The 57,671-nt window shown below is 37.6% G+C and carries 36 protein-coding genes and 2 pseudogenes (1 of these 38 running past the window's edge); 23 read left to right on the top strand and 15 right to left on the bottom strand.

The window, feature by feature from the left end; translation table 11 throughout:
• The 14 genes and pseudogenes from LPB88_RS21385 to LPB88_RS21450 all read left to right on the top strand — a co-directional run.
• Positions 1-217: pseudogene (locus tag LPB88_RS21385) on the top strand (MFS transporter); the annotation flags it as partial.
• 700 nt (positions 218-917) lie between these two features.
• Complete coding sequence (locus tag LPB88_RS21390) at positions 918-3,197, top strand: FAD-dependent oxidoreductase (protein WP_230717696.1); 2,280 nt, start codon at positions 918-920, stop codon at positions 3,195-3,197.
• A gap of 40 nt (positions 3,198-3,237) precedes the next feature.
• On the top strand, positions 3,238-6,252 hold the full coding sequence (locus LPB88_RS21395; RefSeq protein ID WP_230717697.1) for a TonB-dependent receptor: 3,015 nt from the start codon (positions 3,238-3,240) through the stop codon (positions 6,250-6,252).
• A gap of 12 nt (positions 6,253-6,264) precedes the next feature.
• A complete protein-coding gene (locus LPB88_RS21400) occupies positions 6,265-7,923 on the top strand; it encodes a RagB/SusD family nutrient uptake outer membrane protein (RefSeq protein WP_230717698.1) in 1,659 nt (552 codons plus the stop codon).
• A gap of 335 nt (positions 7,924-8,258) precedes the next feature.
• Positions 8,259-10,388: a cellulase N-terminal Ig-like domain-containing protein gene (locus LPB88_RS21405; protein ID WP_230717699.1), complete on the top strand. Its 2,130-nt coding sequence runs from the start codon at positions 8,259-8,261 to the stop codon at positions 10,386-10,388.
• Between the two features lie 244 nt (positions 10,389-10,632).
• A complete protein-coding gene (gene galA, locus LPB88_RS21410) occupies positions 10,633-13,446 on the top strand; it encodes a beta-galactosidase GalA (protein WP_230717700.1) in 2,814 nt (937 codons plus the stop codon).
• Between the two features lie 92 nt (positions 13,447-13,538).
• On the top strand, positions 13,539-14,876 hold the full coding sequence (locus LPB88_RS21415; RefSeq protein WP_230717701.1) for a family 16 glycosylhydrolase: 1,338 nt from the start codon (positions 13,539-13,541) through the stop codon (positions 14,874-14,876).
• Between the two features lie 130 nt (positions 14,877-15,006).
• The gene (locus tag LPB88_RS21420) at positions 15,007-17,316 is read left to right on the top strand and encodes a glycoside hydrolase N-terminal domain-containing protein (RefSeq protein ID WP_230717702.1); all 2,310 of its coding nucleotides are present in this window, start codon (positions 15,007-15,009) and stop codon (positions 17,314-17,316) included.
• A gap of 235 nt (positions 17,317-17,551) precedes the next feature.
• Positions 17,552-18,139, top strand: coding sequence for a hypothetical protein (locus LPB88_RS21425; protein ID WP_230717703.1), 588 nt, complete (start codon positions 17,552-17,554; stop codon positions 18,137-18,139).
• A gap of 512 nt (positions 18,140-18,651) precedes the next feature.
• Positions 18,652-19,053: a hypothetical protein gene (locus LPB88_RS21430; RefSeq protein WP_230717704.1), complete on the top strand. Its 402-nt coding sequence runs from the start codon at positions 18,652-18,654 to the stop codon at positions 19,051-19,053.
• A 402-nt stretch (positions 19,054-19,455) separates the two neighbouring features.
• A complete protein-coding gene (locus LPB88_RS21435; protein ID WP_230717705.1) occupies positions 19,456-21,573 on the top strand; it encodes a T9SS type B sorting domain-containing protein in 2,118 nt (705 codons plus the stop codon).
• Positions 21,574-21,726: 153 nt separating this feature from the next.
• On the top strand, positions 21,727-22,710 hold the full coding sequence (locus tag LPB88_RS21440) for a type IX secretion system membrane protein PorP/SprF (RefSeq protein WP_230717706.1): 984 nt from the start codon (positions 21,727-21,729) through the stop codon (positions 22,708-22,710).
• 95 nt (positions 22,711-22,805) lie between these two features.
• Positions 22,806-22,964, top strand: a complete 159-nt coding sequence (locus LPB88_RS21445; protein WP_230717707.1) for a hypothetical protein — start codon at positions 22,806-22,808, stop codon at positions 22,962-22,964.
• A gap of 259 nt (positions 22,965-23,223) precedes the next feature.
• Complete coding sequence (locus tag LPB88_RS21450) at positions 23,224-23,775, top strand: hypothetical protein (RefSeq protein ID WP_230717708.1); 552 nt, start codon at positions 23,224-23,226, stop codon at positions 23,773-23,775.
• Positions 23,776-23,854: 79 nt separating this feature from the next.
• Here LPB88_RS21450 and LPB88_RS21455 read toward each other — a convergent pair whose 3' ends face one another.
• Genes LPB88_RS21455 through LPB88_RS21470 form a run of 4 tightly spaced genes read right to left on the bottom strand, consistent with a single transcriptional unit; the run spans position 23,855 to position 26,362 of the window.
• Positions 23,855-25,162 carry a PcfJ domain-containing protein gene (locus LPB88_RS21455; protein WP_230717709.1) on the bottom strand — a complete coding sequence of 436 codons (1,308 nt, stop codon included), beginning with the start codon at positions 25,160-25,162 and terminating at the stop codon, positions 23,855-23,857.
• The gene (locus tag LPB88_RS21460) at positions 25,159-25,533 is read right to left on the bottom strand and encodes a Cas9 inhibitor AcrIIA9 family protein (RefSeq protein ID WP_230717710.1); all 375 of its coding nucleotides are present in this window, start codon (positions 25,531-25,533) and stop codon (positions 25,159-25,161) included. Before LPB88_RS21460 ends, LPB88_RS21455 begins: the two co-directional genes overlap by 4 nt.
• Positions 25,534-25,562: 29 nt before the next feature.
• Positions 25,563-25,922 carry a hypothetical protein gene (locus LPB88_RS21465; protein WP_230717711.1) on the bottom strand — a complete coding sequence of 120 codons (360 nt, stop codon included), beginning with the start codon at positions 25,920-25,922 and terminating at the stop codon, positions 25,563-25,565.
• A gap of 47 nt (positions 25,923-25,969) precedes the next feature.
• Positions 25,970-26,362, bottom strand: a complete 393-nt coding sequence (locus LPB88_RS21470; RefSeq protein ID WP_230717712.1) for a single-stranded DNA-binding protein — start codon at positions 26,360-26,362, stop codon at positions 25,970-25,972.
• 354 nt (positions 26,363-26,716) lie between these two features.
• On the opposite strand from LPB88_RS21470, the gene LPB88_RS21475 reads away from it, so the two are divergent.
• The 7 genes from LPB88_RS21475 (at position 26,717) to LPB88_RS21505 (ending at position 39,834) form a co-directional block, all read left to right on the top strand.
• Positions 26,717-29,548, top strand: a complete 2,832-nt coding sequence (locus LPB88_RS21475) for a hypothetical protein (RefSeq protein WP_230717713.1) — start codon at positions 26,717-26,719, stop codon at positions 29,546-29,548.
• Between the two features lies 1 nt (position 29,549).
• Positions 29,550-30,707 (top strand): serine protease, encoded by a 1,158-nt coding sequence (locus LPB88_RS21480; protein WP_230717714.1) that lies wholly within the window; start codon positions 29,550-29,552, stop codon positions 30,705-30,707.
• A gap of 351 nt (positions 30,708-31,058) precedes the next feature.
• Positions 31,059-31,529 carry a plasmid maintenance system antidote protein gene (locus LPB88_RS21485; RefSeq protein ID WP_230717715.1) on the top strand — a complete coding sequence of 157 codons (471 nt, stop codon included), beginning with the start codon at positions 31,059-31,061 and terminating at the stop codon, positions 31,527-31,529.
• A gap of 4 nt (positions 31,530-31,533) precedes the next feature.
• Positions 31,534-32,184 carry a nucleotidyl transferase AbiEii/AbiGii toxin family protein gene (locus LPB88_RS21490; RefSeq protein ID WP_230717716.1) on the top strand — a complete coding sequence of 217 codons (651 nt, stop codon included), beginning with the start codon at positions 31,534-31,536 and terminating at the stop codon, positions 32,182-32,184.
• Between the two features lie 776 nt (positions 32,185-32,960).
• Positions 32,961-35,339: a hypothetical protein gene (locus LPB88_RS21495; protein WP_230717717.1), complete on the top strand. Its 2,379-nt coding sequence runs from the start codon at positions 32,961-32,963 to the stop codon at positions 35,337-35,339.
• Positions 35,340-36,208: 869 nt separating this feature from the next.
• Complete coding sequence (locus LPB88_RS21500; protein ID WP_230717718.1) at positions 36,209-38,257, top strand: T9SS type A sorting domain-containing protein; 2,049 nt, start codon at positions 36,209-36,211, stop codon at positions 38,255-38,257.
• Positions 38,258-39,525: 1,268 nt separating this feature from the next.
• On the top strand, positions 39,526-39,834 hold the full coding sequence (locus tag LPB88_RS21505; RefSeq protein WP_230717719.1) for a hypothetical protein: 309 nt from the start codon (positions 39,526-39,528) through the stop codon (positions 39,832-39,834).
• Positions 39,835-40,052: 218 nt separating this feature from the next.
• On the opposite strand, the gene LPB88_RS21510 is transcribed toward LPB88_RS21505, so the two are convergent.
• The 3 genes from LPB88_RS21510 to LPB88_RS21520 form a co-directional block, all read right to left on the bottom strand.
• Complete coding sequence (locus LPB88_RS21510; RefSeq protein WP_230717720.1) at positions 40,053-41,066, bottom strand: LacI family DNA-binding transcriptional regulator; 1,014 nt, start codon at positions 41,064-41,066, stop codon at positions 40,053-40,055.
• Positions 41,067-41,969: 903 nt separating this feature from the next.
• Positions 41,970-44,051, bottom strand: a complete 2,082-nt coding sequence (locus LPB88_RS21515) for a RagB/SusD family nutrient uptake outer membrane protein (protein ID WP_230717721.1) — start codon at positions 44,049-44,051, stop codon at positions 41,970-41,972.
• A 21-nt stretch (positions 44,052-44,072) separates the two neighbouring features.
• The gene (locus tag LPB88_RS21520; protein ID WP_230717722.1) at positions 44,073-47,393 is read right to left on the bottom strand and encodes a TonB-dependent receptor; all 3,321 of its coding nucleotides are present in this window, start codon (positions 47,391-47,393) and stop codon (positions 44,073-44,075) included.
• Between the two features lie 178 nt (positions 47,394-47,571).
• Between LPB88_RS21520 and LPB88_RS21525 the strand changes: the two genes are divergently transcribed.
• Positions 47,572-49,410, top strand: coding sequence for a hypothetical protein (locus tag LPB88_RS21525; protein WP_230717723.1), 1,839 nt, complete (start codon positions 47,572-47,574; stop codon positions 49,408-49,410).
• A gap of 1,261 nt (positions 49,411-50,671) precedes the next feature.
• Here LPB88_RS21525 and LPB88_RS21530 read toward each other — a convergent pair.
• The 3 genes from LPB88_RS21530 to LPB88_RS21540 form a co-directional block, all read right to left on the bottom strand.
• Positions 50,672-51,193 (bottom strand): DUF4334 domain-containing protein, encoded by a 522-nt coding sequence (locus tag LPB88_RS21530; RefSeq protein WP_230717724.1) that lies wholly within the window; start codon positions 51,191-51,193, stop codon positions 50,672-50,674.
• Positions 51,194-51,806: 613 nt separating this feature from the next.
• A complete protein-coding gene (locus LPB88_RS21535; RefSeq protein ID WP_230717725.1) occupies positions 51,807-51,917 on the bottom strand; it encodes a helix-turn-helix domain-containing protein in 111 nt (36 codons plus the stop codon).
• Between the two features lie 131 nt (positions 51,918-52,048).
• Positions 52,049-52,399 (bottom strand): helix-turn-helix domain-containing protein, encoded by a 351-nt coding sequence (locus tag LPB88_RS21540; RefSeq protein ID WP_230717726.1) that lies wholly within the window; start codon positions 52,397-52,399, stop codon positions 52,049-52,051.
• A gap of 130 nt (positions 52,400-52,529) precedes the next feature.
• Here LPB88_RS21540 and LPB88_RS21545 point away from each other — a divergent pair, with 130 nt between their 5' ends.
• Entirely contained in the window at positions 52,530-53,282 is a 753-nt protein-coding gene (locus LPB88_RS21545) for a glucose 1-dehydrogenase (protein WP_230717727.1), read from the top strand.
• 44 nt (positions 53,283-53,326) lie between these two features.
• Here the strand turns inward: LPB88_RS21545 and LPB88_RS21550 are convergent, their stop codons facing one another.
• From LPB88_RS21550 to LPB88_RS21565, 5 genes and pseudogenes are all read right to left on the bottom strand, one after another.
• The gene (locus LPB88_RS21550) at positions 53,327-53,908 is read right to left on the bottom strand and encodes a transposase (protein WP_370635897.1); all 582 of its coding nucleotides are present in this window, start codon (positions 53,906-53,908) and stop codon (positions 53,327-53,329) included.
• A 42-nt stretch (positions 53,909-53,950) separates the two neighbouring features.
• Positions 53,951-54,521, bottom strand: a pseudogene (locus LPB88_RS23895) (IS6 family transposase); the annotation flags it as partial.
• Between the two features lie 97 nt (positions 54,522-54,618).
• Complete coding sequence (locus tag LPB88_RS21555) at positions 54,619-56,136, bottom strand: sulfatase (RefSeq protein ID WP_255673728.1); 1,518 nt, start codon at positions 56,134-56,136, stop codon at positions 54,619-54,621.
• A gap of 39 nt (positions 56,137-56,175) precedes the next feature.
• The gene (locus LPB88_RS21560) at positions 56,176-57,456 is read right to left on the bottom strand and encodes an MFS transporter (RefSeq protein WP_230717729.1); all 1,281 of its coding nucleotides are present in this window, start codon (positions 57,454-57,456) and stop codon (positions 56,176-56,178) included.
• 18 nt (positions 57,457-57,474) lie between these two features.
• On the bottom strand, positions 57,475-57,671 hold the final stretch of the coding sequence (locus LPB88_RS21565) for an ROK family protein (RefSeq protein WP_230717730.1). It continues 730 nt past the right edge of the window; only the last 197 of its 927 coding nucleotides appear in the window; the start codon falls outside the window, past its right edge — the gene reads right to left on this strand; its stop codon occupies positions 57,475-57,477.

A 57,671-nucleotide genomic window follows, 5' to 3' on the forward strand; every position in this document is an offset into this window, starting at 1 on the left:
AGACGAAGCCAAAATTGGTTCTGCAGGATTGGTCATGGCTATTGTTGGCGGTGCATTAATGCCTGTTTTACAAGGCAGTATCCTGGATTGGGGCGGCCCGGGATTTTCAGATGTTCACCTTTTAGGATTCATTCCTGAGGTGAATTTTTCATTTATTTTGCCTTTAATTTGTTTGGCTGTAGTGGCCAATTATGGTCGGGCCACTTTAAAAAAATAGTTCCAAATAAACTTGTAATAAAAAGTTTTTCTTTTTTTAATATTAAGCAATACGAAAGAAGTTTTTTTTTATATCATTATTTTTTTTTTACAATTAGCAAAATTGCGGTTCTCATTGATGACGACAAGTTTCGACTACCAATGGGTTCTGCAATTTTGTTGTTAGTGTATCGCGAGAATTTTACAATTTATAATGTTAAAGATTACTTCCTTAATAAATTCCAATGAACTTGATACTCTAACCAACTTTAAAAAATTGTAGTTGGGTTACAGAGACTATCATGGAAAGGTATAATGAAAATAAAAAAATCCTTATTCTTTGTGTAAATCAATGTAAGGATTTTTTTGTTTTCATTGAATCCGTCTGCTGCTAATATTTAATTCTCTGTATTTTTCTTTCTGTTTTATTAGATATTGAATTATCAGATAATGAGATCTATTTTTTTGTTATTGAAAAATATATATATGGATTTTGTTTGTTATTATAAAAAATGTCATATATTTACCAACCAGACCAAACCAAACCAGTTTGTGCTAGATTAAATTTTGATAAGCTATATATCTAAGGTTTTTCAATTGTACTGTTACACTAGTTTTACGCAGGATTGGTTTTGGGAGCAGGGCTTTAAATAGTTAGTAAACAAAGGAGATTGCTCTTAATAAATTTGGGAGAATCTAAAAGAATTCAAAAAATAAATTACATGTTAAAAGAAGATTTTAGTGAAGTTTCAAGAAGGAATAAAACCATCAGTACTAAATCAGATCTGGTTGTTGTAGGTGGTGGATTGGCAGGTGTATGTTGTGCCATAGCTGCTGCCCGCGATGGAATTTCGGTGACATTAGTCCAGGATAGGCCTGTACTGGGAGGCAACGCATCGAGTGAAGTGCGATTATGGACCCTGGGAGCTACGTCCCACATGGGCAATAATAATAGATGGGCTCGGGAAGGTGGAATAATTGACGAGATTTTGGTGGAGAACCTGTATCGAAATAAGGAAGGGAATACTTTGATTTTTGATACCATATTGCTGGAAAAAGTGATTAATGAAAAGAATATTACTCTTTTATTGAATACTTCTGTATATGAGGTTAAGAAATCAAATGCGGCCACAATTAGTCAGGTCATTGGTTTTTGCAGTCAAAATTCAACAACTTACATCTTAAATGCTGGCCTCTTTTGTGACGCTTCCGGGGATGGAATTGTTGGATTTCAGGCAGGTGCTGCTTTTAGAATGGGAGCAGAAAGTGAAGCGGAATTTGGTGAGAAATTTGCGCCGGATATCTCTTATGGAGAATTATTGGGGCATACTATTTATTTTTACAGCAAAAATGTGGGTGTTCCGGTAAAATATGTGGCTCCAGAATTTGCTTTGAAGGATATAACAGATATTCCGCGTTATAAGGATATTAGTGATAAAGATTACGGTTGCAGATTATGGTGGTTAGAATATGGTGGCAGAAAAGATACCATACATGAATCGGAAGATATAAAACTCGAATTATGGAAAGTAGTATATGGGGTTTGGGATTATATTAAAAACTCGGGTGAATTTCCTGATGCTGAAAACTTAACCCTGGAGTGGGTAGGGACAATTCCTGGTAAACGTGAAAGCAGGCGTTTTGAAGGATTGTATATGATAAAGCAACAAGATATAGTGGAACAAAGGTTGTTTGAAGATGCTGTTTCGTTTGGAGGATGGGCGGTTGATTTACATCCTGCTGATGGTGTTTATGATTCTCAGCCGGGTTGTACACAATATCATTCAAAAGGCGTGTATCAGATTCCAATGCGCTCGATGATAAGTAAAAACATTACAAATTTATTTTTGGCAGGAAGGATCATAAGTGCAACACATGTAGCTTTTGGTTCTACAAGAGTTATGGCTACTTGTGCACTGGGGGCTCAGGCAGTTGGCCTTGGGGCAGCGCAGTGTATTAAAAATAATATATTACCAGCTGATTTAATTGAGGGCGATCAAATAAAACTGCTCCAGCAAACTTTAAGTTTAAATGGTCAGAGCATACCTGAAATCCCAATAAATCAAGAACAGAATTTAGCGAGTAAAGCACAAATAGAAGTTTCCAGTGAATTGGTTTTAGATTCTTTGAGACCAAAGAGAGAATGGAGAAATTTAGATATTAGTGTAGCTCAGCTATTACCTTTAGAATCGAACAAAAGATATAATTTTAAGTTTGACTTTTCAGCAATAGAGGATACAACTATCACTGTTCAGCTAAGAACATCCGAGCGTACAGGTTACTATTCACCGGATACCATATTAGAGAGTAAAGATATAAAACTCTCAGCAGGGGATCAGGAAGTATCGTTTGATTTTGACACTGTACTGGAAAAAGATCAATATGCTTTTATCACTTTTCTAAAAAATGCAAACGTTTATTATAGAACATCGGCAGATCGATTAACAGGGATACTTTCTTTATTTAATGGTAAAAATAAGGCGGTTAATAATAATGGAAAACAAGATCCTCCAAGTAATTCCGGTTTAGATGCCTTTGAATTCTGGATACCAATGAGGCGTCCTAATGGAGAAAATTTAGCATTTTCTATCGAGCCTGCTTTAAAGGCTTTTTCAAAAGAAAATGTAGTAAATGGTTTTGTCAGGCCTTATTTAAAACCCAATGCATGGGTTGCCGATTTCTCAGATCAAAATCCTTTACTTTCACTTAGTTGGGATTCGGTGCAGACCATCAGTGAGATAAAATTGTTTTTTGATACGGATTATGATCATCCCATGGAGTCTTCTCTTATGGGGCATCCGGAAGATGTAATTCCGTTTTGTGCAAGAAATATTAAAGTCTTTGATATGCATGGAAATGTTTTATATACCCTTTCAAATAATTATCAGACTATAGTTACTCATAAGTTTGATTTACCAATCTCAACTTATGGTTTAATTATAGAAATAGAACCTCTCTCAGAGACTACTCCGGTAGCACTCTTTGAAATTCAAATATTTTAATGCAAAAGATTTAATTACTAACTAACTCAACCAAATAAAAATGAATAAACTTAAGTTACTGTTTTTGGCACTATTTATTTGCCAAATTGGATTCTCGCAACAATCTTCTGTTTCAGGAGTTGTTTTGGATCAGAATAAATTGCCTATTGTAGGGGCTAGTGTTTTAGTTAAAGGCACAAAGAAAGGTACGTCAACGGATTTTGATGGAAATTTTTCTATCAATTTAGGACAAGGAGAAAAAATTATTCAAATTTCGTCTATTGGATTTGTTACACAAGAATTTAATGTTACAGCAAATTCTAAAATAAGTGCAATACTTAAGGACGACGTTTCAAAATTGAATGAAGTTGTAGTGGTGGGTTACGGTACCCAGAAGGTAAAGGATATAACAGGTTCTGTGTCGGTGTTGGACGGGGCTGCGATAGAAGCTAAAAAAACAGTGCAAGTCTCAACTGCTTTACAAGGGGCAATACCAGGTGTTTTTGTTTCAAGGAGCTCTGGCAGGCCTGGTTCATCAGCAACCATCTTAATTAGAGGAGTTACGTCCTTGGGTGATTCTTCTCCTTTGGTATTGATAGATGGAGTACCAGGTGGAATTGATGATGTTAATGCTGACGATATTCAAAGTATGTCTGTTTTGAAAGATGCGGCCGCGGCGGCTATCTATGGATCCAGAGCTGCAGCGGGAGTAATATTGATCACGACCAAACGAGCTAAGGATGGTAAGGCAACTTTATCCTATAGTGTAGATTCGGGGTTTCAAATACTAGGGAAGCTGCCCGAATTTGCTGATGCGACAACCTATATGGCCTACAATAATCAAATGAGAATTAACGACGGGCAGACCCCTACCTATACACAGGATTATATTGATAATTATTACAAAAACAACGCCTTGAATCCTGATGCCTATCCCAATACAAATTGGAATAAGACTTTTTTCAAAACTAGTGCATTACAAACAAGGCACAGTTTGTCGATGTCAATCGGATCAGAGAAACTCAAATCAAACGCATCTATTAATTGGATTGAGCAAGCATCACTCACACCCAATAACAATTACAAAAGATTAAATTTAAGATTAAATAACAATTATGCCTTTACAGAAAAAGTATCAGGAATTTTTGATATTAATTATAAAAGATCAATTAAAAGAAGTCCTGCGCAAGCAACTGATGATATTTATGGTGTATACAGAATAGCGCCTATATGGGATGACTATTATCAGGATGGTCGTTATGCCCCGGGAAGAAGTGGCGAAAATCCAGTGGCAACAGCAATTGAAGGAGGAAATGTAGACGGGACGTTTAATGTTTTGGGGGCTAGAATGGGACTTGAATTTGAACCTATAAAAAGATTGAAATTAAGAGCAATTGTAGCTCCAACTATTGGTTTTGACAGAGAGACAAATTTTACAAAAATTGTTCAATATACCGATGTTTTAGATCCTACTCAGGTTATTGCTACTTCAGCACAAACTGTAAATACACTTAGAGAAGAGAGTAATAACAGTGAGACGCTAAATATCCAGGCAACTGCAAATTATGATTTTAAATTTAAAGAGAATAAATTTGAATTTTTAGCTGGTTTTGAAGATAACAGAAATAAAACAGAAGGATTAACGCTAGGAAGAGATGGCTATTTATTTCCTGACTATACTTTAATAGATTCAGGTTCACAAGCAATTCAAACTACAAAGGGTTATGCCTCCGAAACGGCTCTTAGATCTTATTTTGGAAGGATAGCTTATAATTTTAAAGATAAATATCATCTTCAAATTAATGGACGTTATGATGGATCATCTCGTTTTGCCGCTGATTATCGTTGGGGATTTTTTCCATCAGTTGCCGGTGGATGGACAGTATCTGAAGAGCCCTTTGCTAAAAAGATTTTAGGGGATACTTATTTAAAAATTAGGGGATCCTGGGGTAAGTTAGGAAATCAAAAAATAAGTAATAATAGTTATCCTTATATTTCATCAGTTACTTTAGGTAACAACTTGTTCTATGATAATGGAGTGATTAAGACTTTAACAACAGGTGATATCAGGACTTTAAATATGGAAGACTTATCATGGGAAACAACGGAGTCCTATAATTTAGGTCTTGATTTAAAATTATTTCGAGACAGATTAGGCATTACTGCCGAAGGTTATAAGAAAAACACACATGATTTATTGAGGTCTATTCCAATTCTTTCTTACATAGGTTTAAATGCATCACCACAGAATGTTGCAGAAATAGAGACATACGGATGGGATTTAGGATTAAGCTGGAGAGATAAAGTAGGTGAACTCAAATATCATATAGAAGCTAATGTGTCTGATAGTAAAACCGATGTAGTGGATTTAAAAGGAACAAAAGATTTAGGTGATAAAGCATTACTTGAAGGTCAGGAATTTGAAGTGTATTATGGATATAAATCTTTAGGATTTTTAAGTCAGCAAGATTTAGATAATAAAGTTGCACTAGTTAGCGGAACGGAAAAACCCGGTGATATGCGCTATGAGGACATAAGTGGTCCCATGGGAGTTCCTGATGGGAAAATAACGGGAGATGATAAGGTACCTTTGAAAAGTTCTACCCCGCATTACGTTTACGGAGGAACTATTGGTATTGATTATAAAAATTTTGATTTTAATGCTTCATTTCAAGGTGTTGGAAAACAAACACGTTATTATACAAGTTTTATGGTGAGGCCTTTTTTAGCTAGCACAGGTAATGTTCCAATAGATGTAGTTGGAAATACATGGACCCCTGATAATCCTAATGCAAAATATCCCCGCTTAACAGATCAGAATGCAAGTGCCAATTACAGATTATCAGATTATTGGTTAAGGACAGCTAGCTATTTTAGAATTTCAAATATAACCATAGGTTATACGCTACCTAAAGAGGTGATCAAAAATATTGGGTTGTCCAGTATTAGGCTTTATGCAACAGGCACCGATGTATTTCTTTCAACAAAATTCCCAAAAGGCTTTGATCCTGAGATTAAGGAAGTTGAATCACCAATTACCAGTACTTATTTATTAGGATTAGATGTTAAATTTTAAAACAGACTTAAAATGAAAAAATATATAAATAAACTAGTTGTTCTAGTTGTAATTCTGGCAGTAGTTTCTTGTGATAATTTAGATCGTTTTCCTTTAGATAACCCTAGTTCAAAGACTTTTTTCTCGAATCAATTGGAAATGGAAACTGCCGTAAACAGATTGTATACATCAATATTTTTTGAAAAGGATAATGAGCGATGGGGAGATAACGAATGGAACCGTTCACTAAATGGAAATACTTTTTTAGCAGGTACCAACACCTCACAAACCTTTGACTTTTCTAATGGTTGGTCAAATTCATATACTGCAGTAAACAGAGCTAATGTAATATTAGAGAACATAGATAACCCAAAGGATTATAAAGCAGGTGTTAGGAATCGTATTGAGGGAGAAGCAAAGTTTACAAGGGCATATAACTATGCCTTGCTTGCTATTAGGTTTAAAGATGTACCCCTTATAACCAAGACAATTTCTACTGATGAAGCTTTGAATGTTGTTCAATCTCCACAGGCTGAGGTCCTTGATTTTGTATTTAAAGATTTAGATGATGCTATTGGTTTATTACCTGAGTCCTATTCTGGTGTACAACGAATCACTAAAGGAGCTGCCTTAGCACTAAAGGCAAGAATTGCACTTTATACAAAACGTTATGCAGAAGCTGCTGCTGCAGCAAAACAAATTATGGATGCCAAAAAATACGCACTATATCCATCGTACAGGGATTTATTTTTAGCAGCGGGGCAAACCAGTAAAGAGATTGTATTTAGTCTACCGCGTTCGTTAACATTTGCTGTGACGTATAATATTCAATATGATATTTCAAGATTGACGGGTGGGTACGCATCAAATATTCCAATGATCTCTTTGGTGGATAGTTTTGAGTGCACTGATGGATTGACAATTGACAAATCCCCTTTATATAATGTAGCAAAACCATTTGATAACAGGGATCCCCGATTAAGGGCTTCACTGGTAGTTCCAGGAGATCCATGGCTAGGGTACGTTTATAACAGCAGACCAAGTGCGACACAAACCATAAGATTGTCAGATAATAAATTAATCAGTAATCAGGATAGTCCATCGGTTAATACTTTTCCAAGTTATACGGGTTTATTAAAAAAGAAAGGAATTCCAAATGACCCTGCCATTAATTGGAAAAGTCAGGACCTTGATTATGTTCTTATTCGCTATGCAGAGGTATTATTAACCTACGCAGAGGCAAAAATAGAATTAAATGAAATAGATCAAACAGTTTTAGACGCAATCAACGCAGTTAGGGCCAGAGCATATGGTGTAGCTATAGGTAATACGTCAGGTTACCCTGCACTTACCACCACTAATCAATCTGAATTAAGACGATATCTTAGAAGAGAAAGACGTGTTGAATTTTGTTTTGAAGGCTTACGTTATCGTGATATTCTGCGTTGGGGAATTGCAAATGAAGTCTTTAATAAAAGTTTATACGGTTATCCGAAAACTGAAACTGCGGGATGGCCTATTGGGGGGACTCCAACATTTGATGCAAATGATATCCCAAATTACTCTGCATTTGCATCTAATTTGAATGTCATATATACTACCTTTTTTGACCCTGAAAAGCACTATTTATGGGCAATACCATATGGAGAATTTACTATTAATAATACATTAAAGCAGAACCCTAAATACTAGTTTAAATTTAGGTACTAAAAGACCTGTTCCTTATAAGGAACAGGTCTTACAACTACTTAGAGCGCTTTTAAATTAAAAGAGATGAGTTTATTTTTAACATTGGATTACTTTTTTAAGTCCACTATGATTTTGGTGCAGCGCCGCAATCTTAGGGCAATACAGCTGTAAAGAATTTGACAAAAAAGCATACACGATACTCTGTGTTATGCTTGAAGAATTTGGAGGGTAAGCCCACAAGTAAAGGTTGAATGGATGATGTGCAGCGGCCTTTTAAAAATAAGGGCAGCCAGAGAAAGTATCTGAAACAAAATACACAGAAAACCATAATAAATGAAATGAAAAAAATAATAATCGTAATAAGTTTTTTATTTTCCAGCATTAGTTTTAATGCTCAAACTTATGTGAATTATGCTGAAGGAAAATCTATTGAAACTACAACTAAAAATAATAAAGATCTAGCGCTTTTGGTTGATGGTAATCTTTCGACAGGTTCTTTGATGTTTAACCCTAAGGGTAAGCCATATGTTATTGAGTTAAATTTAACAGCTGAATTTAAAATAGGAGGGGTACATCTTTATATGGATGATAAAGGAATCTTGCCGATTCGTAATTTTCAAATTCAATATAAAAGCGGTACAGAATGGTTCGATATTCCCGAGGCAGTTATAAAAGATAATTTCAGCAGTGAAAAAAGCATTGTTTTTAATTATCCTATATCTATGAGTGCTATCCGTATCGTTACTTCTAACGAAAGTACTTTTGGATTACTTGAATGGCAGGTTTGGGGGACTGATGTTCCTAAAATGCCTTATCAGATTAAAAAAGAGATCTCAAAACCTTTTCTTGCAAGCAAGCATTGGATTTGTGTGAACCAAATGGGCTATAATTTAGGTGCACCAAAAAGATTCACCGTACCAACTGCCAAAACAAATTTATTATTTTCTATCTATGAAACTAAATCAGGCAAACTTGTTTACCAAGGAATAGTAAATAATAAGACAGGAGATTTTTCAGATTTTAACCCCAAAGAATCCACTAAGAAAGAATACTATATCGAATTAGGGGGTGATGGTTTAGGCAAGGCAAAATCTTATGCGTTTGCCATAGGAAGACATTTACTTCAAAATATGTCTTATCAACCGGCTGTTGACTTTTTTAATGATTCCAGAAGTATTATGGGGAGTCATCCTTCGGCATATGGAGGGACCCCGTGGAGAGATGGGACTTATTATACTGATGAAGTCCCTTCAATGATTCTTATGTATCTTTCCAACCCTGTTTTTTTTGATAAGATGCCCGTTACGATGAATTGGAAAGCTGAAAAAGAAAAGGCACTTTCCAAGGACTTTACCTATATTTCTGCTTATAAAGATGATAATCCTATGGAAAAAGTAATAGGATATTATTCAAAGTTGCCACCATTAAAAAACGCTAGTACTCCTGATATTATTCAGTGTATTCGATATGGGATAGGATGGAATTTAATTAATCCTGTAAGTGAGGATCCCTCAGGTGATCCTTTAGGTAAAGAATTGCATAGTCAAACAATTGAACAGTTTGCTTATTTTTTATATGGGTATCCTGCATACAAAAAATATATTGGAGAAGAATTTTATAAAATTGTTTTAGATTCGACTGTAAAATGGTGGTATGAATCAGGTCTGTTTAATGTGATTACAGAAGTAGGTGATCCAAAAGGACGTCATGCGCCGGGGCATTCTATTATGCCAAATTTGATGATGTATGAAGTAGCTAAGAGAGAAAATTTAGCCAATGCGGATTATTATTTAAAAGCCGCTCAGGTACAAACCCAGTGGATGATTAAAAATGCTGATTGGAGTAACCCTGCTTTTACAAAAGGCCAGCGCATGAGTGAGCATAAAACCATAAACGGTTTAGCACACTTTTTATATCATTATCCGGAATTGGCTCCAGAGGGATTAAAACAAAAATTAGTGGATTGGGCCCAGCAGGCAGTGTTACTTTCTGATAATATGTGGGACTTTAGAAAATTTGACCAGAGTACCTGGACCCTTCCTGGTTACAATGAAGCCGGTAATGTTATCGGATTTCCTGCATGTGCTTTATCTGTGGCGATGGTCTTAGACAATGGGGAGCTCAAGGACAGATTAGTTGAATTAGCGTATGCTCATTATGATAATTTTATGGGGAGAAACCCACAAAACTCAAGTGCTGCAAACCATCCCCATTTAGGGTTCAAGGGACTTGATAGTGCATGGCCTTTTCCAGATAAAAGAACAGATGTTTGCGCGAGGCTTGAACTCACCCGCGGTTCATTAAGTTCCTTGCCGGGCTCGGAAATGTATCCTTTTAATCCAGTGGGGCGCCCCAGACATGGGGAAGGCTGGACAGCCTATAATTCGTGTTGGAATTTGAGTATTGCTTATTTAAATTTTTTCGAAAATGTATCAGATCCCTCTGTTTTATCTAAAATAGATCCATAAAGTAGCCAATACGTTTTTGCTCAACTAGTAATTAGTTGTAAAAATGAATTTGGTTGTACAAGATCAAAGATGATGAGGTAGTTTCAAAAATAGGCAAAACATATAGGTACCCAAGGGAAGTTTTCTAAACATAAAACAATATTTTTAAAGTTAAGGCTTCCCAGTAAAGGTTATCAGCAAATAAATTGATTAATTAAGAAAAATTATGGTTATACAGAACAGTTTAGGAGTTAAAATTATAACTATGAAATTCATTACAGGCATTTTTTTTTCCTTATTGAGTTTATCGGCCTTCGGGCAGTTAGATCCTTCTTCAAATTATCGGGAAAAACTTTCCCTGGATAACGGATGGAGGTTTCATTTGGGAGACATACCTTTTCCGGAGGTTAAAGGCCATCAGAAAAGCTATTCAAATGCCAAAGCAGGAAAGGCGGGAGGTGCCGCGGCAACAGATTATGATGATACCGATTGGAGGACTCTTAACCTGCCTCACGACTGGGCAGTAGAAGGCTCGTTTGATTCGATAGCCAATCTTGCTCAGGGCTATCGAAAACGTGGGATCGGATGGTACCGTCGCAGTTTTAAAATAGACCCGAAAGACAAGGGTAAAAACCTTGAACTTCAGTTTGACGGCATAGCAACTCATTGTACAGTCTGGTTTAATGGGATTGTGGTACACCGCAACTGGTCCGGATATTCTTCCTTTTATATTGATATATCGGATATGGCCAAGTATGGAGATGCCTTGAATAACATTGCAATCAGGGTGGATGCTATTGATCAGGAAGGCTGGTGGTACGAGGGCGCAGGAATTTACCGTCACACCTGGCTTGTCAAACGCTCTCCATTGCATATTGCCACTGATGGTGTATTTGCCCATCCTGTTAAAAAAACAGCGGTAGAATGGGAAATACCTGTGGAGGTAACACTTGCTAATAGTGGTGAGTTGCGTTCTGATGCGCGTGTTATTTCAACTCTTTTTGACCCACATGGAAATAAGATAGTAAGTGAGCAGAGAGTCATCAATGCGGCTTCGCTAGATAAAACTATAGTTCATCTGAACCTTAAGACCAGCAATCCTAAATTATGGTCCGTGGAGCAGCCAACATTGTATCGTGTGCAGACACTGGTGGAGCAAAACGGGCATGTAACTGATACTTTGTCCACTTCTTGTGGATTTAGAACTATACGTTTTGATGCAGATTCCGGTTTTTACCTTAATGAAAAGCCTGTTAAGCTCCAAGGGGTATGCAATCATCAGGATCATGCCGGTGTAGGAGTTGCTGTTCCTAATTCATTATGGGAGTTCCGTTTAAGGAAGCTTAAAGAAATGGGAGCAAATGCTTATCGCTGTGCCCATAATCCGCCCTCAGCGGAGTTTTTAGATGCCTGTGACAGGATGGGTATTTTGGTGATGGATGAAAATAGAAATTTCAATTCTTCACCTGAGTACATGGGGCAACTGACCTGGATGGTACGTCGTGACAGGAACCATCCCAGTATCATTTTGTGGTCTATTTTTAATGAGGAGCCCATGCAGGGAACAGAAATAGGTTATAAAATGGGACGCCGGATGAGCGCCGAAGTAAAGAGATTAGACAGCACACGACCTGTAACTGCGGCGATGAATGGAGGACTTTTTGAACCTGTTAATATCTCACAGGCCGTTGATGTGGTGGGTTTTAATTATCAGACCAATAATTACGATCGCTTTCACAAGGAGAATCCCAAAATGATGCTTACCAGTTCAGAAGATGCTTCTGCCCTTATGGTAAGGGGCAGTTACATCACAGACGCCGCAAAGCATACTTTAGATTCTTATGACACCCAAAAGCCAGTCTGGGGATCTACACACCGAAGAGCCTGGAGGGTCATAGCCGAGAGGCCTTTTATGGCAGGATGTTTTATCTGGACCGGTTTTGATTATCATGGCGAGCCCACCCCTTATGACTGGCCTACAACAGGCTCCAGTTTTGGTATTATGGACTTATGTGGTTTTCCAAAAGCTGCTTATTATATCCATCAGGCGCAGTGGATTAAGGATAAACCGATACTTCATTTGGTGCCGCATTGGAATTGGGAAGTAAAAGAGGGAACTCCTGTTAAAGTTATGGCCATGAGTAATGCTGAAAAAGTAAAACTGATCCTGAACGGTAAAGTAATTGGGGAGCAAGAGGTAGATAAATATGAAATGAACAGTTGGGAAGTCCCTTATAAGCCCGGAAAATTAGAAGCTATAGGGTATGTAAAGGGAAAGGAAGTTTCCCATTTTAGTGTAGAGACTACTGGGCAGCCCGTGCAGATCAAATTAACTGCGGATCGCAGTAAGATAAAGGGAGACGGCTGGGACGCTGTTCCTGTAAAAGTTGAAGTTTTAGACCATAAAGGACGGCCGGTACAAACGGCAAATCTGCCTATAGAATTTGAAGTGCAGGGTGAGGGTACTATTATCGGACTAGGGAACGGCGACCCTAATTCACATGAAATGGAAAAGGGCAACAAAAGGAGTTTATTCAATGGTCTTGCCCAGGTTATTTTGCAGAGCAAAGCCGCAGGAAATGGTGAATTACTATTAAAGGCCAACTCTAAGGGCTTAAAATCAGGTATAGTTAAAATAGACATTGAACCTGTGAAAAACATACCGTCTGTTGCAGTGGAGAAACCCTCTATGGTATTGGACAAGTGGCTTCTATCGCCAATAAGTGCCGTTAAGCCGGATCCAAACATGGTACTTGCCTCCAATGACATGAACAGCTGGCAACCGGTCGGCGCGGGGAATCCACGCGTTTTTCCAAATGGAAATTTTGCGGTTTTCCGTGCCAGTTTTACGCCATATCTTGCCCAGCAGAATAACGGGGGCAGTATAATTTTAAAAAACTTAACCGGCAAAGCCGAAGTTTGGCTCGATAAAAAATTATTGGCGGTAAAAAACGGGGAAGACCTGAGTGATTTTTCAGTGCAGTTTCCCGCAGGGAAAGGAAAAAGAGAGCTGAGTATACTTATTGAAACAAGCTTTGGGAAACCTGCCGGTTTAGGAGGCTTGGTTACTATTGAATAAAATATTGAACAGTTTGCTGGCAAGCCAGGGAACAGCAGCCAAAAAAATAAAATTAAACCAATGGCTTTATTAAGCCAAAAAAATATATTCTGATGAAAAATATAGCAATATTAGCGGTGAGTGTTTTAACATTTTCCACAGTAAATAAAACTTATGCCCAGCATAATTCAATTACATCTCTTGATACCCTTTCAATTGATCATACCGATAAGGCAGGTAGCTACCAGCTTATGTTTGAAGATAATTTTTCGAAAGCCGGAAAAATCAATGCTAAAGATTGGTTATACCGCAACAATGTAAAAATGGGAGGGGTGAGCTGGCCGCAGAATGTAGTGCAGGGAAAGGCTACCGACGGTAGCGGGGAAGATTGTCTGCTCATTAAATTTACTTATGATGGTTCCAAAGCTGAAGGACAGCAGTATTTAGGTGGTGGGGTAGTATCGGCCCACAATTTTGGATATGGATATTACGAGGCCAGGGTAAAGCTCTACGGTGGCAGTAAAGAATTGGCGGGTTTACATCAGTCATTTTGGTCTATGGGCCTAACTGGTACAAACGAAGCAGAAGGTAAGGGCGTAAGAGACCATTTAACTTCTACAGGGGTTATCCCAAAAGAGAACAGAGTGCTTGAAATTGATGGGTTTGAGCATAATTCATTGAATGATAAACTTGCCCAGAATTATCACATTTACACGCCTACCCATAAAAGCAAGGCCCCGGAACCGGAAAGCACCCATAGAGATTTATCAAAATGGATCACTATGGCCTACGAGTGGTTACCCGATAGAATTAATTTTTATTGTGACGGCAAATATATTTCAACAAAACATTTGGACAGTATCTGGAAGGTATATGCTCCTCAAAATTTATGGCTTACTGCTTTACCTGTTGATGTTGCCGCGTGGGGTGGTTTGAAAAAACCAGCAGAAAACGCGGCAATGCAGGTAGATTATGTACGCTACTATGCTAAAGTTTTACCTGGTGTCAACCGTATTGGTAATGGTAGTTTTGATTATGGTAAGGCAAAGAATACTTATCCTATTGCGTGGATTGTTGATCCAAAAAAAGATAGTAATGCAGTGACTGTGGTCTCAGACAGTATTTCTTCCCAATCCGGTAAGGGTTATCTGTTTTTTAAAGCAGATAAAGCGTATAAAGCTTCGGTAAGGCAAACAGTAGCATTTATACCTGATGGAAACTATACTTTTGGTGCATGGATTAAAAGCTCGGGTGGACAAAAAGACGCCTCTATTATTGTAAAAACCGGAAATAAAGAGCAGGTCATTGCCCTGAGAGAAAGTGCCAACTGGGAAAAAGTTGTAATTCCTATGGTTAAGGTTGTAAATAATCAGGCGGTTATTGAGATCAGATGTACCGGTGATGCGGGGCAATGGTTAGTGGTTGATAACGTAAGTTTTACTAATTTTTAGCTTGAAGTTTAAAAATAAAAATAGCAATATGCGAAGCACCCGGTAGTTTGGTGTATTTAGAAAAAGAATCACCAATAAGATTCAAAAAAACTATCAGTTTATGTTACTTCATTAAAAAAAATATCAATTTATGCGTGTATTCAAACATTTATATTTTCTGGTTTTTATCATTATACTAGGGGGACCTGCTTTATTAAAAGGCCAGTCCGTTAAAAATACCCCTTTAACACTCTGGTACAATCAGCCCGCCAATAATTGGGGTGAGGCTTTGCCCTTAGGCAACGGGACTATCGGTGCGATGGTTTCTGGCGGGGTCCAGAGGGAACACCTTTATCTAAATGAATCCAGTGTATGGTCTGGTGAGTATCATTTCAATGAGAATAAAGAAATGCCTGAAAAGATTAAAGAGATCAGGCAGTTATTATTTGAAGGGAATTATAAGAAGGCCGAAGAACTGGTGGCTAAATATTGTACCACACCCAATGACCCGCGTTATGGGAGTTACCAGCCCCTGGGAGATTTATATTTGAATTTTAAAGATGTTGACGGGGAGGTAAAGAATTACAGAAGGACTTTAGACCTGAATAATGCCACCAGTACTGTTGAATTTACCTCAGGTAATGCCACTTTTAAAAGGGAAAGTTTTATCAGCGCCCCTGAAAATGTAATGGTGATAAAGCTAACTTGTGATAAAAAGCAAAAAATTAGCTTTGATCTGGCATTAAGCCGTGAAAAAGGTGCCACTACCACCTTTAAAGGGAAAGACGGCCTGCTTATGCAGGGAACAAATGATTTTGGCGGCTCCACTTTTAGCAGTGCCTTAAAGATTATAACCGTTAAGGGATCTATTGCTACTGTAGATGGTAAGCTCAGTGTGAGTAATGCGGATGAAGTTTTAATCCTGTTTACTGCCAGTACTGATTTCTGGGGTAAAGATCCCACCGAGCAATGTGAAAAAACTATTGCCGCGGCGGCCAAAAAAAGTTATAAGCAAATGCGAGCCGATCATATTAAGGATTACCGTTATTACTTTGATCGTGTAAGTATTGATCTTGGCTCATCTATAAATAATGCTCTTCCTATGGGCGAACGTGTTAAAAAAGCTAAGGATAGCAACGATAATGAGCTTTGCGCTTTGTTTTTTCAGTATGGAAGGTATCTATTGATTTCCAGTTCCCGTCCAGGTGGCCTGCCTGCGAATTTGCAGGGTATCTGGAACAAAGACTTTAAGCCTGCCTGGTTTTCTGATTTCACTGTTAATATTAATTTTGAAATGAATTACTGGCCGGCAGAAGTCACTAATTTATCTGAGCTAACCCAGCCGATGTTCAGTCAGATAGAGCGTATGTACCCGGCAGGGAAAAAGTCTGCCAGGGAACGTTATGGTATGCCTGGCTGGGAAATGTCTACCCGAAGTACCCCTTGGGGAGTCAATGAGCTTAGAGCAAGTCCGAGTTTGTTGTTTCAAGATGGTGCAGCCTGGCTATGCACGCATTTATGGGAGCATTATTTGTACACCAATGATAAAGAATTTTTGAAAAAATATTATCCTATTATCAAAGACGCAGCGCTATTTTATGACAGTTTTCTAATTAAGGACCCAAAGAGCGGCTGGCTCGTGTCAGGGCCTTCAACATCACCCGAAAATAGGTTTAAGGGGCCTGATGGTAAAAGCTATTCAGTAGATATGGGCACTACCATGAGTACTCAAATTGTCTATGACATATTTACTATCAGTGCCAAGGCTGCCCAGGTGCTGGATGTAGACAAGGAGTTTGCTGAAAATATCACGCAGAAACGCTCAGCGCTGGCTCCAATGCGAGTGGGGTCAAAAGGTCAACTATTAGAGTGGATGCAGGAATATGAGGAAACTGAACCACAACACAGGCATGTATCGCATTTATATGGATTATTCCCAAGCAATCAGATTTCGCCAGCTACTACACCTGAATTATCAGAGGCTGCTAAGAAGAGCTTAACGGTTAGGGGAGATGGGGGAACAGGCTGGAGCAAAGCCTGGAAAGTTTGCTTTTGGGCGAGGTTACTTGATGGGGACCATGCCTATAAAATGCTGATGGAAACTTTTAATGAAAGTACACTCCCCAATTTATTTAATAATCATCCGCCTTTTCAAATTGATGGAAATTTGGGAAATACGGCCGGAATTGCGGAGATGCTAATGCAGAGTCAAAACGGGGAAATCGTTCTACTACCAGCATTACCCACACAATGGAAAGCGGGAAGTATTAAAGGCCTGGTGGGCCGTGGTGGTTTTATTGTTGATCTTTCCTGGGAAAATAACAAGCTGGTAAAAGGCACTATTTTTTCTAAAAATGGTGGGGAATGCAGGGTTAGCTACAGCGGCCAAACCGTGAGGTTCAACACCGTTAAAAATCAACAATATGAGTTGGATCAAAGTTTAATATCTCAGATTAAATAAGACCGGACCCAATTAATTATGAGTATGGCAGGGCCTGTTTATGTGACAAATGATTTCCTGTTATGGAAAGCTTTAAAGGGGACTGAGGGAATAATTCTGCTTTTAAAGTTTTTTTTAATCTTTAAAAGCGGAATTAATTTACAGCAATAAACCAATTACAAGGATGCAGCTTTAATCTTCCCCAGTTTTTGTTTGCATAATATACCTTACCTGAATCTTATTTAAATTAATATTTATGATTTATTACAAGTTACAAATTAGCCTTGTACTGATTTTTATCATTTTAATAGTGGTTTCTTATTTGTTAAACAATAGTAACAAGCGTGGTAAAGAAATGCTGATTATAAAAGAAGAGGACTTTGAAGCCTTAGAGAAACAGAAAAAAACAGAAAGGGCGAAATTTGAAAATGATATTGAGCAGAAAGAAAACCAGCTACGGATTATTATGCTACAAGTACTCAAAAAAAATGAATTGTTAAACGAAATTAAAGCAAAAATTGAAGAAAAGGACCCTTTGTCCAACCAGCAATTATTAAAAATGTTGAATCAACATTTTGAACAAAATAAGAGATGTAGTGATTTTGATCTTTGCTACGAGAGCATTAATAAAAATTTTTACATGCGAATAAAAGAAAACTATTCAGAAATTAATTCTAATGACTTAAAAATTTGCGCTCTTATAAAACTTAATATGTCAATCAAAGAAATGTCCTCTATCCTGAATATTTCTCCTGATAGTGTAAAAACGGCACGTTACCGTTTACGTAAAAAACTACAGCTCACCACTGAGCAAAACCTCAGTGATTTTATTCTTTCCATTTAAAAGCATTACTTTATCTTAATTATTATGGACCTGCAGGATGCAAACCTTAAGCCCGGAACCCCTTTTTATACTGCATTTATAATTGTTGTTTCCCCATTGCAATATTTACAATAAGCATGGCTGCGATTTTAAGTTCCTGGCTCAATTAAAAATAATTTGTTTACTAAATGTCTACCTAAATTATCTCTTCGTCTACTTTTTGTTTACTTCTTTTTTAATGTTCAAATTACGATTTAAGATAGTTTTGCGGCAGCTTCTTTTAATGATTTTATGTCAAATTACTTATTCAGCAGGCAGCTAAAAACCAGTTGTACAAATTTCATAATTAACTCCTTGCCGGGTAAAAGAGAAAATAATTAAACCAAATGAGAATACCAATTAAGACTAATTTAGAAATCTTTCCGTGTGGTGATAACAATGTAAAATTGAAAACTTTTAATGGGGGCATAAGAATTAAAAGATTTGTAAAAAGAGCTATAAGAAAAAGCAATCTTAGTACAAATGTAAAAGTAATGGGACAGTGTATAATGGGCTTTATTGTAATTATGGCAATTTTTTCTTTTGAATCATTTGTGTTTTCCAAACCCCAAAATCAAAATCTACTTATTGGTAAATGGATATGGAGAGAGTCCATACATATTGATAATAGGAGTTATTTGTCTACTCCAAAATTGATGGGATTTCGAAGGAGTATTGTTTTTACCAATGATGGAAATGTTATTACCTACAAAAATGATACAGAAATTAGAGTTAGCAAATATGAACTTAGCAGAGGGACCAGCATTTTTGATCAGCAAGTACACGACCTGCTTACTTATGATGGCGGAACTTATGTTATTGAAGAGCTTACTAATAAATATTTAGTCTTAACAAAAAATTCTAGTGACGGTTATCGTTCCAGGTTTTATAGATAGGAGAATCAAAAAAGTCAGGGAAGGTGATTTTTCTGCCTGGAAGACTCTTTGCTCTATTTTTGGCTCTTGAATTTTAAAGATGATTTATTTTCCAAACTTTAGAAAAAAGCAAGCAGTATTGTTTTTTCTGTAAAGTTCTTTTAATAAAACAATTGAGGTTAACTGATTAATGGATTACAAGTACATCTAAAATATCCTGATTCAAAATAATTAAAATAAAAAATATGAACTAAAAAAATCTGATAAAAAACGGGTGGGTTTAGAAGGGTATTAACCTTTTGAGCACTGCTTAATTTTTACCTGCTATTTATAGTGCAAATGGAACTGAATAGGCCCACAATTCAAATTCTACACCTTATAAATATTTAAGAATAATCCCCAAATCGATAAACTTAACTAATTATGAATTTACACCATAGAAGATATCTTTCTTGCCTGGTCATTTCCAGAATAGCTATAATTATTTTCTTTACGTCTGCTTACACCATAAATGCCCAATGTACAGTACAAACAATAAATAACGATTTTGAGTTACCTGTAGTGTCTCAAAGTGCTGCGTTCCTCAATCAGAGGGAGGTCCCCGGATGGAGAACAACGGCCCCTGACGGTATTATCGAATTCTGGAAAAATGGATCTCTGGGAGGTTTCGCCTATTCAGGGGAACAATATATTGAGCTAAACGCATTTTCTGCCTCGGGCTTATATCAGGATTTTGATTCTTCAAGAAATACTGTTTTTAATTATTCCTTTGCACACAGAGGCAGGGTGGGAACCGATAAAATGGTTGTAAGGGCAGGTCCCCCAGCAGGTCCTTATACCATAATCAATACAGTTTCTACGGGGAATTTACAATGGAAATTGTATAGTGGAAGTTACACAGCCCCAAAGGGGCAAAAGAGTACACGATTTATTTTTGAGGCTGTTTCAACAGCTAGTGGTGACCCGACAGTAGGTAATTTTCTGGATGCTATCAATTTTTCGGGTAAAATAGCTGCGCCAACTATCACGGGGGAGCAAACAATCTGCGCAGGTACTTCAGCTTCTCTTACAGCTTTAGGACAAGCCAATTCCACTGTGAATTGGTATGATAAAAACGGGGGTTTAATTCATAGCGGCTCAACATTTGTATCACCACCTTTACTTAATGATACCAGCTACAGCGTTGAACAAGTTAATGCCTTAGGGTGTAAAAGCGATTTAGAAATTGTAAAGATTAATGTCACTTCTAAGGCTAAAATTGAAGTTGCACTATCAGGTGCTACCTCAATTTGTTCGGGTGAATTTGCAGATATATCTTTTAAAAGTACAAGTCCCGATGTAAATTACCAGTGGACTGTTACACAAACGGGTGTCAGTGGAGCCATTGCAGGCTCTGGAAATCGTATTAATGAGCTGCTAAAAGCCACCTCTACGACAGTAGGAATTGCAAAATATAGTATTGTTCCGATCCTAAAGGGATGTATGGGAGAACCTATTATTGTAGAGATAAAAGTAAATCCCTTAGAGCAGGCAGTTGAAACTTCTGAGATGAGAATTTGCAGTAAAGAATCTGTTAAAATTAATTTATCATCCTATTTAAAGGGAACGGTTTTTACCTGGAGGGCAGTTTCGAGTAATGTCAGAGGCGCGTCAGAGGGCAGTGGAGGTTTTATTGATCAGATCCTGGAGGCTTCCACTATAGATCAGGGTAGTGTTCTATATACTGTTACTACAGAGAATCAAGGTTGTGGAGGTGAAATGCTTGTTCTCAAAGTAGTAGTGGATCCCCTGGCAGAAGTGGTTTTAAATGATGGGACTATATGCAGGAATCCATCCACGGGGGAAGTCATTAAAACGTACCCTTTGGAGAGTAACTTAAGCAGCGCTGACTATGAATTTGAGTGGTACTACAATTCAATAAAAATAGATAATGCGGTATCCGATACATTTGATGCTGATAAAGAAGGAGCGTATAGTGTTATTGCAACAAATAGAAAAACCGGATGTATATCTTCTCCAGCCGGGGCTAAAGTAGAATCGTTTTCAAGCTCCGGGGCAGACCTGGAATTGTCAATTAAACAAATCCCGGGTTTTTCGGATTATAACTCAAGGGTCTTAATTACAACAAAGGGGGGCAGTGGTAGGTATCAATATCAATTGGATAATGATGATTTTCTAGGTTCCAACGAATTTTATAATGTAAAGCCAGGTGCCCATACTATTACAGTGAGGGACCCTAATGGCTGCGTGAATATCAGCAAGAGATTTTTTGTGATTTGGTACCCTACTTTTTTTACCCCTAATGGTGATGGTTTTAATGACACCTGGAATATCTATGGTTTGGAAGATCAGTCGCTTTTTAATGTGAATATATTTGACCGCTACGGAAAATTATTGAAACAACTTACGTCCAAAGATCAGGGGTGGAACGGGCTATACAATGGAACTGATTTACCCTCGAGTGATTATTGGTTCTCAGGGGAATACATAGATGAAGGAGTTACAAATAAATTCAAAGCCCATTTTTCTTTAAAGAGATAATACCCCAAATTTCAAGAAAATAAAGGTTTTAGAATGCTGCTATATATTTTAGTTTTAATGGAAGGTGCCCGGGTTTTACCAGCAAATGCAGACTGCTTCTATTTTGCTTAAATATCTTATAGGCCAAAATAACTTAAAAAAAACCTACTTTTTATGTACTATAAAAAAATACTGTTTTTGTTTTTATTATTTGTTTTTTCCTTTGCCTATTCTCAGGAAGGAATTCCCGTTTATTCGGATTATTTGTCTGATAATTATTATTTGATACATCCTTCGATGGCAGGAGCAGCAAATTGCGCAAAATTAAGATTAACAGCCCGCAGGCAATGGCTTGGTGAGGAAGATGCTCCTTCACTTCAAACTTTGAGTTTTAATGGCAGGATCAGTGATCGTTCAGGGGCCGGTATTATACTTTTTAATGATAAAAACGGGTACCATTCCCAAAAAGGGGTAAAACTTACTTATGCCTATCATATTCTTTTTTCCAGGGATGAAATAGATTTAAACCAACTTTCATTTGGTGTCAATGCCGGAATCATTGAAAATCAGCTCGATCAAAGTACCTTTCAAACTTTTGATCCGGTTATTTCCGGGGATATTACAAAAGATTCTTATTTTAATTTGGATTTTGGACTCTCGTACAATTATCTTGATTCTTATGCCCATTTTACAGTCCAGAGTGCCCTGGAAACAAGGCGTGAGTTGTATAGCGAAGTAGAGAGTGATAATCTCAGGAAATATCTTTTGAGTGTGGGGCACATTTTTGGAAACCCGGAAAAGTTATTATGGGAGCCTTCGGTACTTTTTCAACTCTATGATAAAACAAAGGAAAGAAAGATTGATTTGAATCTAAAGGTTTTTAAAAACATAAACATTGGCAGTATATGGGCCGCAATATCCTACCGAAAAAGCGTAGACAATACCAAAAACAATGATCTTACTGCTTCTCAAAACCTGCAGTATATAACCCCTATTTTAGGGATTAATGCTAAGAATTTTATGTTTGCTTATACTTATTCTCAAATTATTGGAAATGTAAAGTTTGACAGCAGCCCCTACCATCAAATTACATTAGGACTAAATCTATTTTGCAGAGAAAAGCGGTACGATTGCTACTGTCCTGCCATTAATCCTTAAAAAAGCAGAATAGATGGCAGCGACGGAGCACTTTGAAGAAGAGCCAAAGTAAACAGGGGTACGCCATCAATGAAAAGAATAAAAAAAATATAATTATGGAAAAAATAAGAATTATAGAAAAGACATGGTTAACCGATAGTAAACTTTCTAATAATCCTGGAGCTGTTTTACAAGCAGAAGCAGAGAATTATTTTCTTGTACATTCTCGTGTTATCCAATTGCAGAGAGTGAATGGAATCACAACCTGTATATAAGGCAAAATGCACCTTGGTAAGTGCATTTATTTGTTAATTAGATAGTTTGTTTTTTGTTTTTAGTATTTGACAAATGATTGATTCTATTTTATCGGTCATTTGTCATTACTTGTATTTTTTAGCAATAAATTAATTCAGTAAAGACCGTTCTGTCTATAAGGTATGATTGCCTTACGCAGATTCCCTGTAAAGCAGGCAAGATAAATAACATAAGGAAGCCCAATCACTCTATTGGCCGGTTTTTAAAATCTTATCCTCTATGAGAAGATTTCAAAAACTTTTAAATAACTGCTTTTTATTTAAATCCGGTCAGAGTAGGGAGAAACAAAAAATCAAGATTTTGCAAACACGCACCATTAAAGCAACAATAGTAGTTAAAGCGCCATTACCGATGGTGTTTACTACTTTTTTTAAGTTTGATTTTCTGCAGATATTCAATGAATTGTGGTTTGTTCCCAATTTTAAGTATCTAATTTTAGCCCAGCATGATTTTAGACCCGGTCAGCAGCACACGATCTACTTTGATAACGGAGCTACTGCTCTGGTAAGGCTTAAAACATTTTTGCCTGAATTGTGTTTTTCGTCAGAGGTATATAATTTTGTCTGCCATCTCAGTGGATTACAGTCTATAGAATATGTCTTTTGTTTTTCTGAGGACCTGCCCGATGACCATCGCAGGGTTGCCTGTGAGTACCATTTCAAATTTAGATGGAGATTAAGAGCCTTTCTTTTTGAGATTTTCGTCAGAGGGACTATTGAGAAGAATCTTGAAAAGGCTTTAGAGCAGAGAGCAAAAGCATTAAGGTATTAAGGGAAAATAATTTCTGATGTACTATAGTCTCAGGGCGATGCCAAGCGGAAAAACCGAAATTTCTTCGGTTTTTCCGCTTTTAGCATTTTTGTGCTTCTTGCTTTTTTATTCGGGAGCGAATTTGATACAGGTTTTTTCTCATCAGACCCACAATGACTTTATGATGTTTTGAGCTCTTGTTTTTCATGCCACGGCTTTGGATGATTTGCATTTTGGAGAGAGAAACTTCTATGGTCTCGACAGCTTTGTTCTCTACAGAGGCGCAGAAGAGCAGGGAATCTGTCTTTTTGAAATATTCATTGGTAAATACACAATGTTTTAAACTGTCGCCTTGCTCCATAAAATCAGACACCTTTTCAAGTACTGAAATAGTGATAGCGTCCTCTTTGAAGCAAAGCCCGAAAAACGGTTTTTTTTGCTGGGCGTACAAAAGCTGAGCCTCATGGATTTGCGCCCTGATTTCTTTGAGGTGCTTTTTTCTCTGCAAGTCCCGTTTTCTCTGAACGAGTCTGTCATGTTCGGCATTTAGATCCACAGGACAGAGTTGCAGTGGCGAGCTGATGTCTTTTTTAAACCATCGTAAGAGTTCAAGATAGTCTTCCCAGATACCAATGTCGGCGGGGCTGTAGTTCTGTTTGAGACATACCTTTACAGCCTGCCAGTTATGGCGAATCTTTTGATGCGGGGATTCGAGGTAATAGCAGAGCCATGAAGCCTGCGCGGATTTCAGCAGGGTTTCAGCGCAGGAATCCTTTAGCAGTGCGCTAAGGAATACCTGCGGTGCGATAGTGTAAAAACGGGCTTTAAACCCATTTCTTTTTACAACAGGCAGTACTTTACTCTTTGGATAAACCCTGTAGGGCTTGATGCGGAATTTTGGCGAATTTTGAAAATCTTTCGGGCGGATTTCAAGGCAGGTGTAATACTGCCACGCATCATAGGCATAGGAAAAGGGATTGGTACTAAGGGACATCGTGCGTACTTCGCCTTTTGGGTCAATGAAGTGTTGCATGACCTCGGTATGTGAGTAGGTAGGGAGGCAGTTTTTTTTCATGTGTTTGTGCGAGCATAGGATGCGCACGACCTGAAAATCCCCCATTGTAGTTACCATGGCACTGTACTCGATTTCCCTGAAATGCACCTGATTGTGTCCCTGCATTTTGAGTTTCCCCCTGCAGGCGGTACATTTTGTAAATTTTGCAGACCCTTTGACACACTGTGGTTTCCAAGAGTGCCCGCAGTCCAGACAGTGAAATTTTCCCCTTGAGAGTACGCCCCATTTGAGAAAAATGTTTTTTTCTGCCCAAGAATGCATTTCAGTAGGGATTGGGGCAATAGACCCGCTGAGGGTTGTGATGTGTTTTTCGGTGGTTGTTTGTGGTTTCATAAGTCAAAGAGTGTTAAGGTGGAGGGTACGGCTTTCGGGGTGGGTACTGCCACAGGGGTTTGGGCGTTAGAGGGCTCAGCTACAGGGGTAAATAAATCAGCCTTTACAGGCTGATTTACGACCGCTTTAAAGTGTATCTGCGCAGGGGCAGAGATGGTGTCATCGGTATAATATTTGACTGCCATGTCAAAGATTTCCTGCTCTGCAAAGGCGCATAAGCCCGTTTTTTTTACCTCACCACCGATGTAATCCATACAGTTTTGGATATTCTTGCTGTCTTTGGCAAGGCATTGCGCAAAGGCAGGATCGGTCACTGCTTTTTGGCTGAGATAATTCTCGATGATGGTTTTAAATTGCTCAGAAGCTTTCATAAGGGAAGGTTTAAAGATTTAAAAGGTGTTCACTCAAAACTGTTGGTGTAGATGTCATAACAGTACTCTTCAAAGCAGAGCCAGCACATAAAAGTGTAATGCGGGCTATCATATCGGTTCTCAATAGGGGTTCCAAAGGCATCTTCGAGCTCTTTTCGGATATCCTGCAAATCATCGATATGTTCGATGTAAAAAGCTTTACAATCGGAGTGATAAATAAAATCACTTATCATCCCGCTTACACAGCCCCCATTTTGCAGGTCTTCCAAAAAGGATTTTAATTGCTCTTTCTTGCGTCCGTTGTAGCCGTCCAAATGGCTCAGGATTATTTCGTTAAAGGCGTTGCTTACTTCATACTCACGGTAAGCTGATTTTTCTAAGGCTTTCATACTACTTTTTTTTTGGCGTTTATAAATTTTAAATTCGATTCAAGGGATTAAAACGGAAGGTCGTCGGGCTCGTCCTTGGTGTTTTGTGCTATTTTCGGATGTGAAGCCCCAGGGTGGTTTTGTTCTTTTTTGGCAAAGACCAAAATTTTGAGATTGCTCGTGTGAAAGGTCAGACTGCCCAATGCTTTCCCGTCAGAGGATAAGTAGACACTGAGCCCTATACGCCCGAAAAGCTGAACAAGCGCACCTTTTCGAAGCCAATTAGCGGATTTGGGGTTCAGCCAATAGGAGCAGTCGATATAGGTCACAACTTCTTTATACTCACTGCTTCCTTTGGGTTTGTAGCTGTCATTTATGGCGATAGAGAAATTAACGACTTGTTTGTCATCTGTAATTTTGTGCACGGTGGCATCTTTTGTAAGGCGTCCTGTGATTTCCATGATTTCTAAATTTTAGGGTTATTGTTATTTTAAATTTCTATTCCCATGCCCCTCAAAAATTATTTTCAAAAGAAAAAACGGGAAAAAAGAAAGCAAGAATTCAGTGTGCATTAGAGGATCCGCAGTGCTATAAGTCCCGAAGGGTTGCGAAGGGCAGCGGAGCAATTATGCGCACGGAGGATACGCTGCACACTATCTTAGCTGTCTTTTATGCCGTTTCGAGTGAAAATTTAATTTCATAACATTTTTTAAAAAGAGTATTTATACGCGCATGAGATTGATTTAAAAATGTAATTTTGGTAAGATTTTAACTGTTTAATTACGTGCAAGATGCTAACCCTAAATCAACTACATATGATAAAAAAAATACTATCTCTTATAATTATGTTTTATTGTTATGCATTACAGGCGCAAAAGTCTTCCCCTGTAATGGGAGATGCGGCAATTTTGCTGGATCTTCTAAAGAAAGATTACAGCAGTGTGAACCCTGATATTAAACTTGAAGAGATAAATACAGACAGGGAAAAAGTAATCGGGATCTTTAAATCCTATTTAAGGGATGATCAAAAAAATGGTCTCATAGCTACCGATTTTAGTAATAAGCTGGAATCAGACAAAAAAGAGTACACCGAAAGCCTGCAGTCCTATAACGCAGTGCTTAAAACTTCCATTACAGCCAATAAAGAGTACAATCTAACGACTTTAGAGGGGGAGTTAAAAACGATATATAATAAGTTATTAACCTGCAAAAGCAGCTATTATACCAGTAAATATTACAGCGATATTGACCAACTCGGAAAGATACAAGTATTGTATGATACTGTTGATAATGATACATTGGTAACCAATGACAATCCTTATTTAGTGGCAGTTATTGAATTGTTTGAAACAAAATATGAAAATGTGGAATTGAACATGCTTGATAATTTTGCCCAAAACAATTATAATTCTTCGATTCAAAAATCGCTCCCTTTTATTGGAGGTGATCTGGCTTTTGAAACACTGATAGACGGATTGAGCCGTTTTTTGGCAAAGCGTATCAAGCAAGAATTGACCGTATATGCCATTGATAAAATAAAAAAGTACCTCAATGATCCCAAACCGGAGAATTACAGTCAGGAGTTAGTGGTAGTACTGCCCAAAACAACCAATTATTTAAAACGCTTTGATGCCAATCAATTAATGAGTTTTACCAATGAACTCAAACAGCTTATTGAGGAAGATTTGAACAATATACTGATCAATGCACAGGGGCTTCGTGATCTTCCAAAAATTAAGAAGTATACAGCAGGCCATCCGGATCTGGAATTTGCATTTGACGGGCTTGAGGTCTTATCCCAGCTCTCAAAGGTTAAAACTCCCGTTGACTATTTTGAACTGCTAGAGAAAAGCAGGGGACTTGCAGGGTGGCGGGATGATGCCACTAAAAACCCGGAAAAATACGATATTGCCCAGGGAATCCGATTGGCTTCTATGCTGGCTTATAGTTTAACTGTAGTGGAGAATGGAGAGCAAAGATTTGCCAGTATTGACTTCCTTTCCAATTATGGCTCAGATGCCAAGTTTTATTTTATGTATTTTGGTTTTCTGCACCAACAGAATCAGAAGTATTTTAAGATTAATTTCAGCAATAATATAGTACTTAATGTTAGAGGGCTTATGGATCTCATGCCGGTTTCGGATATTGAAAACGGTACGAAAGATTTTAACTTCATACGCGATAATATTACCAGCGTTGCACAGTATGCCGAAAAGATCCATACAACGGCGCAGTCCATTAAGAAAAAGAATAAAAATAATGAAGAAATAAAGTATGAAGAGATTCATGATTTTGTGGATGAGATTATTGAATTTACACAGCAGGTTATTGTCACGGCAGATGTACTACTGAAAAAGGACTATAAGTTTATAGTGCTGCCTGAGGGTGCAGCTGATTTCGATTTTAAAGCGAAGCTTAATCCTTATTTTACAGTGGCTTCCACAGGTAATGACCTTGTTTTTGATCTGCATCAGAAGAAGTATTCCAATGCTATTATTAAAGCTGTGGAAATCCCGCTTCTTTTAAATCGGAAAAACACTAAACTCAGCAGTGATCTTCTTGATATCAAGTATCTGGTAGAACAGCAAAATGATTTAGTACTGCTTGGAAAAGTATTTAATCCAACAGTTACTCCAGAACAGCTCAAAGCGCTAAAAAGCCCATTGAAAATACTAAGTCTTAAAAAGTCAGATAACGGAAAGTTAAAAAATATTTCAATGTCACTTGATACACTTATTAATGCAATAGCTGATAAAACTTATGATGCTAAAAGGGATGCTCTAGGTGAAAATATAAAGCTGGCTTTAAAGGAAAACAAAGATGAGCTGCTGGATTATTTTGGTGTAGATTTAAAAAAAATAAAAAAGCAGATCACTGCTTATCTGCAGGAAAAGAACCAGTCCAGGGCCGTACGGGATCAGTTTGTGAAAGTAATTGACAGTTATGCAGGTGCCTTGTTCTCGCAGGTTGTTTTGCATGAACCGGACAACACGGGTTCAAGTACGGAACTAAAAGATCTGTTTATAGCTTTTGCTCCTGACTTTATTAACAGTAATGACATTTTAAAGGATGGACAGGCCTTGAAAATTATTAATTTTTTAAATGACATTTCACTTGCCGCTACTCCGGAAGATGTAGAGAAAGCCATTGATGCTTTTGCACTTCCTGTAGGGAGTTCTTCTTTAAAAGAAAGAGCAACAAGTTATTATGCTATTAATTCCTTTCCCGGAATTATAGGAGGTTTTGAATTTTCAGATCAGCAGCCAAGGGCCGAAACAATTGGTTTTACGGCGCCTGTGGGGCTTTATTTCCAGCCTTGGGGGGCATTTAAAAAAGGGGGGAGCCTGGGTATTTTTCTGCCTATTATTGATATTGCTGCTCCGGTACGCCTTCGTTTGGATAGTAATAATGATACCCAAACCCTGCCTGAATTTGATTTTAAGGATATCTTCTCGCCCGGAGTTTATCTGATCTATGGATTTAGAAATTCTCCAATAGCGCTAAATCTGGGAATGCAGTATGGTCCTAAATTACGCGATATACCTGTTGGAGACGGCAGTGTTGAATCAGTGGATTCTTATCGAGTAAATGTGGGAGTTACCATTGATATTCCCCTGCTGACCTTATCGGGAAAATACAAAAATTAAGATGAGAGCTGTTTTTATACTGTTTTTTATCTGCTTTTCAATGTGGGCGCAGGACAAGGACCCTGCCAAGGTATCGACTGAAAGAAGTAAACTGCAGACTGACAAAGCACTTTTTAACAGTGATGCTACAAAAAAAGGCCTTGATGAATCTTATATACAGATTATGCAGACCGGTGATGCTCTCTTGAAGCAGGATTTTGATTTAGCCGCTAAAAAACTGTTGCTTGAGGATCAACAAAAAGGTTTAGTTGATGCCGGTTCAAAAGAAGCTAATAACGCAACAGTCGTTATCACTGAGAAGGTACTAGACAGTTCTGCCGTCGAATCGAAAATTGAAGCTGAAATTTCAGTGAAAAGACTCTACGGCCCATCCCAGTTTGACAGCCGAATAGAGCTCCTAGAGTTGGACGTAAATACAAATTGGCAGTTAGAGCTTCTCAATAAGAGCCGATCCGTTGCCATGATAGTGGAAAAAGAGAATCTTCACCAACTGGCGAAAGAAGTCTATGTACTTGATGTTTCCCATACACTGGGAGATTTATATGGATTGTGCCCCAATGAAGCATTTTACAGACAGCCCTCGGCAGGGGTGGGAACCTGTTTTATTTTTAGTAAAAACACTATGCTGACAGCCGCTCACGTTTTGGAAAGGCCCATTACGGATTATGTTATTGTCTTTGGATATAAGCTTCTGGTTTCCAGTACTAGTGTTCCGGATTATTATTTTGACAAAAATGATATTTACTTTCCACAAGAAGTTCTAAAGTGGGACGATGAGCTGGATGTCATAGAATTTAAAGTAGACCGGGATTTTGACAGGCCAGTTTTAGAATGGGAAAACTCTTCGAGAATTAAAGCTGAAACTAGTGAGATCTATATGATTGGACATCCAAGTGGTCTGCCGACAAAAGTGGCCTTAAATGCAGGTATTGAAGAGAATAGCCATCCCTTATATTATTATACTTCATTAGACAGCTTTCAGGGAAATTCGGGATCACCTGTTTTTAACCTGCAGACCAATAAAATAATAGGAATTTTGGTTGCGGGAGAAATTGATTATAAATTTAATGGAAATTGTTATTACAGTTCAATCTGTAAACTTCCTTACTGTAAAGGTGAAAAAGTCATTAGAATTGAAGAAGTGACTGGGAGATTTTAAAAGCCTTTTTTTTCAGAAACAAGGCCAAGAGATCCTATTACCAGAGAGCAAGAGCAAAACATCCAATTTAAGGATGAAATTCCATACTATTGATTTGACTTTTTTTTCGATTCAATACTGAACAATCAGATTGCGGAATCAAACAATCAGTATTCTTATTTATCGCGCTATAAAAGCTAACGATTTCAAAGTGGACAAGAAGAGTCTTTAGGGGCACGATGGGCGTGGTGCTCATTATTGTGACTGTTCTTTTAGTTCTTTCGGGTGAAAATGAATTATCAAAAAAAAGATAAGTTTCTTACTTATTTTAATTAACATTGTTGTGTAAACAAAAATGTTTATTTTTGCTTTATGAAAACAATACTTGATACCATAAAAGGAATTCATCCGGGCTTTGTACTGGAGCGTGAACTCGAGAAACGGGATCTGGCCAAGGGCCAGTTTGCGATTTCCATGGGAGAATTTCCACAGACACTCACGGCAATCACCAAGGGCAAGCGCAGGATGAATACCCCCCTGGCGATGAAGATTGAGAAGTTACTTGGGATAGAGGAGGGGTATTTTATGGTCTTGCAGGTGTATTATGATATAGAGCAGGAGAAGAAGAAAGAATACCAGCAAGAGAACAAAAGCCATGCAAAGCCTGACTTTACAAAGCTTAGAAAAGTACTGTTTTGGGATACGGATATGGAGAAGATAGACTGGCAAAAACAAAAAAAAGCGGTTATCCAAAGAATTTTTGAACGCGGCAACGAGGAAGAAAAAAAAGAGATTGCACAATTTTATGGCCATGATACAGTTAATACCATTTTAAACAAATAAAGTTATGCCCTTACATTTCAATACCGTTACCCCGCTTTTGAAAAGCATATTGGAAGATTTGATGCAGGCTGAAGAGTTCAGGGCTTTTCGTCTGGTTGGTGGTACGGCGCTCAGCCTGTATTACGGGCACAGGATGTCTGTGGATATTGACCTTTTTAGTGATGCGGATTATGGGAGCCTTGATTTTAAGGCCATGGATGACTACTTAAAGGCACATTATTTTTATGTAGACTCACTCGATATATCCCCAATAGGGATGGGCAAGTCCTATTATGTGGGAAGAAGCGCAGAGGAGAGTGTAAAACTCGACCTTTATTACACCGACCCTTTTATAGAAGAGGTTCAGGGCTTCAACGGCATCAGACTGGCGAGCAAGGGAGAGATCACGGCCATGAAACTTGATGTGGTGCAAAGAGGGGGTAGAAAAAAGGATTTCTGGGATATTGACCAACTAAAAGACGATTTTACCATAAAGGAGATGTTCGAACTACACCAGAAAAGGCATCCCTATATCCATGACAAGAAACTTTTAAAGAAGCAATTTACGGATTTCAGCAATGCCGATGGTGACTTCGAACCGCTCTGTCTCAGAGGAAGGCACTGGGAACTTATAAAGCTTGATATGATTGATTTTATCGGCACGTTGAATCATTGATTTTCATTTTACAGTTTGACTTATAAAGAAGATAAAACCCCCTAAAATAATAATTTTAGGGGGTTTTGCCTTTGAGGGTTTGCAGCACCTGCTATCGAAAAAAATATATGGAAAAGTTTTTATAAAAAAAGGGACGGTTCCAGGATTACAGGACTATTTTTCTTTGAATCTAATTTTAAAAAAATCCTTATTCCCGGATCAATGAAAGACCGGCCCTTTCTTTTATTGAATCCTTGGTTTGCTCGCAGTAAGTCTTGGTGTCTTTGTTTGTCTTTCGGATAAATGTTTTGTAAGGCGCTGGTATATTGTATAGTATAATTGGTTTTTCGCTATCGAAAAAAAAGATTTTGCTTGTTATTGTAAAAAAGATTTATATATTTACCAACCAAACCAAACCAAACTAGTCAAATTGTTTTAAACTTTAATTTGCCGTGTATTTTGTTCTATTGATTGTTTTGTTATAATGTTTTGTATTTATCGAAATCGATGATGCAAAGGTTTGAGATAGAAGAAGTGACATGGGAGAGTTCAAAAGGAAATTCGTAATAAATGTTTAGAAATATTAAACATTTATTTTAAATCTAAATTAACCAATAGTAAAAACTTGTTGATTAATCTGAACCAAGGTAAATTATGTTCCAATTGTTATTCAAATTTCAAAGCATTTTTAATTGCTATAGAAGCAAATAGAATAGATGAAATTCATTTAAATGAGTCTTAGGGGCATACATTCCAGCGCAGTAGCAACCGTTAGAAAGTAAACCAAATATATACAAATGAAAATAAGATCAATTTTGCAAAGTATTGCACTTTTTTGTTTGCTGTTTTTTATTAACCCATTTGTAATGGCGCAAATAAAACATTTGAAAGTGAGTGGAGTATATCCGCATCTTGCCACTTTTAATGAAAGCTGGACACTGCCCGGATCCCGTAAGAACATCGGTGGGGATGGAGGCGAAAATGGTATTGGTGCAATCATTCCCTGGGCGGGACAATTATGGATGGTCACCTATTCGCCTCATATGCCAAATGGTAGTTCAGATAAACTTTACAGTATTACTAAAGATTTGCAGGTTACTATTTATCCCCAGAGCATTGGAGGAACTCCGGCAAATCGAATGATCCATAAGGAATCAAACCAATTAATAACCAGTAATTATTTTATAGATAACAAAGGAAAGGTAAGAGTAATTCCATTTTCAATAATGCCGGGGAGAATGACAGCAAATGCCCGTCATTTGACAGATCCCGCTAACATGGTTTATTTTTATGATATGGAAGGGATGCTCTATGAGGTGAATGTGCATAGCCTAGCTGTAAAGAAGTTGTTCCACAAACCGGTACCTGGTTGGCATGGAAAAGGGGCTTATACCGCTCAAAAACAATTGGTGGTTGCCAATAATGGAGAAGAGCCTGTCTTTAAGCTAAAAAAAGAAGATCTGCAAGCTGGTGATTTGCCAAAAAGTGCTGAGGACAAAGGTGTTTTAGCAAGTTGGAATGGAAAAGAATGGAAAATTATAGAACGTAAACAATTCACAGATGTAACTGGTCCGGGTGGTATTTATGGTTCACCAAATGATAAAAGCCCGTTGTGGAGCATAGGCTGGGATAAGCGTTCTGTAATATTAAAATTACTGGATGATGGCCAATGGTACACTTACAGGTTACCAAAAGCGGCCCATACTTACGATCACCGTGGAGGATGGTATACAGAATGGCCTCGTATAAGAGAAGTGGGTAATGGAAAGATGCTGATGGATATGCATGGGATGATGTACGATTTTCCAAAAACCTTTTCCAGAGATAACAGTGCAGGCATTACTGCGATAAACACGCACCTGCGTTATATTCCCGATTTTTGTTACTGGAACAATCAATTGGTAATTTCGACCGACGAAACCACAGTACTTGGGAATCCATTGGCAGGTCGTTCACAATCCAATTTATGGTTTGGGCAATGGAATGATTTGAAAAACTGGGGTACTCCAACAGGATGGGGTGGGCCTTGGGAGAATGACCAAGTGAAAGCAAATGAGGAGTCAGAAAGCTTTTTAGTTAACGGGTTTGATCAAAAGGTACTGCATTTAGAAGCGGATAAGACTACGAGTATAACGCTGCAAATTGACAGAACAGGAAACAATAAATGGGAAGATTATAAAGTTATTAAAGTTCTGGCAAACCAATACCAATATTTTGTTTTTCCAGCTGATTTTAAAGCAACCTGGATTCGTTTCAAAACAACTCTTGATTGCACAGCAACAGCGTTTATGCACTTTACCAGTAAAGCTAAAAATGCAGATCCAGCACTGTTTAAGACCCTTGAAAGCATAGAAGGGAATGGTGTAATCAACGCTAACATCATCCGTCCCTCGGATTTCAACAAAAACTTGCAGGTACTAAATACCAACGGAAATAAGTACACCGAAGTTGACGAAAAATTGAACACGGTACTCAACACAATAGACAGCACAAGCCAGTTGCTTAGGCTGGGTGAATTTAAGAGAGATTATCTAACGGACGATGCGTCAGTGATCATAAAAGACCATACCGGAACTTTTCGTTTACCAAAAGGCTCAGCAGTTTATGAGAACTTCATATACCGCGATAAAAGAGAGGTAGAGTCAGAGCGGTTCATGAACAATATTACGGGAACTTTCTATGAAACGGGCAGGGAATCAGGATATCTTGCCATCAGGCCGATTACTACTCACAATAAAAAGATTGTAGATTTCTGTACCTGGAGAGGTTTATTGGTGTTAAGCGGAACCAAAAAAGACAGCAAAACAGACGGTCATTATTTCGGTGATAAGAACAACGGTTTATGGTATGGTGCCATAGATGATTTGTGGAAATTAGGCAAAGCAGTCGGTGAGGGAGGAGTTTGGAAAAATACCAATGTGATGGCTAATGAAAAATCATTACCCTATTTGATGACAGGCTATGATCAAAAATCTGTTCAATTGACAAGTGATAAAGAAGTTGATATTACATTGGAAGTTGATTTTGATTTAACCGGTTTTCATAATTACCAAACTTTTCATGTGCCTGCGGGAAAAACAGTCGTATATCAGTTTGCGAAAGGCTTCAGTGCACACTGGATAAGAGCAGTTTCCAATAAAGCCTGTAAGGCCACAGTTTGGTTTACTTACCAATAGAAACAAAGATAAGATACATCGAGATCTTATGTTGGTCAATATTTAATTCAATCCAAAGTGCAGAATTAATGTTGGGTGAATATGGATCGACATATAAGATGAATGCCGTAGAGCAAATGGTTATTTTGAATAATTTCCAGGGAGATGATCAGCAGGGGACATTTTTACTTCAGCAATTTAATATGACCTATAATATTGGGTATGAAATTTACATTGTTGGAATGATAATACAAGTACATATACTAGTTCTGTTTTGTTATTATCTAAATAAATAGGATTTTGCTTGTTATTGTAAAAAACGTTTATATGACTAACAACCAAACCAGACCTAATCTATTAAACTTTAATTTGCTGTGTATTTTGTTCTATTGACTGTTTTGTTTTACTAGTTTTTGCAGTATTGGTATAGCTAGGAGGACTTTAAAATGTTTTAAAAAAAAATTGAAGGGGACTTTTATAAACCAGACAATCCTTAAAAAAGATATTCACTAGAAAAATTAGACGCAAAAGAACGTTTTAGTGAAGTTTCAACAATAAATAAAACTAGAAGTATTAAATAGGACGTAGCCGTAGATGGTGGGATGGCAGCAGGTTTGTGTTTTGCTCTGGTTGGGGCTGGAAATGGAATTTCTGTGCGATTACCATGATCAAAATTTAGCATTTCATATGAACAAATCCGTGCTAATTTAACTATCGGGATTGTAGGTTCTTTCCTGAAGATAAATGATATATGCTCGCTATGGAAAGCTTGAAAAGACTGTTGGAATGCTTCTGGTTTTTTTCGTTTTTTCAAATCTTTAAAGACAGCTTTACTTTATAGCAATTTTTCAATACGATATAATCACATTACTAACTTAAACCACAAACCCATGAAATCAAGAATTTTATCTTTGACCGTTGTTTGGTCTTTTTACATCCTACTAGTGCTGACTTTATTTTGTCTGCCAGAACAGTTGTTTGCTCAGCCGCCAGCGGGCTATACCCTGGCATTTGAAGATAACTTCAACGACAATTTGCTTAATATCACCAACTGGTATTACCGCGCTTTCTCCAAACCAACCAAGGGATATAATATGAAAGAAAACGTATCTGTGGAAACAGCTGAAGGGACTGGGTACCTGAGAATCAATTTCAAAAAAGATGCAGATGTAGATAATGACGGACTACTGGATTTTACCGGTGGCGGTATTATTTCCAAAAAACCTTTCGGATATGGGTATTTTGAAACCCGTATAAAATTCTATAATGATACAAGGGGGCTGCACCAATCCTTCTGGACCCATGGAATGGGTAAATATGCCTACAGCTCAGGGGAAGACGGCTATACGGAAAGCGCTAAAAATGATAACGTGCCCACTGAGAATTGGCTTTCGGAAATAGATGGTATCGAGTTGGATTCTAAATATCAATTTGGCATTACCAACTTTCATTTTAACCTGCCTCCCTGCAATTGTCCAAGGGAAGTCGGTACTAAACCACATCGTAATCACTCCGGGGACTACATGAACCTGTCGAATTGGATAACAGTAGGATTTGAGTGGTCACCGGGTATGGTAGTGTATTATGTGGATGGGATAGAGAGGCAACGGTTCTCCTATACCACTCCCGGATTTTCACCTGTAGAGCTCTGGCTCACTGCACTGGGTGGTTATGGAAGTGACCTCAGTACAGCACCTCTTGCGGGAGCGGCAATGAAAGTGGATTATTTCAGGTACTACAATAAACCTACCTGGGGCAACCTGCTGGGTAATTTTAGTTTCGAATTCGGCAAACAAAACGAGGAACCAGTGAAAAACTGGATCGTGAACGATGGTGTTTATGACAACGAATTAACTGATGGTGCCAGGGTGGTGTATGATGGAACAGCTCAGGAGGGTGAGGGCTATCTGGCACAGGACTTTAAGGCCAATGGAGCTGCACTTACAGTGAAACAGAATTTAGCTTACATCCCCAACGGCTCTTATAAAATGACTGCCTTTGTAAAACGTTCACCCGGAGCAGGTTCTGCCAATATGCGGGTACTAAACTATGGAAGTGCCAAGGCGGTAGCTATTCCGGTAACCAATACCTGGACAGCCGTAAGTATAGACAATATAGAGATAACTACTAATAAAATAACAGCCGGCTTTACCACACAGAATGGAACTGCGGGGGGAGGTATTATGGTAGACAGGGTGGAACTTCTGAACAAGAGTTTTGGCGAGCCTGCGACCTCTTCCCTTATCGTGGACAATGGGGATCCCGGTTACTTAGAATCCGGGACCTGGAATGACAGCGTCCTTACCGGTTATAATGCTACCAATACACGCCAGAGTTCCTCTGCTGGTGCGTATGCAAAATGGACGCCCAATATCCCGGTTGCCGATAACTATGATGTATACCTGTACAGGATTGTGAATTCAGCTTCAGATGGTAATTCCAAACTCACAGTAAACTACGCCGGAGGTGAGGCCACCTTATTTATCAATGATACATTAACTACAAAGAGCCAGTCGAGTTGGGTATTTATTGGTACTTATCCATTTGATCAAGGGAATGCCGGTTATGTGCAAAAAACCAAAAGTGCAGGTGGGGCCATGACCAGAGGCGATGCGGTTGCTTTTGTCAAGCCCGGTTCACCTTTATCGGCGCTAATTCCTGAGCAAACTCAGGCCAAGCAACTAGCATCCCAAGCTATTGTTTATCCAAATCCGGTCACTGCAAACAGTTTCAACCTAAGTTATGAACTAAAAGAGCCAACAGATATAAGTGTCAAAATTTATTCTTTAAGTGGTTCTTTGGTGAGTGAGCAAAATTTTAAAAGTACCCAAACAGGTCCCCAGCGACAGAATATACCATTTAACAGCCCACCGGGCAATTATATATTAAACCTGTATTACGGAAGTGAAGTGATCAAAACAATTTTAATAAAAAAATAGGCCCGATGAAGAAAATTTAGTTTTGAATCCGGCAAAGAAAACAAGGAGTCAGTCAAGAACTGAATTGTGCAGGCTGGTGTTTGTGAAAACTAATTCACTGATGGTGGCAGGTTGTTATAGCTCAGTAGCTTGAGGGATACTGTTTTCACAGCAATACTTCCTTAATTAAATCACTAACTGGAGAAAATTAAAAGATTTTTAATCAAACTTAAAGGCCTTGTTTTGCTTTCAATTGTACCTTCGTTCAAAAATAAAAATACCCGTTACAAGAGAAAACATGAGGATTAAATGATAAAAAATATAAGAACCCTCAATATTATTATTTATGCTTTAGTACTATTTTTTGGAAATATATACCAGCATTTCGTTCTTGTACTTTTGTTTTTTTACCTGCATTTATTGGTGATTTTATTATTTGTAATCCTAGAGATAAGGTATGCAGTGCTAACAAGAACAAATTTTTTAGAACACATTTTTACAAACTGGCTTGTATTTTTAGGTTTTTTAATTTTAACCTATGATATCGTTAAAATATTTGTGCCCAAGATCTAGTACGACCTTGTTTGGATGAAAGGAATCGCAGCCAGGGTCGGTTGGATTTACTCCTAACAATTAAAGAAAAAGAATAAGCTCCGCTGATAAAAAAGTGGTAGTTTATTCTTTTTTTATTTATAGGATATATTAAAAGGTTAGTGCGAGAATTGTTTGGGTATATTTTTTAGGTTTAAGGCACACTTTGAGCACCACATCACGGAATTAAATCCATAATTCCTGTTAGGACCTATCCACTATGGTTGTTCTTGTGATGAATCTTTTTGCAATACAGCTGTCCTATGTAATATTTGTAGGTTAGTTTGCAGAAATATAACCGGTAAACATTTAAAAAGAACACACAAATTACTAAGGCTATTGCGGGCACTTGTCTCAAAAAATAGTAATTTTAATTCAAAAACAGCTTTTCCTTAAACTATTCCTGAACAATGCTAAAAAAAATTACGCCACTTTTCTTTCTGTTTTTTTTCTGTCCAACGTTTAGCAATGCGCAAAAAGGGTCCCTGGACAAAACATTCAAATATTTCTTAGAGGAAGGTCACCTATCTTTCTGCCAGCCTAAAGGTTACTTTGGAGTTGATTCGGTACAAAATTACGACCCCTCGCCAATATATCTGCAATCTCTATTACTTTATAGCATTAAGAAGAATAAAAATGATATCATAATTGCTTTTTCACTGATAAAAGTTAGGAAACCAAACGAATTGTTAAAAAAAATGTTTCCTAAATCTGAAGAAATCAATGACCTAATGCCTTATTTGGTCACAGAGGCAGATTCGTCTGTATCAATCCCCATAAAAATTGATGATACCAATCTGAAGAAATTAAATGCTGATAATGGATATATCTATAACATGAAAATAATATATCCTTATCTGGAAAAATATACCTATTGCAAAAAACTACTTATCCATAAAGACAATTTTTATCGCGCCGAAGTATTGTATTTCTACACCAAAAAAGAAATAGACAATGTTGATGGTATTATTCAAGAAACCTCTAAGATGCTTCAATTTAAAAACTAAATATCAAAAAAACTCGTGATTATTGGAGTGATTTAAGAAGTGTCAAATTTGCAGAGCAATGCAATTCAGAAATAAGAGATTATTTATTTAAAATTTCATCTGTCAATAATACGCAGAAAAACTTACTTTTTAGGCATATGATTGAGAATGGCCTGATTTTAAATTTGAATAAAAAAAAATGACGGGTTCTTGTTTCCTAACGGCAATTTAGAAGGTGTTTATGTCGATTCCCGTATAATTAACTCGGTCTTTAAGACTTTCGTCACAGCCTTCCAGTCGTTAACATCCCTGTTGATCTGTTCAATCAATAACTCTATGGCAGTACGGCCGATTTCTGAAAGAGGTTGAGCAACAGTTGTTAAACTCGGAGCAATCAAGGCTGATGCATAGTCGTTGCTAAAGCCCACAACAGCAATTTCTTGTGGAATCTTTAACCCTCTTTTTTTGATAATTTGTATAGCCTCAATAGCAGTTGGGTCATTCACTGCAAAAATAGCATCCGGGGGACTTTCAAGATTAAGCAGATGATTTACATAGATTTTAACTTTAGAAATTTCAAGGTCATAAGAGATGATCAGCTCCTGGTCAATAGGTATGTCGTATTTTTTCAAGGCAGCTTTATAGCCATCGAGCCTATGGCCACTAACCCGCAATGAGAGAGGACCTGCCAGGTGCGCAATCCTTTTTCTCCCGCTTTTGATAAGGTATTCGACGGCGTTAAAAGCACCTTCATAATCATCTACTATCACTTTTGGTACTGACATTTCGCTACAGACTCTGTTAAAGAATACAATAGGAATACCCTTTCTTTCAAATATTTTTAGGTGATCATAATTTTGGGTCTCCTTTGTTAGGGAGATCAAAATACCGTCAACCTGGTTGGCCAGCATTACTTTTGTATTAGCAACTTCGGTTTGATATGATTCGTTAGATTGGCTGAAAACAGTATTGTAGCCAGCTTGCCTGGCGGCTTCCTGCGCCCCAATGATGACCTGGGGAAAATAAGAACTTGAAAACTCGGGAACAATAATGCCTATGTTATATGTTTTTTTACTGTTAAGACTAATTGCAAGCATATTTTTCTGATAATCGAGCTTTTTTGCAAGCTCAAGTACAGCATCTTTTGTGTGCTTGCTTACATTAGGATGTCCTGTTAAAACCCTAGAAACGGTCGATTTTGACAGATTAAGTTCTCTGGCAATATCCATGATGGTTACTTGGTGGTTCTTCATTTTATTGGGTTGGTTGGTAAAGTATATATAAATGTAATGCTTTTTTATTGTATGGGAAAATACGTTGGGAATCTTCCCATAAAACTCAAAAAATCTCAAAAAATATGGAAATTTCTTGTACTCCAATGATTACATTTTCCCATCGGCCCTTTTTTTTGAATTCTATATTGGCTTTCTTTTGAGTTGGATATGGTTCATTATTAAAATAAATTGGGTTGTTCATTATATGTTGTCATGGCATTTATAAAATTAATGAGATCTTTTTGTTTGTAGGAGTCCAAAACTCTTGCTCTTCTTTATTAATTTTAGAAAGGCTTTTAAAATTTTTGAAGTTATTTTTTAGAATCCCTGCATAATTTCAGGGACAAAAACAGAGCTCTGGACCAATGCGGTATAAAAAAATGAGCAGTGAAATATCTTTAAAAACCCGCTAAACTTTTTGCTGCAATAAAGTTATCCACTGCGTGTTATTGATGCCACCAATATGCCAGAAAAAGTGGGATCATTTTTGTGAGTTGAATGTTAGTGGGGATAAAAACAAAAAACCTGCAAATTTAGAACTTGCAGGTTTTTGTTGCTTATCAAGCTTTTAGAAATAAACATTTCTTAATCTCACAGAGAGTGGGGATTCAAACTCTAATTTAAAGATTGGATTTTTAGTTTTTAACTCAATTGTATCTCCTTATTCAAGTTGACATAATACTCTGACTTATCCTATCAGCATGTGGGTCAACTCTGTAGTGCTTTTAAGTCTGTTTATCCATATGTGATTGGGTCTTGCGGCCTTCAAGGTGAAGCAAATGGAAGCAATATGGATGAATATCTTTAGTTTTGGGATTATAAATAATTTAGATTGGTCTTTTTAGTATCATCACATCACATTAGATCAAACCGCACCACTAATCAATAACCATCGTTTTGGCTAAGGTTGGGGTTATTGGTTCTTTCAGATTCAGGAATAGGCCAAAACATAATCTTTTCGTTGATATAACCATAATTTGCGATAGGCTGATTAAATTGGGTAGAGAGCTGTTGACGGAGTTTTTCCGGCATGATTCCCCATCGCTTCAGATCATACCATCGCTGGGCCTCAAAGGTGAATTCCCTGCGTCTTTCTAAACGCAGTTTTTCACGCAGGTCATTCTGGTCGGTGTAAGCAAGGTTTGTCAGCACGGGAACTGCAGGTGCTGCTGATGTTCCACCGTGTGCCCTGCGTATCTGATTCATTTGTTCCATGGCAATGTCCATATTGGCTGCGCCGCCCATTTCGATCAGCGCTTCAGCATACATCAGAAGTACATCGGAATAGCGCAACCAATGAAAATCGTCTGCGTTGTCAGTATAACCAGTGTTGATCTGATCGTTATATTTAGTAACACGATAGGTTGAATTGATCGATACGAGTCTACGAGCGTCGGCCCATTCGAATACACCACTTGGTATAATGGTAAAGATCTGTCCTGGTTGGAAGCGGGTTATATTGGTGCTGTAGGAGCTGATACTGAAGTCCCATTTAAAATCTGGTGCCGTGGCTGTGTTGCGAATTGAGCAATAGAAAGGGGATACCCTAAAGCCCACAGCTGTCGCTGTTGTGTTCACCGGATCCGAAATCTGATTGTATAACATTTCAATCTTTCCGTCTACCTCATATAGTTTCACCTGAAAGCTGATATTATTGGCAAGCGTAGTTCCTGTTTTCCATCGCCAGTTGCGCCATTCGACAGTGAGCACGCGGTTGGGAGCGCTACCTGTGGTCGCATAAGATGCCACGCCTCCAGAACCATTGAGGTTATCCATAAGCGGACCTATTATCGGATCTTTGACTGAACTTAGATTAGATGCCAGGTTAGACCTGTTGATAAAGCTAATAAATCCATTGCTGCTCATATAAAACTTGTCATACCTGCTTCCGCCGTAGTTATAGGAAAAACCGATCGGAAGGGCCAGTGAAATAGCATCGTCAACTTGCACCGAAGGTACTGTTGTACCACCACTGAGATTGTTGTAGGTGGTGGTACCGGCACTAAAGAGAAAAGGGACATAATCGGTAGATGCTGTTATTAATGAAGAGGAAAGGTAGTTTGATTTCATTCTGGTATAGGCCTGTAGGCTTGCCGGAAAACCTGATGCGCCTTTTATATAAAAAATCCGTTCTTTATCAGCTGCTTTCACCGCTTCATCGGCACTGAAGATATTAGCGTAATTAGGATTTATATCCAGATTATATGTGTCCTTGTTGTCGATTACTTCTTTGAGCTTATCTGCCGCTAACTGGTATTTAGAAATATCTTTCAGCGGAAAGCCCGCCATAGTAAGGTATACTTTACCCATAAGTGTCTTGGCTGCAGCCTGTGTTACCCGGCCACCATTGACCGAACTGTAGGGATAATTAGCATCTAAATTTTCCTCGGCATATTTCAAATCGTCTACTATTTGTTTATATACATCTTGCGAAGCTGCCCGGGTGGGCTGCAGGTTGTTTTTGGTAACATCTGCCGGTTCGAGTACCAGCGGTACATCGCCGAATAACTGTACGAGCCTAAAATAGTAAAATGCCCTTAAGAATTGCGCCTCAGCCCTAGTGCGGCGCAGTATTTGGTCGGATATCTTTGAAGTTTTACTAGCATAGAAAAGTAGGCTGTTGGCCCTGTTGATTACCCGGTAGGCACCGGCCCATGTGCGTTGAATATAGGCATGTCTGGCATCATAGGATACGTCATCCAGTGCAAACCTTTCTGAAGTTATTGATCCCCCTAGGGTCGCGTCATCGGAAATAATTTCAACTGATGAAATTGGCCACATCTGGCCGTCATTAACATCGGCCCTCATACCCTGGTATATGCCATTGACAGCAGCAACCAGATCGGCATCTGTCTGATAAAATTTTTCGGTGCTGACTAGTCCGTCGGTTTTTTCTTCGAGGAATTCTTCGCAGGATGTGCATAAAAACACAACATAAAGTACTAAAAATATATTTTTTTTCATTGTCTGATTTTTAGAGAAATATTAAAAATTAGCATTCAATCCAAATCTGAAGCCTCTGCCCACAGGTGTAGTACCCTGATCTATACCGCGAGCGAGACCTGATCCTGAACTGACCTCAGGGTTATAGCCGGAATATTTGGTAATGGTGAACAGGTTTTGGACATTTACATAGGTCTTAAGTGAAGATATTCCCAATACTTTGAGCCACTTCTGGGGTAAAAGGTATGAAAGTGTGATGTCGCGGCACCTTAAGAAGGAACCATCCTCAATATAATAGTCTGTGGACTCTCTAGGGTCCAGCACGGTACCTGCCACTTGTACCTGCGTAGTCTCGTTGTTTGCTCTCACTCTTTGAGCTTCTTCAGGACTCATATCGGGGGTAATAATGCGATATCGCTTGTCAAATATAGCTTTGGGCAAGTTATTTTTACCAGCCAATGAGTTGTTGGTTATTTCATAGTAATTAAAAATTTTGTTGCCTACAGAATAACTGAAGAATGCCACCAATTCCAGGTTTTTATACGATAATTTTGTATTGAAACCACCGAAAAATTTTGGAATTGCGCTCCCTAGATTGACTTTGTCGTCATTGTTCAGGACTCCGTCATTGTTTAGGTCGGCATATCTGCGGGCACCTTCTTTTACGTTCACCTGAAAGGTTGCTGGTTTGGTAAGAATTGTCTGGTCTGTCCAGACACCAATACTTTTATAGCCGAAAAACTGCCCTATTGGCTTACCTGGTTGCAGCCTGTATAGATACGAACTGCCTGCCACTTGATTTAGATCAAGAAATTCGTCGTCAGCTCCTGATAATTTCTCTACCGTGTTCCTGTTAAAAGCGATGTTGGCGTCTACCGACCAACTCAGATCTTTTTTGTTAATAATTTTTCCGCCCAATGTAAATTCAAGTCCCTCATTGCTAATGGAAGCAACATTTTTTGTGTAAGTAGAGTAACCAGTAGTGAGCGGTGGCGTTACGTTAAACAGTAAGCCGTCTGTATACTTTCTATATACCTCAACTGTTAAGGATAAACGGTCTTTAAAAAGAGAGATATCGGCACCCAGATTGAGAGATGAAGTTTTTTCCCATTGAAGTTCAGGGTTAGCTAAGCGATTGGGAGCAAAACCCACGTTGATCTGATTGCCAAATACAACACTTGCCACACCCAGTGTAGAAATGGTTGAATAGGAATTGATTCCCTGATTGCCTACTAAGCCCCAGCTGCTCCTTAGCTTAAATTCACTGATCATGGGAAGTCTGTTTTTGAACCATTTTTGCTGATCGATACGCCAGGCACCGCTCAAAGAAGGGAAAAACGCATATTTTTCTTTATCAACAAATTTTGAGGACCCATCGTACCTTCCTGAAAAGCTTAAATAATACAATGTCTTATAATTGTATGAACCCCGGAAAATAGCTGATACCAATTGATTTGCCGTATAGCTGCTATTGGGTACGTCAGGGGTATTACCAGACTGAATGGAATTAAAAGTTGTGAGGTTTGAAGTAAAACCAGATGAAGCTGCTGTTTGGGTTTTAGATACAAATTCTTCAGCAGAACCTACAAGGACGGCGGAGAGGTTATGATTTTTACCAAAGCGCTTATTATAGTTTGCCTGCATTTGGTATAAGATGCTGTTATTTTGAGAATTACCTAAACTTGCAATCCCTACCAGGGTGGATCCCGCCGGTCTTATTGTCGTAGGTATGTAATTTTGCAATAGGGAATTGAATGTAGTGATACCAACTAACCCACTCAATTTTAAATCGTTTGTCAGTTTATAAGATAGCCCAAAATTGGCCAGTAGTTGAGATGAGGTATTCACATTTTTAGTGCCTTGTTCTCCTGAAAAACTCAGTGGGTTCCGGATAGTAGAGGTTGCAGTGAGTACGGTAGCTGTGGTAAACCTAGGGTTGTAATAAACGGTCCTCCCGGTGTCAGGATCGTAGTACTGGGCGGTGCCTGCTCCATACATATAATCCGAAACATAATTATAGCCTCCATCCGGATTGATTAGCGGAGATGTAGGCGCCCAGGTAAGGGCTGCAGAGGTAAGAGTTGCCGAAGGCTGTCCGTTACGAATGGTACTCGAATAATTTGCTATTGCCGTAAAAGTAAGTTTAGGACTTATTTTTCCTTCATAGTTAAGTTTTCCATTATATCGTTTTAGGGAAGTAGAAGGAAGTACACCTTCTTGTAGATAATATTGTCCAGAAAAATAAATTTTATTGATATTGTCTCCTCCCGAAAGGCTTAGATTTACGTCCGTGGTAGGAGCGGTTTGCAGCAGCTCTTTTTGGTGGTCGTAAGATTTAAGGGATTCAATTTCTGATGGGAGATAAGGTTGAAGCGTGGCTGCACTATAAGTACCAATCGAACGTCTGTAAGCCCATGCTTCATTTACTAATGTAGCGTAATCTTGTGCTTTCAACATTTCTATTTTCTTTGATCTGTTTACATAAGAGCGGTTAGCGTTTACCGCTATTTTTAATTTGCCTATCTGTCCAGATTTTGTAGTGATCAATACTACCCCGTTTGAACCACGGGACCCATAAATAGCGGTCGCTGCAGCATCTTTTAAGATATCGATACTTGCGATGTCATTGGGATTGATCATGCTAAGCGGGTTTGAACTTCCGTAGGCAGATAAGCTGCTTTGCCCGTTATTGAGACCTTCAATATCCGGACTGTTCATAGGCACGCCGTCTATAACGTACAAGGGTTGTGTGGAAAAGCTCAGTGAACTGGCGCCTCGGATCTCGATACTGATACCTCCCCCAGGATCGGCACTGTTCTCTATGACATTTACCCCAGCGGCCCGTCCGCCGATAAGTTGTTGAAAATTAGAATATCCACCTTCAGTACTGTTTTCTGTATCGACTTTTACAGTGGATGTTGCTATCTCGGATTTCTTTTTGCTCTCATATCCGATTACAATTACCTCGTCCATCTTGTTGCTATCGGTTTCTAAAGAAACAATGAGGGGTTGGGGGATATTTGCAATGCTGTATTCTTTTGGTTTAAAACCGAGATAGGTAATTCTGAGTTTGCTCTGTGCGTTTGTGTATTCAATCTCAAATTGTCCATCAAGACCCGATGTTACAGCTTTATTCTCAGGTATCACCTGTATCTGTGCACCGGGTAAGGGTTGTCCGAGATCATCGTTTATTGTTCCGCTGATCTTTTTTTGTTTTTGGGCCAGTAACTCGGCCCCGTAGAACATGGTAATGATCAAAATTATGCTTTTTAATCTCATATTTTTTGGTTTAATAATTAGTTTGGTGAAATTATAAAAGAAGCTCATTTCTCGGTGTACTATAACGATGTATTTCTTCTGCAACCGTTCCCAATATTTGGGAACGCTCCCAATGAAAATCCCGGTTGTAAATTGACATGGGGGAGGATCTAAGTTCTATTTTTGAAACAATTGTCATAGCAACAGATGAATTCACCAGATTACCTAGCATTTGAGGTTTTTGTTGATTTTGAATTAAATGAAACTTTTAAACTAACCACATATGAACAGAATTAGAATTGGAAAAAGATTATTGTCGGGCATTACCCTGATTATGTTATTGCCCATTGGAGAGGTATTGGCCCAGGAGGCAGGAAAAAAGGATATTACACATAGTAAGTCCCTCTCTGGGGCTTTAGCCGGATATCAATTGGCTTACGAAGACGATTTTAACGGGAATTCGTTAAATAAAGCCGATTGGTTTTACAGGCATGGCAACAAGAAACTCGGCGGTGGATTTAACCGAAGTGAAAATGTATCGATAGTGAGTAAAGATGGTGTGGGATACCTGGATATCGCCTACAAAAAAGATACCGACTACAATAACGATGGTGTAGCAGATCTCAGTGGAGGAGGGGTAATCTCTACCAAAGCTTTTGGCTACGGATATTATGAAGCGAGGATAAAGTTTTACAAAGGGTCAAAAGGCCTGCATGAATCCTTTTGGAACCATGGACTTGCATTGAATGTAAACGATACTGGGGATATGATTTTTAGCGAAGCAGTAAAACGCGATCTGAGACCCACAGACAATGTGGCCATTGAGATAGACGCCATTGAGCTGGATTCTTACATGAATCTTGGCAAAACCAATTACTGGTTTAACAAAAAAGCCTGTGATTGTACCTCCGAGTCGACCGCAGCAGCATTTAATAGGTTCGATGCCTCCTATATGGATTTGGACCAATGGATCAATGTTGGTTTCGAATGGCTGCCTGGCATGGTAAAATACTATATTAACGGAGTAGAGCGTTACCGTTATAGTTTCACTACTCCTTCCTACGCCGCGATGGAAGTGTGGTTAACTGCACTTGCCAATACACTTTGGTTCAAAGGTGAACCATTGCCCGATGCCAGTATGAAAGTAGATTATTTCAGGTATTACCATAAGCCCACCTATGCCAATTTAATTGGTAACAATAGTTTTGAGTTTGATGGCGCAGCTACTGAAACCGTGAGGAACTGGATAATCTATGATGGTATTTATGATAATGAAAAAACCGATGGTTGCAGGGTGGTATACGATGGGACGGCTTATGAGGGTAAAGGCTACCTGCAACAGGATGGTAAATCGTCAGTGCCCTATATCGCTTCAAAGTACCAACTGGATTATATTCCTAATAGCACTTATAAGTTAACTGCGTGGATTAAAAGGTCTGCGGGAATGCAGAAGGCTACTATGGAGGTTTTGCAGCCCGGGGCGAAGACGCTTAGTGTAAATATCCCGCCAGCGACCCAATGGACAAAGATAACCCTTGAAAACATTACAGTGGGGTCGAACACTGCAACTGTTGTATTTAACACTACAGGGGCAGACGGTGAATGGCTTAAAATAGATAAAGTTGAATTATTTGATATGACTGTAAAGAACCCGGTAAAACAATGGCCGCTAATCGTACAGGAATTGGAAGACGGCTACAGTGAATCGGGCCCATTTAGGGGAAGTTTCAATTTTAGTCCGCATGAAGGCGGTATTTGGGGCAATGCAGTTAAAGGTTATAACAGCAGTTCTATACGTATGTCCAACGGTGATGCAGGGCTTTTTGCGCAATGGTCACCAGTTATACCGGCCAAGGGCAACTATGATGTATATATCTACAAGCCGGTTTCAAAAGATGCCGATAGCAATGCTAAAATCGAGATAAAATATGATGGTGGGACGACTGTCAAGTATCTGGACTATACAGCAGGGCAGGCTGGGTGGGTATTTTTAGGTAACTATAAATTCACTGAAGGCAAAACCAACTACATCCGAAATTACGTCAATACAAAAGACAAAAAAATATTAGCCGATGCAATTGCCGTGACACCGACCGGTGAGAAGGCACCTACATTAGAGTGAAGATAAAGGTGGTGCGCCACCTTTTATTTTGCTGAGAAATTAAAAAGATCCCTAGATTGTCGCTATGCGAATTATTGACCCTTCGTGTGGAGCGAAATACTGCCCGGTAAACTTAAGGTTGTATCGAAAAACAGATTTTGCCCGCACGATTTTTTGTTCAGAAGTCTGAGTTGTACTTAAGACCTCACCTGTAGGCACATAAAAGAAAAGGACAAACCAGGGGGAATTAAGCCAATACGATTTAAATTCTTAAATATGGTTACAATAAAACAATCAACGGGGATTGCAGTATCATAAGCGCACTGACCCTATACACCAGCATTATGAAAATGAACGATACTTATCTGCTACCCTATTGGAAAGCTTCTTTAAAACAATGGTGCAGCCTTAAAAATCGTGAAAGCAATTTTATGTAAAGGTTATAGCTGAAAATGGTGATTATCCAGCAGTACAATATTCAATTGCAAATCAGTTGAATGAAATCGGCAGTGATTTTCTAGATTTTAATTTGGTAGAAAAAAACAGCAATTCCAATAATATACTTGCAAAAATTTCCGGAAAGGCCCCGGGGCAATGGTTCTATGGCTATTTCGGATTTTGAAAAGAATACAGGTTAGAAGTTTACCAATAATATAAATGTTCTAGCTCAAGTAACTGTTTAACACCATCCATTGAATGGCCTGTCAGTTACTATGTTGGATTTTTATACTAGCTTCAGCCTGAACCATATGCATTTGCGAGATGAAGTTCGATAAGCATTTTTGGGTCAAAGTTCTATAATTTGAAAATTTTGATTAAATCGTATTACAAGATTAAGCAAATAAGCTTTACTTTCTACAGTGCTTTCCCAAAGGAAAGTAAAGGGAACAATTTATCATGATGAAAAAGAATTACTAATCTTAAAAGAGTAAAAAAAAGAGTCACCTGATTTGTTGGAGTAAGAGTTGTCCAGGTTTAATATCCGTTTTGAAGATTTGCTTTTAGATTGGATTTTTTAGATATATAAATGGTACTGTGGAATAATTCACTTCAATGAAACTTGAACAGTTTTTCTTGAAAACAGAGGTGTTTAAATTTTTTAAGAAATGGAAATAAAGTTTATCGGACTGCAAAAAAAAAAGCCTGAGGAATTAATACTGCTCAGGCTTTTGGTTAAAATTTGGGGCAAGGATATGGACAATTGAACGGCTTAATTTTTTGTTGCAAAAAAAGTATCCACTGCATTTATAATTGACTACAATGGTGAGATTCTTTTAAGGAGTTATATGTCATCTCTTACCAGAATAAAGAAAAATGAATTAGAATCACCTTTTGCATCCATAACGCCTAATAAAGTGTCCTCATCAATTTTTTTAAAAATATCATTAATGGGCAAATTGTCGTAAATCATGGTAGCTGAAATTTTATCTCTGTATTGTGTCATACGAAGACGTGCTTTATATTCGGTTGTTTCTATTTCTTCTCTAAAGTCACCAACTTTTCCTTCAACAGAAGGGTGATCCGCGCTCAATTTTGCTAGTTTGACAGGATCGGCAAAAAATGTATCCGTTCCATATGATGTATAGAAAACTAAGGGACTGACGTTTTGGGCGTCTTCAAAAATTTTTCCATACCATCCAGCTGCTTCTAAAGACCCATCTTGTGGATGGCCTGTATTTAATGAGTATCCCTTCCAATGACCAATTAATAATTCTATTGTTGCGGACTCAAGCTCGTCAAAAATTCGAAATGCATTTTCAGTGGTTGTTTTTCCAGTTTGTAATACTTGATTTAATGTTTCCATGAAGTTGAAATTTGAATTATAAAGACAAATTTCTGATTATTAAGGATAACGATTGTGATACAAAAGTAGTCAATGATGAAACGTTTTAACGATTTATCTCTTTGATCAAGTTGCAAACCTAAACCCGGCAGGCTTTGTTTTTACTGAATTTCTGATTTTGAAAAACATCATCTGCTAAGATTCTGCCACCACGCGTGAGCATCTTACTTATCATCTGGTTGCTAAAATTACCAGTTTTACGGCGCTAGATTCAAAGCGAATGCTTCAAATATTTTATATGAAGAATCGCAAAATTAATACTAATTCTAGTATTGTTATATTTGCTAGTAGACCAGAAAATAGAGAGACAAATTGCAAAACAGTACCCTCAAGAAGAAATTTACATTGATAAGATTCCAGAGAATGTAGAAAGGGAATATTACCTATATATTCTTGACTATTATAACTGGGATGAACCTACGTTGCTTTTTAGCTAACATATAACAGCTAATCGAACAAAAGATTGTAGCGGATAGCCCTTACGCAAATACTATAAACATCGAAAATATTACCCCACAATTTTCTTTCGGTGTACAATTTCCCAATCTGTAAGATTGCTGATTATGGTTTGTAGTCAATTGCCGTGTTCCGTAAGTTCATATTGAACCGTTATAGGTTGTATATCTAAAACGGTTCGTTTTGCCAACTGGTTTATTTCCAATTCCTTTAATTCCTTGCTCAACATCCTGTTTGAAATTCCTTCTATGTCATTCAATATATCAGCCCCCCCTTTGTTGTAACAGCTAATAGAAGATGATCGATATTTTCCATTTACCGTCCATTGTCAAGTTTCGATTTTATCTGACATAATTTACTCTACTGGTAATCAGTCTCTTTCGGTATTGGAACTATTTCATATTTTAAATTCCATTCTTTTATGTTTTCTAAGATTGGCAAAAAAGCCAGGCCTTTTTCAGACAACTTATATTCTACCCTCGGTGGTAGTTCCTTGTAGGCCAATCTTTCCAATAGTCCATCTTCTTCCAACTCTTTTAACTGTTCAGTTAGTACTTTCCTTGAAATGTGTGGTATTATGGCATCTAATTGACCAAAACGAATAGTACGGGTCCCCATCACATTTATAATGATCGGCTTCCATTTATTACCAATCGTGCCAATCGCCCTCGTAAAGGGACAATTTGAATTACAAAACTTTTCGTCTCTCATATTTTTAAATTTTGTAGTTACCTAATAGTAACCAGAATAAACTATAATAGTTACAAATATAAACTATTGATAGTATCTTTGTGAAATAAATTGAATAATAATTGAATAATAATTGAATAATAATTGAATAATGACTAAATTAGAAAACAAAGTAGTAGTTATTACAGGTGGTAATAGTGGAATTGGGTTGGGCATTGCCCAAGAATTTAAAAAAGAAGGTGCAAAAGGAGTTATTGTTGGTAGAAATCAGGAAACTTTAGATAGTGCTGTGTTACAACTTGGCGATAATTTTTTAGCCATAAATGCAGATGTAACCAACGTTGCCGACCTGGAAAGAATATTTAAAGAAACATCTGAAAAGTTTGGGAAAATAGATGTGATTGTAGCCAATGCGGGCGCTGCAACTTTAGGAACTGTGGCAGATCTTGGCGAAGCCGACTATGACAAAGCGATGAATCTAAATCTTAAAAGTGTTTACTTCACTGTTAATAAAGCTCTGCCTTTTATGAATGATGGTAGCTCTATTATTCTTATCGGGTCGATTGCGGCTCATCGTTCATACCCCTCATTTGGGCTTTATGGTGCTGCAAAAGCAGCTGTAATCTTTTTTGCAAAAGCATTTTCAAATGATCTTTTAGGCAGAAAAATTAGAGCAAATGTAATAACACCAGGTACAACAGATACACCAGCATTTGAGAAGTTTGTTCCCGCAGAACAAATTGAAGCTGTAAAAAAACACTTTGCAAGTGAAATACCGATAGGCAGGATTGGGCAATCATCCGACATAGGTAAAACAGCGGTATTTCTAGCTTCTGATGATTCTTCGTTTATCCTTGGTGCTGAAATCCTTGTTGATGGCGGTACGACATATTTAGCTAAGTAAATAATTGAACCATATGTCTCGTCCTAAAAAAGCGATACAGATTATTACATAAAAATAATTAATAAAACAGTTGCAAGAACGTTCTTGCAACTGTTTTTTGTTTTATAAGTTCTCATTTGGATTTTATCTTGAGAATGCATCTGATTTGGTGTTAACATGTGATTAGAGTAATGTGGTCTGAGTTCATTATAAATATGGATTGATTCCTTTATTATTAGGTTTGTGATTTTTCTTTTTTGATGATACTTATCAATCATAAATTCTTGTTTTAAAATTCCATTAATTCTTTCTGCTATTGCATTTTCATAGGGATCCGAGTTTTGTGTCATACTACATAGTACTTTGTTTTTGATAAGCTCTTTTTGATATTCATTAGCACAATATTGCAAGCCTCTATCAGAATGATAAATTAGAGTTAGCGCATTATGCGTTCTTTGCTTAAGAGCCATTTTTAGAGCCTTTAAACTACTTTGAGTATTGAGATTCTCAGCAACATAATATCCCATTATCTTCTTTGAATAAGCATCAGTGATTAAGCTTCGATAACACGGATTGTCTCTTTTTCCGATATATGTAATATCAGAATCCCAAACCTGTTCAGGACGATTTATTTCTAAGTCTAAAATTCGATTTTCATGCTTTCTAAAACGGTGATTTCGTCTGGCCGATTCAAAACTTTTAAAACCTAATCCGTTTTGTATGCGCCACTTGATAAAACGATGGTCCTGTTCGACAATATTGTTGAGATATTTACACTGTCGGATTTTAATCTTTGAGAACGAACGCTTATTATAGACTTTAATAGCGGCAGTATTAGAACCACTTTTATCAATGTTTATATCTTGGCTGGCAGTTATTACTAATTGGTTTAATTAGAAATGACTGAGCGCTCGTTCTCTGTCTTTTTCTAGTCAAAAGAAAGTCTACCGTATTGCCTAATTTATCTACTGCTCTATATAAATAACACCAAATACCTTTACCTTTTACTTTGATATAGGTTTCATCCAATCTCCAACTTCTATCTACTTTACCCTTTCTCTTTTTTATCTTTGACTCAAGCAAAGGTGTAAACTTATAAACCCAACGCTGAATAGTAGCATGATCAACAGAAACTCCCCGCATTTCCATGATCTCTTCAACATCCCGATAGCTTAATGCAAACCTAAGCTTAAAACATACGGCCTGCAGTAAAATAGACTTCGGATAGCAATGACCTTTCGTATTTATGAGTTTAAGAATTTAAAAAAAGGTAAAGATAAAACTTAGTTTTAGATGCGACAGAACCAAAAATGTTTAAGTAATATATTGTTTGATAGTTGTTTACTTTTTTGAAATACTATTTAACATAGCGATACTCTTTTTTTAGGCCTAATTTTTTAATAGCCTCTTCTCCAGGTTTTGGTGTTTTATCTCCATCCATATAATATTCGGAATCATCCCAATTAAAGTTTTTGTTAGTTTCTCTAGGATCACTTGATTGAATAAGATAATTTAATAGTTTTTTAGAGAGCGTTGATTTTATGTTTTGGTATTCAGTCAATTGAGAGATGTTCTTCATCTGATAAGGATCTTTCTTAAGGTCATAGAGTTCTTCTGCAGGTCGTTTTCCAAAGGCTAATTCAAAAAGTGGTTTTACTGTAATATCTTCTTTTTTCTCTAGCATAAATAATTTTGTAGGGCAAGGGTATTGCAACATATGTGAATCAACATCACCATATAAAGGAGGGTCACCTGCAGGCCATCTTTCTGGTTCATAGTTTTTAATATATAGATAGTCTTTAGTTCTAATAGCTCTACCGGGATATCCTTTTCCATCTTTACGCACAAATGCATGACGTTCTCGGCCCATAACCATGAAGTCTCTATTATTTTCCACATTTTTGTTTTTATCAGAATATAAAATTTTGGCTAAACTTTTAGCATTCATCTCCTTTGGAATATCAATTCCAGACAACTCTAGAAATGTTGGAGCTAAATCATTTAAACTAACAAAGTCATTAATAACCCTATCCCCTTTAAAGTGATTTGGCCATAAAATTATTAGTGGGATCTTAGTACCAGAATCATAAAGATTTGCTAAACCCCTCGGCATTTGCCAACCATTATCACTGCATATGATCACAATGGTATTATCCAGTTCTCCCATTTCTTTTACAAGAGCAATATAAGAGGCAACTTCTTTGTCAAATGATTGAATTTCATTGTAATAATCTGCGATATCTTTCCTTACTTCTTTAGTATCTGGAAGGTATGGAGGAACTTTTATTTTGTTTAAATCAATACCGGACTCTTTCCATCCATTTTTTCTAAATGGTCTATGAGGATTTCGACTACTATACCAAAATATCCATGGCTTTCCTTTTTGAATCTCGTTATAAAATTCTTCAAATGAATTAAATTCTTCTCCACCAGGGTTGTGCTCCCATCCTGTTGCTTCTGCGTTTCCAGGTCCCCAACCTTTTCCTTCTATTCCAACATGGTATCCAGCATTTTTCATTATTTCAGTGTATACTTTTACTTTAGGAAAGCTACTCCAAAGGTTTGCAGCATCCCCCAATCGCCAAGCATCTTGTCCTGTTAACATTGCTGCTCTAGCAGGAGAACATGAAGGAGAATTACAAAAAGCATTAGCAAATAGAACGCCCTCTTTAGCTGCTTTATCTATATTGGGAGTTTTCAATAAATCATTCCCATAGCAGCCTAGGTCGTTATAAGATTGATTATCAGACATTAAAATTAAAAAATTTGGCCTTGTATTTATTTTTGCAGAATTATTTTTGGTTTCTTTATTTTTACAACAAACTAGTAGTAATGAGCATAATAGAATTTGAATGTAATTGGTGTACGAATGCATAATTATTTTTTATTAAATTTATCTTTATGAGTTTAAAATCTATACAATAGGAGAAGCAGGGACAGATTTCTTAGAATTATTAATTCTGGATAAAAATGTTTTATTTTTCACTAACGGATTAGCCCAAATTCCTATTCCCAAAATATATGATAGTGTTAAAAAGTTAAAAAACATTCCTATTTTAAGAGAGAATAAATCACTAAGATATCCAACTATAAAGGGAGCGATAGCACCTCCAACTATTCCTGTACAAAGAATACCTGTTAATGAACCGTGATTGTGTTTTACGGAATTTAACGCAAGTGAAACTATTATAGACCACATAACAGATGCAAAAAAACCTACGGCTGGAAACGCTAAAAGGGAAATTTCTTTTGAACCAAAAAGAGCCATGGCCAATGAGATAAAAGCCATTACCGAAAATGTTTTAAGTACCAATTTACTATCAACAAATTTTAACAATATTAAGCCTAGAAAACAACCTAAAGTTAATAGTCCCCAGAAATTCCCAACAGTCTCAGCTCCAATAGTTTCAGGATTTACTTGATGATAAGTTTCTAAGAATTGCGATATCCAAAAAGAGACACCTTGTTCAAAACCAACATAACAGAAAATACCTATGAAATAAGCGATAATTATTTTGTTTTTTATCAGTTCTTTGATTATTCGCCAATCTTCAGTTTTCTCATCTTCTTTTAGTTCTACTTTCGGGAATTTACAAGTGAAAATAATTACGACCATTATTAAAGAGATGCAGGCGAATAGTACATAAATTGAGACCCAACTCATATCTTTTGGAACAAGTGAATTTAATATCGCTTTAATATTTAACAATTCTGTGTCTTCATTTTTTTTTTCTACTAAATAGGAGTAAAAATATGGGCCAGCTACACCTGCAGCACCAAAGAAAAGTTGTCCAAGTACCGAATAAAATGCAAAATTTTCCTCTCTTCCGGCAGTTCTTAACAAAGGATTTATTGCTACTTGCAACATAGCCATTCCTGTGCCAATTAGAAATAAAGAACCTAAAAACACTACAAAAGTAGGGATGAAAGCAAAGGCCGTTGCACCAATGAATGAAAGAACAAAAGCAAACAAAAGCACTTTTTTTTCTTTATATTTTTCAACTAATATTCCTGCAGGAATTGACATAATACCATAGGCTGAAAAAAAGGCAAGTGTCATAAAACCTAAGGAGGAGAATTCTAAGTTAAAACTTCCCTTAATTGCTGGATTGAGTGCTCCAAGTATATTGGTCAAGAAGGATATTACAAAAAAAATCAATAACACTAGTGCTATTAAGAGGCTTCTGTTTTTCATAGTTTTAATTTTAATCAATCAAGTTTTTTTTGTTTCAGTGTACTTTAAACTATTAAGAGCGGCTCCAATTAGTCCAGCATTATTACCTAAAGTTGCTAGTACTATTTCGACACCTTCGAGACATTCTTTGATAGCATATTTTTTTATATGTGTTCTTATCTTTTCTAAAAAATCAATATTAGATTCAGTTATACCCCCACCAATGATAATTCTTT

The organism is Flavobacterium sp. JAS (assembly GCF_020991455.1).
Taxonomy (GTDB): Bacteria; Bacteroidota; Bacteroidia; order Flavobacteriales; family Flavobacteriaceae; genus Flavobacterium.

Excerpts from the sequence above, each read along its gene's own strand:
- LPB88_RS21390 (WP_230717696.1), top strand. The coding sequence starts at position 918 with ATGTTAAAAGAAGATTTTAGTGAAGTTTCAAGAAGGAATAAAACCATC.
- LPB88_RS21395 (WP_230717697.1), top strand. The coding sequence starts at position 3,238 with ATGAATAAACTTAAGTTACTGTTTTTGGCACTATTTATTTGCCAAATT.
- LPB88_RS21400 (WP_230717698.1), top strand. The coding sequence starts at position 6,265 with ATGAAAAAATATATAAATAAACTAGTTGTTCTAGTTGTAATTCTGGCA.
- LPB88_RS21405 (WP_230717699.1), top strand. The coding sequence starts at position 8,259 with ATGAAAAAAATAATAATCGTAATAAGTTTTTTATTTTCCAGCATTAGT.
- galA (WP_230717700.1), top strand. The coding sequence starts at position 10,633 with ATGAAATTCATTACAGGCATTTTTTTTTCCTTATTGAGTTTATCGGCC.
- LPB88_RS21415 (WP_230717701.1), top strand. The coding sequence starts at position 13,539 with ATGAAAAATATAGCAATATTAGCGGTGAGTGTTTTAACATTTTCCACA.
- LPB88_RS21420 (WP_230717702.1), top strand. The coding sequence starts at position 15,007 with ATGCGTGTATTCAAACATTTATATTTTCTGGTTTTTATCATTATACTA.
- LPB88_RS21425 (WP_230717703.1), top strand. The coding sequence starts at position 17,552 with ATGATTTATTACAAGTTACAAATTAGCCTTGTACTGATTTTTATCATT.
- LPB88_RS21430 (WP_230717704.1), top strand. The coding sequence starts at position 18,652 with ATGGGACAGTGTATAATGGGCTTTATTGTAATTATGGCAATTTTTTCT.
- LPB88_RS21435 (WP_230717705.1), top strand. The coding sequence starts at position 19,456 with ATGAATTTACACCATAGAAGATATCTTTCTTGCCTGGTCATTTCCAGA.
- LPB88_RS21440 (WP_230717706.1), top strand. The coding sequence starts at position 21,727 with ATGTACTATAAAAAAATACTGTTTTTGTTTTTATTATTTGTTTTTTCC.
- LPB88_RS21445 (WP_230717707.1), top strand. The coding sequence starts at position 22,806 with ATGGAAAAAATAAGAATTATAGAAAAGACATGGTTAACCGATAGTAAA.
- LPB88_RS21450 (WP_230717708.1), top strand. The coding sequence starts at position 23,224 with ATGAGAAGATTTCAAAAACTTTTAAATAACTGCTTTTTATTTAAATCC.
- LPB88_RS21455 (WP_230717709.1), bottom strand. The coding sequence starts at position 25,162 with ATGAAACCACAAACAACCACCGAAAAACACATCACAACCCTCAGCGGG.
- LPB88_RS21460 (WP_230717710.1), bottom strand. The coding sequence starts at position 25,533 with ATGAAAGCTTCTGAGCAATTTAAAACCATCATCGAGAATTATCTCAGC.
- LPB88_RS21465 (WP_230717711.1), bottom strand. The coding sequence starts at position 25,922 with ATGAAAGCCTTAGAAAAATCAGCTTACCGTGAGTATGAAGTAAGCAAC.
- LPB88_RS21470 (WP_230717712.1), bottom strand. The coding sequence starts at position 26,362 with ATGGAAATCACAGGACGCCTTACAAAAGATGCCACCGTGCACAAAATT.
- LPB88_RS21475 (WP_230717713.1), top strand. The coding sequence starts at position 26,717 with ATGATAAAAAAAATACTATCTCTTATAATTATGTTTTATTGTTATGCA.
- LPB88_RS21480 (WP_230717714.1), top strand. The coding sequence starts at position 29,550 with ATGAGAGCTGTTTTTATACTGTTTTTTATCTGCTTTTCAATGTGGGCG.
- LPB88_RS21485 (WP_230717715.1), top strand. The coding sequence starts at position 31,059 with ATGAAAACAATACTTGATACCATAAAAGGAATTCATCCGGGCTTTGTA.
- LPB88_RS21490 (WP_230717716.1), top strand. The coding sequence starts at position 31,534 with ATGCCCTTACATTTCAATACCGTTACCCCGCTTTTGAAAAGCATATTG.
- LPB88_RS21495 (WP_230717717.1), top strand. The coding sequence starts at position 32,961 with ATGAAAATAAGATCAATTTTGCAAAGTATTGCACTTTTTTGTTTGCTG.
- LPB88_RS21500 (WP_230717718.1), top strand. The coding sequence starts at position 36,209 with ATGAAATCAAGAATTTTATCTTTGACCGTTGTTTGGTCTTTTTACATC.
- LPB88_RS21505 (WP_230717719.1), top strand. The coding sequence starts at position 39,526 with ATGTTTCCTAAATCTGAAGAAATCAATGACCTAATGCCTTATTTGGTC.
- LPB88_RS21510 (WP_230717720.1), bottom strand. The coding sequence starts at position 41,066 with ATGAAGAACCACCAAGTAACCATCATGGATATTGCCAGAGAACTTAAT.
- LPB88_RS21515 (WP_230717721.1), bottom strand. The coding sequence starts at position 44,051 with ATGAAAAAAAATATATTTTTAGTACTTTATGTTGTGTTTTTATGCACA.
- LPB88_RS21525 (WP_230717723.1), top strand. The coding sequence starts at position 47,572 with ATGAACAGAATTAGAATTGGAAAAAGATTATTGTCGGGCATTACCCTG.
- LPB88_RS21530 (WP_230717724.1), bottom strand. The coding sequence starts at position 51,193 with ATGGAAACATTAAATCAAGTATTACAAACTGGAAAAACAACCACTGAA.
- LPB88_RS21535 (WP_230717725.1), bottom strand. The coding sequence starts at position 51,917 with ATGTTGAGCAAGGAATTAAAGGAATTGGAAATAAACCAGTTGGCAAAA.
- LPB88_RS21540 (WP_230717726.1), bottom strand. The coding sequence starts at position 52,399 with ATGAGAGACGAAAAGTTTTGTAATTCAAATTGTCCCTTTACGAGGGCG.
- LPB88_RS21545 (WP_230717727.1), top strand. The coding sequence starts at position 52,530 with ATGACTAAATTAGAAAACAAAGTAGTAGTTATTACAGGTGGTAATAGT.
- LPB88_RS21555 (WP_255673728.1), bottom strand. The coding sequence starts at position 56,136 with ATGCATTCGTACACCAATTACATTCAAATTCTATTATGCTCATTACTA.
- LPB88_RS21560 (WP_230717729.1), bottom strand. The coding sequence starts at position 57,456 with ATGAAAAACAGAAGCCTCTTAATAGCACTAGTGTTATTGATTTTTTTT.